We start from the raw sequence: 57,671 nt of genomic DNA on the forward strand, positions 1-57,671 counted from the left end.
ATGCGTTCTCGGGTTTTGTCTGGGCTGGCTCTGACTTATTCGTCACCTCAGGTTTGGACTGGGTATCCGCCTTGTTTTCCGGCTTTGGTTGCGCAGGATCGCGATTAGGCTGAGTAGGCTCTGTTTTAGCTTGGACGTCCGTTTTAGGCGATGCGTTCTCGGGTTTTGTCTGAGCTGGCTCTGACGTATTCGTCACCTCAGGTTTGGGCTGAGTATCCGCCTTGTTTTCCGGCTTTGGTTGCACAGGATCGCGGTTTGGCTGAGTGGGCTCAGTTTTAGCTTGGACATCCGTTTTAGGCGACGTGTTCTCAGGTTTTGTATGAGCAGGTTCGGACTTGGTCGTCACCTCAGGCTTGGGCTGGGTGTCCGCTTTGTTTTCCGGTTTCGGTTGCGAAGGATCGCGGTTAGGCTGTGTTGGGTCAGTTTTAGCTTGGACGTCCGTTTTAGGCGATGCGTTCTCGGGGTTTGTCTGGGCTGGCTCTGACTTATTCGTCACCTCAGGTTTGGACTGGGTGTCCGCTTTGTTTTCTGGCTTCGCTTGAGCTGGATCGCGATTAGGTTGAGTGGGCTCAGTTTTAGACTGGCCGTCCGTTTTGGGTGGTGTGTTCTCAGGCTTGGTTTGAACTGGTTCTGACTTATTCGTCACCTCAGGCTTGGGCTGAGTGTCCGTTTTGTTTTCCGGCTTTGGTTGCGCAGGGTCGCGATTTGGCTGTGTTGGGTCCGTTTTAGCTTGGACATCCGGTTTAGGCGACGTGTTCTCAGGCTTGGATTGAGCAGGCTCTGTCTTATTCGTCACCTCAGGCTTGGGCTGGGTGTCCGCTTTGTTTTCCGGTTTCGGTTGAGCGGGATCAGTTTTAGCTTGGCCGTCCGTTTTGGGCGGCGTGTTTTCTGGCTTCGGTTGCGAAGGATCACGGTTAGGCTGAGTGGGATCAGTTTTAGGTGTCGTGTTCTCAGGCTTTGGATGAGCGGGGTCGTGACTAGGCTGAGTCGGCTCTGTTTTGGTTTGGCCATCTGTTTTAGACGGTGTGTTCTCAGGTTTGGTCTGGGTATCAGCTTTGTTTTCTGGCTTCGGTTGAGCGGAATCGCGATTAGGCTGAGTAGGCTCTGTTTTAGCTTGGACATCCGTTTTAGGCGACGTGTTCTCAGGTTTTGTATGAGCAGGTTCGGACTTGTTCGTTACTTCAGGTTTGGACTGGGTGTCTGCTTTGTTCTCCGGCTTCGGCTGAGCGGGATCGCGATTAGGTTGAGTCGGCTCTGTTTTGGCTTGGCCGTCTGTTTTAGGTGGCGTGTTCTCAGTCTTGGATTGGGCTGGTTCTGACTTGTTGGTCGTCTCAGGTTTGGGGTGAGTGTCCGCCTTGTTGTCCGGTCTGGTTTGTAATGGCTCCTTGGCGACTGGCTTTTGTTCGACCATGGCGTCCAGTTTGGTTTGTGCGGACTCTGACTTAGCAGGCTCTTCCTGCTTGGACTGTGTTTCCGTTTTCGGCTGTAGTTTATCAGTGGCGACTTTGGGGTCTTTGACTGTATCAAGTTTGGCTTGAGACTGATCGTCTTTGAGCTGAACGGATTTGCGACCGGATGAGTCGGGCTTAGCTTCTTGCAATGGATTTTTCGGGGCCCCTGAGGTTTCCGATGTGGTTTTATCCGGGTTATTTAGAAGGGAGGAGGTGTGTGTGTCAGGGTTCGACTTGGCGTACTCCGGGACGGTGGTTTCCGTCTTGAGTTGACCGAACTGTTCATCGTTTTTGGGTGGAGAAAGCTCCGGCTTGTCTCCGGGTAGCGGCAGCTTGCTCTGTAACGTGTCGAGCTGGCTGAGTTCAGCGCCGTTGTTGTCTTGGGAGGCGAAAAGGCTGAGTTCCCGCGGCGTTTGCTCTTGTGGCAGTGATTGCTTGGGTTGCGCCAGCTCTGGTTTATCCAGAAGTCCGCCTTTCTCTCCTGCCGGAGATTTTTGGGCGAAAGTCTGCGTCAAAGACGGGATGGAGGTCTTGGGGTCCATCTGGCCGGGCTTAGAGGGCTGCGCCAGGTTTTCCGTCGCTTTGAACGCATTTTTCACCATTTCAATCATGGCGTTGCGAACTTTATCCGGCACCGGTTTTTCCTGTGACTGCTCTTCCGTTTGCCGGAACTTATCCGGGTTGACGGACTTGGTCTCCATTAATTTGCTGAACTGTTGCAGGGAGCTTTCCGAGACCGCTTCCGACTCTTTTTCCCTGTCCGAGGAACCTGATGTGCGATTGGATATTCTCATAATGATTCTGGATTTCTGTGTTTAGTTTTGGGGGCGTGAAAAATTGGTTTCGCTGGCTTCCTCAAGCTCGAGGTCTTCGAGTCGCTGGGCCTCCGCGTTGGCTTCGGCAGTCACCTGCTCAATAAGCATCTGACACTTTTCTACGGCTTTGCCGGCTTCCGCCAGGGCCTGTTCCGCCTGACGCAACGCCGCTTCTGCTTGTTTTTGTTCTTGTTTTGCGTTCTCTACCTGCTCCGCCAATGAGACTTCCTTCAGGCGCAGCATGCCGATCTGATGTTTGACTTTGTCGATTTCCTTGAGGCCGACCTCCGACCCCATGATGCCGTCGTAGAGACGATGCTCTTCCTGTACTCGCCATATCTCAAACTGTTGCAGGTCGCGTTTGGCTTCCTCGACCTGCGCCTGCTTCTGCGCCAGAAATTGGCGCTTTTTAAGCGCCTCCGCCTGTGCATTGCGCTCGCGCAGCTTTTTAATGTCGGCCAGTGCGGACAGCATGGTTTACACCGTCTGCGCCAGAGCGCTCAGCGTGGTTTGGAAGTCGCATTTCTCATCCGTCGGCTGTTTCAGAAAGCCGCGGATACGATCGATCTTGGCGATGGCCTCGTCCGCCAGCGGATCGCTGCCACGCTGGTATTCACCGATCTTCACCAGCAGCTCCACATCCACGTACTTGGCCATCAGCTCGCGCATCTTGCCCGCCGCCTGACGGTGCTCCGGGCTGGTGATGGCGGTGATTACCCGGCTGGTGCTGGCGAGCACGTCGATAGCGGGATAATGGTTGGCTGCGGCCAGTTTGCGCGAGAGCACAATGTGGCCGTCGAGAATGGAGCGCACCTCGTCGGCGATGGGTTCGGACATGTCATCCCCTTCCACCAGCACGGTGTAGAGCGCGGTAATGGAGCCTTTATCGTTGAAGCCCACACGTTCCAGGAGCTTGGGCAGGGTGGCGAAGACGGAAGGCGGAAAGCCGCGACGGGTGGGTGGTTCGCCCGCCGCGAGACCTATTTCCCGTTGCGCCCGGGCGAAACGCGTGACTGAATCCATCAGCAACAACACTCTCTGGCCCTGGTCGCGGAAATATTCGGCGATGGTGGTGGCCACATACGCGGCTTTGGCGCGCTCCATGGACGGGCGGTCCGACGTGGAGATCACCAACACTGAACGGGCCAGGCCCTCCGGACCCAGGTTATGCTCGATGAATTCCCGCACCTCGCGGCCCCGTTCCCCGATCAGGGCGATAACGATGACGTCCACGTCCGCCCCCATGACCAGCATGGACAGCAACGTACTCTTACCGCCGCCGGCGGCGGCGAATACGCCCATCCGCTGGCCTTCGCCGCAGGTGAGCAAGCCGTCCAGGGCGCGCACGCCGAGACTGAGCGGTTCGCTGATCATGCGGCGCATCATGGGGGAGGGCGCATCGGCGTAGACCGGATAATGCTGCAGGTCTGACGGAAAATCCGCGTTTTTACCGTCCATCGGATTGCCCATGCCGTCCAGCACGCGTCCCAGCAGATGAGGGCCGACAGCGATGTGATGGGATTGTCCTGTGGTGATCACCTCTGTAGCGGTGGATATGCCCAGCATGTCCCCCATAGGCGTCAGCAGCGCTTCTTTTTCCTGAAACCCCACCACTTCGGCGAGCAATCTCGGGGCGCCTTCGGATTCCAGATAGCAAAGCTCGCCAATTTGCGCGCCGGGAACGATCGCCCGGATGATGGTGCCGACCACGTTGGTCACCCGGCCGCGCAGGCCGACCGGTTGCACCTCGGCGATGGCCGAGCGCAGGTCTGATAACACATGGCTCAACTGGCTCACGTTTGACTCCTTTAAGCGGAAATTAACTTTCGCAGAAAAACTTTCTTCTTATGGGTGTTACCAACAGGGAGAAAGTTGCATGTTCAATTGCCGGAGATCGCAAACTTGAGTGAGCAAATCGTCAACCGGACCAGCGCTCCTGTCCTGCAGAGCGGGTCGATGTCCACGAATGAAGCGGTTACCCGACAGGGCAAGCTGCACGGGGAAAATGTGCAGGTGAAACAGAGCGCGTCCTCTTTACTGGAAGACGCCAAAGAGGAAGTGTCCCTTCTGTTCAAGGAGCGAGCGGAGAAAACGTTGGCGCGGCGGGAAATGTCCACCGGCAAGAAAGAGAACACTCAGCAGATCCTGATCGAGAAAATTCGGGAGATGATGGATCAGGTTCCCGACTTGCTGAAGAACGTCAAAATGAAAGTGCTCATTGAGCGCATGGCCAGTAACTTTCCTTCCACCCCTCAGCAATTGATGCGACGGTTGGAGGAATTCTCCAAAGACCCGACATTGCAGTTCGTGGCCTTGCAGGTGCTGGAGAAAGAGGCCAAGGCCGGCGGCGCGGATAAAGCGGAGCAGTTGAAGCTGATTCAAAACGCCGCCACGGAACTGATGAACACCAAAGGCGAATCGGTGCGGGCGGGACTGAACGTATCGCTGACCGCTTCTGAATTCGCCGATCGTTTGAAGACGGACGTCCAGATGTTGCGGGACGCCTATCGCGATGCAGTGCTGAACTACGGCGGCATTACTCAGACCTATCGAACCATTGTCGAGCGCCATAAAGGGCGTCCTTTTGAAACTGTGCGCAAGTTCCTGATGAAAGCCCTGGGCGCCGATTACAACGCGCAGGGGCCGTCCATTGAACCGTCGCGCCTCAAGGCCATCATGGACGACATGTATGCGCTCAAGCTGCTGGGCGGCGTGCATGAGCAATGCTGCGACATCATGGGAACCATGCGCGATATCTACGAGCAGCGTGACTGCAAAGACGGCCAGGACCTGATGGGCAAAGTGCTGGACATCAAGGACATGGACTGGGTGCAGCCGTCCCAGATTGCTTCCATTCCGATGGAAATGAATGTGCAGGGCATTGAAAACCAGATATACCTGTTACGGGAAGTGGACACGGTGTTTCGCGAAATTCCCGAAAAAACCTACAACGACCCCGCCGACCGGGAACGCCTGCTGGGCGTTTCCAGAGAAGCCCTTGAGCAGCTGTTTATCAAGGAGCAGGAAGAATGAGAGTGGGGCGACGATCAATTCAGAACAGGAGTAAGTCGACATAATGAATGCGATTCACAACATGTTGAACGCCTATGGTCGCAGCATGGGCGTCAATGGCGTGGGAGAAGGCGTCACCGCACTGAGCTACGAAACCGGCGAGCGCATCACCCTGGACCAGCGCGACGACTGCCTGGCGGTGTCGCTCAGTTATGAATTACCGGAGTTTGAAGTGGACGAAGTCGCCGAAAAACTGCTGCAACTGACCCACTATCAAACCTCCACGGATTATCAGATCCAGCCTGGCCTGATGGGGGAAAGACGTCTGGTGATGACGATTTGCATGAACGTCTCCGAGGCGTCCATTGACTTCCTGGACGGCGCTATCCGCCGACTGCGTTATCGCTATCAGGAACTGACCGGCAAGTTGGGTAATCTCTGATGGATGTCATTCTGAGCATGCCCTGGCCCCTGCGCCCAGAAGCGGAGAAAGCGTTTCTGATGCGCTGCCGCGAGCTGGCGGAGCAGGGCGAAGAGCGGGTGCTTATCCGCTGTGATGAGACGCCGCATCCTTCCACCCGGGTGCTGACGCTGCTGCTGAACATCGCCCACCTGGCGCCCTACGGGCCGCCTCAATGGCGGGTAATCGACGCGCAGGAAAATCTGCTGGAGGCGCTCAGACTGACCGGGCTCGACCACTGGTTTAAAAACGGGACGGACGAGGAGGCTGTCGCATGACCAACATCTCTTTGCGCTCCAATATTGAAGGGCTTTCTCTTTACAACGCAGCGGACGAACGTCAGCTGCCGTCGCATAAGAAATTCACCCCCGCCGGCGGTCAGGTGGTGTCGCATCTGCGCCAGTTGTACAGCAAAGGGGAAGAATCCTCTTTACTGGACTCATTCATCCGCCCCCGGGTCAGCTCGGAAAGCCTGTTGTCGCCGGTGGACTTTGAACGTCAGTACGGGGAGGTGCGTGGGCTGTTCCAAAAACTGGCGCAGCAGTCCCCGGAGGATCGTGAGTTGTTCAGCAAGGCGGAGAAAATCTTGCGGGATAATCAGGACGATATCCGTTACCTCAACCAGTACCGCAATGCATTAATCGAGGCCTAGACGGATGAGCGAGCCACTCTCACTCAGTCCCGCCAACCGTGAATGGTTGCTGGCGCTGGCGTTCGTGTATCTCCAGCAGAATCATCACAAAAAGGCGCTGACCCTGTTGCAGGCCACCGCCAAACTTTGTCCTGAGGACGCCTATGTGACGCGCGGACTCGCTTTCGCCTGCCTGAAGGCGGCGCGTTATAAAGATGCGTTGACTCTGAGCGACCGCAGCCTGCGGGAGCTGGGCGTGAAACAGGAGACCGCGCCGTTTCTATTGATACGCAGTCACGCGCTGTGGGCGCTGGAGCGTCCCGAGGAAGCGCGTAAAAGCCTGAAGAAATATCATCAACTAACAAGGAACTCTGTCGTATGAGTAGAGGAGCTTCTGTCCTGAGCGCGCTCAGCCAGCGCAACGACGTGGTGCTGGCGATTTTCCTGGTGGGCATCATCTTTATGATGATCTTGCCCATGCCTACCATGCTGGTGGATGTGATGATCGCCCTCAACATGGGCGTATCGGTGATACTTCTGATGCTGGCGCTGTATATCAAATCGCCGCTGGATTTCTCCGTGTTTCCTTCCATGTTGCTGATCACGACCATGTTCCGGCTGGCGCTGTCGATCACCACCACGCGCTTGATTCTGCTGCAGGCGGATGCGGGGCAGATCGTTTACACCTTCGGTAACTTTGTCGTTGGCGGCAACCTGGTGGTGGGCGGCGTTATCTTCCTTATCTTGACCATCGTACAGTTCCTGGTTATCACCAAGGGGTCCGAGCGGGTGGCGGAAGTCAGCGCGCGTTTCTCTCTGGACTCCATGCCGGGTAAACAAATGAGTATCGACGGCGACATGCGCGCCGGGGTTATCGATATGGACGAGGCGCGCATCAGACGCGCTAAAGTGGAGAAGGAGAGCCAGCTATACGGCTCCATGGACGGCGCCATGAAATTCGTTAAAGGCGACGCGATTGCGGGCTTGATCATCACTGCGGTTAACATTCTCGGCGGTATCCTGGTTGGGGTGACGCAAAACGGCCTGAGCGCCGGCGACGCCGCCGCCATCTATTCGGTGTTGACCATCGGCGACGGTCTGGTGGCGCAGATTCCCGCTTTGTTTATCTCTATCACCGCCGGCTTTATCGTCACCCGCGTCTCTACGGATGAGTCGGAAAACCTGGGGCGCGATATCGGCGGACAGATCGGCGCGCAACCGAAGGCGTTATTTATCGGCGGCGCCTTGCTGCTGGGCTTCGCCATGATACCCGGCTTCCCCACCATGACGTTCCTGGTGCTGGCGGGGCTGATCAGTTCCGTGGGGTTCATCATGAGCCGCAAATCCAAACGTTCCGAGACGGACGATGACGATATCCCCGCCATGGCCGCGGCGGGGCAGACCCGAACTCAGAGCAAGACGCCAGAGAAAGATGACTTTTCTCCGACGGTGCCCTTGTTGCTGGACGTCGCGGCGTCCTGCCAGCAAATGCTGAAACCCTCTGAGCTGAACGCTGAGCTATACCGAGTGAGGCGCGCCCTGTATCTGGATCTTGGCGTCCCGTTTCCCGGCATTCACCTGCGCTTCAACGAAAGCATGAAAGATGGCGATTACACTATTCTGATGCATGAAGTGCCAGTGGCGCAGGGACGTTTGCCGGCGGATAAAGTTGTGGTGCTGCAGGATCAGGAACAGTTGGACATCCTTGGCATCCCTCATCAACAGGGCGAGCTGGCGATGTCCGCCAACCCTTATTGGGTGGAGAAGACCCATGCGCCCGCCATGGAAAACGCCGGCATTGAATACCTGGATGCGCCGCGACTGTTGATTTACCACCTGTCTTTTATTCTGAAGCGCTACGCCAGCGAGTTTATCGGCTTGCAGGAATGCCGCTATCTGTTGGATCAGATGGAAGGGCAGTATGGCGACCTAGTGAAAGAGGTGCAGCGTGTGGTGCCGATTCAGCGCATTGCGGAGATCCTGCAGCGGCTGGTGTCCGAAGATATCTCCATCCGAAACTTGCGCGCCATTATGGAGGCTCTGGTGGAGTGGGGCCAAAAGGAAAAAGACACGGTGCTGCTGACGGAATACGTACGCAAGAGTCTGAGCCGTTATATCAGCTATAAATTCTGCAATGGCCAGAATGTCTTGCCCGCCTATATGCTGGATCAGGATCTGGAAGAGTCCATTCGCGGCGGCATCAGGCAGACCTCTTCCGGCGCTTATCTGGCTCTCGACCCGGACACCACGCAGAATTTCATCAATGAGCTGCATCGGGAAGTCGGGGACCTGGACGCATTGCCGCATAAACCGGTGTTGCTGGTGTCCATGGATATCCGCCGTTATGTCAGAAAGATGATCGAGCGCGATTTCTTCGAGCTGTGCGTGCTTTCCTATCAAGAACTCACCCAGGACATCACGGTGCAGCCGATCAGCCGTATTTGTCTGTAATCCTCATCGAGCTAATTACCGAGAGCGGTGGAACTCCTCCATCGCTCTTTTTTTCCGCTTTTGTCCCTCTCTCCAAAACCTTTCTCCAAATCCTCTCTCCCCCAACTCGCCCAAACAGCGCCGCAATTCCCAAATTAGACGCAAATATTCCCAAAAACAGCGACTTTTTGCGTCTTTCCGTTACTCAACTAATGATCCTTTCCGTTAGTCGCGACGGTGATCCCCAAGCGGCGTGGCGAGAGGGTTATTCATGACTAAATAAAAGTGAGGTTAAAGCTATGAGCCAGACATTTACGGATGTAGAGGTGGAGAAAACGCTGGCGGAGTCCGAAGCGTTGATCCGTAAAGCGGAAAATATGCGTGAGCAGGGAGACAAGTTGTTTCAATCCCTGGGAATTCCCCGAGGCAGCGCTCAGAAGATATTGAATCACCCATTGGCTTCCGAAGGGTTCAAGCAGCAGGGAATGGAGCAACTACAGGAATGGCGGGATGAAATTACCGAGATCATGAAGACCGGTAGCCGTACCACGACTCCCATCAAACGCAAAAAGTCCAACCGTAATTACCTGGCGATTTAGCCCTCAGCTTTTTCGGTCTTACATATTTAATACGAGGAAATTGAGATGAGTACAGTCCCTGTAACCAACAACCAACCCGTCAATCCATACGAGGCTACTTCGGAAACCACGTCTACTGGCGATCCTAAGAATGCGTCCAAATTCGACGACGCCAATATGGACCCGTTTACGCGAATCATGCTGCTGCAGGAAGAGCGCGTTGGTTTGCTGGATGGCCAGGTTAAATCCCAAAGCGAACGGATGCAGAGCATCAACACGGAAATCAAGGACTACGGCAAAACCATTTCCATGGTGAATGACAAGGCCGCCGGACTGAAGAAGGGCGAAGACAAGCTCAAGCTGACCGACGCTGAAGTCAACGAGCTGAAGTCCAAGGGCGTTGATGTCAAAGGCAACGAAGTCAGCAAAGACCAGCTGAACTCTTTTGCAGAAACCCTGAAGCAAAAGCGCGACGGCCTCAACAACGACTCTCAGATGGAAATGATTCGCCTGCAGGGCCTGATCAATAAACAGCAGCAGGCTTATCAGTTGATGACCAACATCCAGAAGAAAGAGCACGACACCATCATGGCGACCATCAACAAGATCAACTGATGGCCTGAGTGTGTTCTGAACTCACAGAACTTAATCAGTAAAGGAGACATTCCGTGGCTGAATCAGCACAAGCAATACAACCGGACGCCGAGGCCCGTTTTGAAGCCCTGGTGGAGTCGGTGGTGCATGGTCACGCAACCTTGGGCGAGATCAAGGGGATCACCGACAATGAATTGGAGGCGGTCTACACGGTGGCGTACAACCTGTATCGACAGAATCGCAATGGGGAGTCGGAGAAACTGTTCCGTTTCCTGTGCCTGTATGGGCATTTAGACAAGCGGTTCTGGATGGGGCTGGGCGCCTGTCTGCAACAACAGCAGAAGTATGAGGAAGCTGTGCAGGCGTATTCATACATGGCCATTCTGGATGTAGAGAATCCTCACCCCCCTATGCATGCGGCGTTTTGCTATCTGGCTTTGAACGATCTGGAGAAGGCGGAAAGCGGTATTGAAGCCGCGTTGCATTGGGCGGGCGATAAGGAGCAATACTCCCAGGTGCGCGCCAAGGCTGAGCTTTTACGCTCGGTACTGCAACAGAAAAAGGAGGGCCTGGCCAATGGTAACGGCGGTTGAAAATCAACATTTCAGTTATCCGATAGGCAACTCAGAAGATCAGGAGATTCAGGGGCCTGGTCAGAAAAAGGTCGGTTCCCCGCAGGTCTCGTTTAACCTGCAGGACCCGCAGTCCGGCCCAGCGCAAAATACATCGGGCAAGTCTTTTGCTCCCGACCTGGAGCGGCCGCAACCCCGCTCATCCGATGAATTGGTGGCGTTGTTATTAACGATAAAGTCCAAATCCAGCAATGAGCAGATTGAATCCTCCCAGCAGGACATTCAGCTCAACCGGACCAAGCAGAACCAAAAGCATGATGAAATGCTGGATCAAATACAGAAGTCCATCGAAGCCGGCGATAAAGCCAAAAAAGGCGGTTTATTCGGCAAGATTTTCGGATGGATAGCCAACATCGCGACGGCGATCGCCGGCGCGGTCATGATCGCAACTGGGGTGGGAGCCATTGCGGGCGCAGCCATGTTGGCGTTGGCGGTGGATTCAATGGTGGGTGCGGCCACCGGTCACAGCCTGATGGGCGAGATGACCAAAGGTATAGCCAAGGGGTTACAGGCCATGGGTATGGACGAGAGTGTCGCCAACATTGTTGCTGGCGTCGTCACCGCGGCCGTAACGATCGCTGTCTGCGTCGGCGCCAGTATGGCGTCAGCCGCCAAAGCGGGTTCAGGGTTGATCACCAGACTGGCGTCTTCGCCGGAGCAGATGCAGAAGATTCAAGTGGCTGGGGCTCAAGTGAAGAACGTCGCCTCGGCTACGGCTGGAACTTCTGCAATCGGCGGCGGCGCGTCCCAGATAACCACTGGCGTATACAAGAAGCAGGCGACTGATGCGCGAGCCAATCAAATGGACATGAAGAAGGAGCTCGCCAAACTGCAGGCCGCCATGGAGGCGGAGCAGGATCGCTTGAAGGAAGTCATCTCCAAGCTGAATGAGGGAGTCAGTCGCATCCTGCAGATCATGGGGAACGACCACAGCACCCGCATGCAGATCAGCAGGAATATGGTATAGGAGACTTTTATGAGTGTTAACCCGATAAACGAAGCGAATAATACATTCGCTTTTTCTATTGATATGGAGGGCTCCGCTCCGGTCAAAGGCCCCAAGCAGGAAGCTTCTCTGGTGCTCAGCGACGGCAAGCATGATGTTCCGTTGATACGCTTCAGTCGCGAGACCTATCAACCGCAACTGGAGAGTCCTGACAGCAAAGCCGGAACGCCAGGCAAGCAGTTTGACGGGAAGTTGTCGGAAGCCAAAGCGACCCTGGAAGTGGATATTTTCGCCATCATGAGCTTGATCCACGAACTGGCGCAGACGCAGAAGAAAGGCGCCCGCGACATTCGTCACGGCGAGTATCAGCAGAAGTGGCAGTCGTTGGAAAGCGCTGGCAAGGAACTGCGCGACTCCGCCGGTAAAGAACTGGCTGCGTCGCTGGTGCAGGGCGCATTGCAGATCGCAGGCGGCGCTGTTTCTGTAAAACTGACGATTAAGTCGACGCAGCAGACGAGTGCGCTGATGAAAGACACCAAGCTTGATTCTGCGCAGTTACAGTTGAAACTGCAGGTGCCACAGAACCTGACTAATCTGGGACAGACCTTCACCCAGATGGCGGGTGGCGCCGGCACGCTCATTTCGGCGCCGTTGACCTATGAGTCCAAGCTGGATCTGGAACAGCAGAAGCAGTACGAAGCTGAATCCGAGAAGCATTCGGCGAATATCGACGAAGCCAAGGATTTCATTCAGACCATGAAAGAAATCATGGACGACGTGAGATCCAAGCTGTCCGCTATCGAGCAATCCAAGCACGAAACGCGGCAGAAGATATTCTCGTAATGTTGGTTGTGATGCAGTAACAAAAACGGCTGATCTTGATGATCAGCCGTTTTCTCTTAAATTAAGTCGCTACTTTTAGTTCTGGTGCTGCAACTTACAGCGGAATCCGCTCCACATTGCCTAAACGGCCGTCTTTGAACTCCAGCTGGTAAAATATGTCGCTCCAGTCGCCCGGTACGGTAAATCGGTATGCGCTGAGAATATTTCGCGGGTTTTTCTCAAAGATCTGTTTCCCGTTAATGCTCACGGGCAGGCTGTTTTCGAGCTGGTCGCTGCTGGCGCTATAGCGAATTGTTTGCACGTTCGCCCAAATCACCAGTGGGTCATGGTCTGGCAAGGCGCAGCCGATGACGTCGGCGTTGCGCTGGCAATTCAATTGCGGGCGCCCCAGGTTGGCGGCGGTTTGACGTATGATCTGCTCCAGATCAAAGGTGTAGCTGAACTCCCTGGATTCGCCGTTATGGCTGACTCGCACTTTAATCGAGTCGCCCTGGGGCGGAACGATGGGAAAGACATTTTGCGCCTGTCCTCCCTGGGAGGTATTGATGAAGCCTTTTCCATCGGAATCGTAGGCGATCTCCAGACTGGGCCTGGCGCCATAACACTGGGCGGCGGACGCTCCCAGGAATAGCTGAAACGATCTTCTATATGCTTCGAATTTAAGCGCGGCGAATGGCGCTTTGGCGGCGTCTGCGCCTCGGGCGCGCAGCGGCGTCCAGCTGGGGTCTTGATGGTCGTAACTGTCTGCGTTGTAGCTGACTTTGATATTGAAGGGAATAGGCGCAGCGTCTGCAAAGAGGATATCGCCATACAATTCGGAGCCGGGTTGCAGTCCGATTATGTCAAAAGGCGGTGTGAGACAAAGCTCGCTGGCGCCGCCCGCTTCCACATCACGACAGTTAAGCGACGATTGAAATAAGCGCTCCCCCGGAGTGGGGCCAAAAGCCAGCCCGGCCGCCTGGGCGTCGCAGAGTTCTCGCGCATCCACCTTGCAGCCGCCAGGGGAACATTCGAATACTCTATCCGGCCTGTGCTCCAGTTTGCTGGCAAGCCCATTGCGGCGCACGTCGGTCTGAAACTGTTGCAGCCTGTCCTTAAACTTCATGGCGTCAGTCTGCGCACTGTTCACCGTATCGCCGGCCTCGTCGAACATTTTGGTCATATTTTCTCGCAGCGACGCCTGCTGCTGCTCAATGTACTGGCTGGAATTCGGGTCTGGCCTGATCATTAGTTCGTTAACGGCGCTGTAGCGTTTACCGCTGGAACTGGTGGCTTCCACCACAATGCTGACCCGACTGAAGTCGGTCGCTTCACTGATTGATACAAGGGTCAGCTCCATCTGGCAGTTATCCGGCGCCTGCTTCAACACAGCGCCTTCTTTGCCGAGCACCTGCCAGTGGCAGGTCATGCCGCTCAGATGCTGTCGGCGCTCTGCGTCCAGTTTCACCAAGACTTTTTCGCCGGGCTTGATCATTTTTTCGCCTATGATGTCGACACGATAGGAAGGTGAGTCCTCCTGGCGGATGCTGATATCTCCTCCTACATTGCCGCCGACCATGACGTTATTGTCGCCGCTGTTGTGCTGACTGGCGGTCGGGTCGCGGCTGATGCTGTAGATGATCGTCACAACGCCGGCGAGGATAGAGACGACGGTGGCGAACAATTTGATGGTTTTTGATCCAGAGAGAAACGAATGTGGTTCCGTGGGCGAGGGCTTCGACATAATCACTCCTTCCTTTTTTAGGTGAGTCGCCAGTCCTGAGTGGGGTTGCAAACGTGATTACAGCGATGAGATCAGAGTTCGATTATAAGGGAAGTGATAGACTGTTTTGTATGCGCAACGACTAAGCTTTGGTTTAGGCTGAGGGTTTAGAAAGGCGCTTATCGTTTAGTTATGCGGCCGACCGCAAAGAGGCGGTCGGCCTGCTTGAAGGGAAAAGGTGGGCGGCTATAGTTGTTGCACGTAACGGATGGCGTCTCGCTCGTTGGAGGTGGTCCAGCCGTCTTCCAATATCGCCGTTAGCAAGTTGCGCAGTGGCGTATGCGCTTTCAGGCTGCTTTTGATGATGGGCGTCGACCGGCGCACTCGGTTGACGTAAAGCAACGCTACGTCGTCCGCATCCGAGTTATACGCCCAGTCCAGTTCTTTGAAGACGCTGTAGACTTTGTCCATTTCGTAGCTGCATTTTTCCACCAGATCGCGGGCGATGGCTTCCTCGTCGGTGTTGAACATCTGTGTATGCTTGTCCAGAAAGGTTTTCACGAACGGATCGTTGGAGGCGGCGACTTCAATGTAGGCTTCGTCTGCAACAATGGAACCCAGAACGCCGCCGACAACTGCGCCAATGGCGACGCCCACCGGGCCGGCCCATAATCCCGCTACCGCGCCTCCCGCTGCGCCGCCGGCGAATCCTCCGCCCAGATTGGCTGCTTCTCTGCCTGTCGCCCGGGCTTTGTCCTCGGCGGAGGCGATGTTGTAGATGGCGATGCCGGCGCTTAACAACCAGAGGGCGCGACCGGCTTTACCCAGGCGAATGGCTTTCGCCGAAACCTTGGGGTTCGCTCTGCCGGAACTTTCCACAATCTGCAGAAAGACGTGATCTTGGTCCGCTTTGCTCAGTTGCGAGAAAGATTTGCTGAACAGACGCTTGGCGTACTTGTCGCACAGCACATCTAAATCCAGGCCTTTCGCTTTGAGGGCGCGGGCTTTGGCGCGTCCGATATCGCTGGACTTGGTTCTGGCCCACTCCATGATTTCATTACGCATCTGGTTGGCGGCTTGCGCCGCTTCGCTGGGACTCATCTGACGACTGTTGACGAGGTCTTTCAACGATTCCGCGTAGGCTTTGGTTTTCTCCATGTACATCCGGCGGACGTTGCTGTCTTGAATAAAGCGTTGCCCGAAATTGACCGCCTGGATTTCAAACTGCCTGATGGCTTCATGCGCGCTGTTATTGTTGGATTGATTGTCCGGCATACTAGGTTCCTTTTAGTCGCTTTTAGCAATGATTATCTGCGTGCGTCGGAAAAACTTATCGGAGCGCTGAACTCCAGGAACCGCCTCGGCTTTCCACATAAAGCGCGGCTCCAGCAACCATTCCGCCCGGATCTTGAGGCCCGGCCAGAAGATGAAATCGATGTGATTGGCGCGTGCGTCAATGAATTGAAATACGCCCCCAGTGTATTCGGCGGAGAGCGTGACCTCTTCTTTCACCTGACCGCTACCGTCGAGGTGTTGTATATGCAGCGTTTCTTCGTAGGGGCAGTCTTCGCTGAAGAAGGCCAGATAGTCCTGGTCCCGGGTGAAATGCGCTTCGTAGACGAGGCCTTCCGGCGTCGGAAAGGGGAAAGTCGCCTTGTCTGCAAGGGCGAGGGCGTTGGTTTCTTCTCGGATCGGGGCAGTCATACGCTTTATGCTCGTGATGTGAGTTCAGTCCTTTAGCTCTTTGCAAAGCGTTCGCCGCTCCACCATAGCGTGGCGGGGAAGGGTTAGGCAAGTTTTTGATGAAGCCCATGGGCTCGGCGTTGAGGAGGCATTGAGCGCACGATGAAAACAGGCGGCCATCGTGCGCGAAGGGCGGCTATTTCATGCCAATGGACTTCAAGAACTCGTCTTCCGTCATTCTTGGATGATCCCCGACGAAGGCATAGCCCGCGGGTTTGTGGTCGATATAAATCTCGCCCGCCATTTTGAACTGCGACTGATCATCGAACAGACCACTCCAGAGATATTTTTCGCCTGTTGGCTTCAGGTGGTAGTACAGGTTGGTTCCGCAATGTTTGCAGAACGCCCGCTGCGCCCATTCCGATGAATCGTAAGCGGTGATGCTGTCTTCGCCTTCGAATACGGCTTCCTGTGCGGAGATCGCCATGGAAGGTCCGCCATTCCAGCGCCGGCACATGCCGCAGTGGCAGGCATGGTATTCAGGATTGACGTTCTTTGCGGCCACTTTCACTGCGCCACACAGGCATTGGCCGGTTAATGGCCCGGCGATAGTCTTGCTTTCGCTCATGTAGTATCCCTCTGACTTTTTACTTGGTTTTATCGTATGTTTCGCAACGGCTTTGGTTTCGTCACAGCTTTAATCTCGACACGACAATACTACCTGTCTGCTACTGACAGCATTGTGTCAGGAGCCGGCGGCCAGATTACAATTTTCCGCCGTGAAGAACAAAAGCGAGCCGCAACTCCTTTTTCTTTATCAACCGCAATGAGAGTCCCAGTCATGACTGAGCGTGTGAAATGTCAAAACCTGTCGTGCGACCATATGATCTTGCCCAGCACCGCTGAGCGCACAGGTGGTTTGTGCATGCCCTGCGCCTTAGAGCAGGAGCGGGAAGCGAAGAGAGAGTACATACGCAAACACAGCAAAGTTATTGACCCCTACGCAGGTCTGACTGACAGGATTGATATCATAAAGGCGTATCACCTCCCTGCGCCTGGGGACCCCTTAATTACTTACACCCCATTTCCAGGGGCTATCGATAAGGTTTATCAGGCGTTGACGGGAGATGAAGCGCAACGCTTGGCGGAATATGCCGCCGAGCAGCTTGAGACCGATGAAGACGATAGCGCAATAGAAATCGCCATGACGCTGGCGGCGTTCACGGATGCGGACCTGGCGGCCGTGCAGAAATGTCTCCTGTCTAGCGAGTGTTATGAGCCAGCCATACTATTTCACGGCGCGAGCGAAGAGGTGGTCAATCTCTTGGTAGAACGCTTGGGAGCAGACCCTGATCTGGACGGCCGTATTCTTGAAGCCCTTGCGTGGAGTGAGGACAGAAGGGTTGCGACCTATATTGCGCAATGGACGCAACAGCCGCCGGATTGGGCGTCGCGTCTGAATGTATCGGTGATGAATTATATGGCTGAGGCGGGCTGGACGTTGGATTGTCATCATCAGTCGCGAAAACTCTATTTGGATGCCTGCTACGCGCTAGCGCCCAGCGATACTGAAACGAGCGACGCCATTCGCGTAGGCGGTATTGATGCGTCAATCTGCCCTTGGTGCGAAGGCGAACTCACGCGTTTATTTGATCTCAATCTTCAAGACCCGAGGTTGGCGCTTTTCCCTTGGCGGGGAAACCGCTTGATCCTGTCGACCTGCCTGCTTTGCGCCTGTTTTGCTGAGGAGATCTACATGCATCATGACCAGGAGGGAGAGCCTGTTTGGTCGTCGCACAGCAAAAAGTCAATCTATTCTCCTGACTACTCTGAGATAGTGGAACCGCTCGCCACGCTCAATTGGAAGCTGTCCTACCAGCCGAGGAAAGCCCGCTTCGCCGCCGTTCCCTTCGTCCCCACAACATTCTCGCAGATCGGCGGTATGCCCACCTGGGAACAACGCGCGGCCTATCCTGACTGTCCCGAATGTCACGAAGTCATGACGTTCATTGGTCAGTTGAACATGGCGGAGGTGACTGAGTTTGGAGAGGGAACCTACTACGCCTTTCTCTGCCCAGGCTGCCGTATCTCGGCGACAAACTATCAGCAGACGTGAAGGTAGAGAGGGAAAGGTCTGGTTATTTATCCGCTAGCGGCTTGGGCGAGTCAGTGGGTTCCACTGCCTGGCGAGACTTGTTTCTAACGTTATTAACCGCCGTACTCAACGGATAATACACCCAGTTAGTCAGTTCCCGCGGCGCCAGCATCGGGCGGATATCAACTAATGGCGTGTTGGCATTCAGCCAGGCGTTAAATTGGTCTGGCGTCAGTAGCACGGGCATGCGGTGGTGTAATGCCTGTAAAGAGGGGGAGGCCTCGGTGGTGATGATGGCGCAGGATTCGAGATAAGCGTCGCCTTTGCTCCAGATATCCCAAATGCCGCCGAAAAAGCAGCGCCCAGACTCTGGCTTGATGTAATAAGGCTGTTTGACGCCGTTTTCCAGCTTCCACTCGATAAAGCCGCTGGCGGGAATAATGGCGCGGCGGCGCTGGAATGAAGTTTTGAAGGCCTTGCTGGTTTCAATGGTCTCCGCTTTGGCGTTGAACATGTTGTACTTGGCGGTTGGCTCCGGCGCCCAGCTTGGGGTCAGCCACCAGCGCATGCCCCTGAAAAAATTCTTCATCTCTTCCTGCACCGCCACCATCACTTCTTCCGTGGGGGCGATATTGAACAAATCATCCTGGTAAAAATGCGACTTCAATCCGGTGGTGTCGAATCCGAGCGAGTCCATCAGGGCGATCACGACAGGGGAGTCGGTGACGTTGAATCTTCCACACATAGCAGCCTCGGCGTAATGGCGGAGCCTATGGCAAGTGTAGACTGTAATTCTGTGATGATTGCGTAAGTCTGGATGGAGATGACGTGATCGTAACAAACAACATGCAGGATATAAGCCGATTTATGTCAAATATGCGAAAACAGTGGAAATTCCCTCTTGGTAATATGACGGGCTGGCGCTTATAGTTATCCCTGCCTGTTTACCACTGGTGAGCTAGTTAAGTTTGCCGTAGCTTGATTCTCCAGAGTATTGCCATGCTTGAGCCATTAAAAATTCTTAGGGAAATATTTCAGGAGGCTGCTGATTTACACGCCGCCAAAGACCTGTCTGAACTGATTGTCGACCGTGTGCAGTCCGCCATGCGGGCGGATGTATGCAGTATTTATTTGTTGGATGAAACCTCCCAGGAATTGGTGTTGATGGCGACTCGGGGGTTGGACCCTGAATCCGTGGGACGCGTGCGTCTGCCCGTCGGGCAGGGGCTGGTCGGTTATATCGCGCAGCATCAGTCATTGATGAACGTGGACAGCGCGGAAAAGCACCCTAACTTCAAATACTTCCCGGAAACCCGCGAAGAACGCTTCTCAGCTTTTCTGGGCGCGCCGATTATCAACTTCCGCAAGAATATCGGCGTGATCGCGGTGCAAAAGAAAGAAGCCGCCTACTTCAGCGATGAGCAGGAAGCCTTCGTCGTGACGATCGCCGCCCAATTGGCCGGCCCATTGAGCCAATGGGTGCAGCAGGACGGCGTGTTTGATCGCGAAGTCTGCCGTGATAAGTTCAAGGCGAATCTGAAATTCCGTGGCGTCAAAGGCGCCGCGGGAATGGCGATTGGACGCGTGCACTGGATCGGCAAAGGCCATGATCTGGCGTCGGCGCCGGACCGGGAAGGCAAAGATGCGGAGCTGGAAATCGCCCGTTTCAGCAAGGCTTTGGAGCTGGCGAAAGAGGAACTGAACGCCAGTGGCGAGCGTATGGCGGGCACGCTGCCAAAAGATGTGCTGGCGCTGTTTGGTGTGTATCGCATGATCCTGGAAGATCAGGAACTGACTACCGAAACCGTCAATCACATCCACTCTGGATTATGCGCCTCTTCCGCTTTGCGCAAAACCGTTGAAGCGCACGCCCGTGTATTTGAGAAAATGGATGACGCCTATTTGCGCGCCAAAGCGGACGATATCCGTCATATCGGCAATCGCATTTACGCCAATCTGCGTGGCGTCGACAGTCCTGACGTCATTGCCGTCAGCGAACCCACTATTATCGTCGGAAACAACCTCAGCATTACTGATGTCGCCCAGTTTCCGCCGGAATATCTGGCGGGGCTGGTGTGCACCAGCGGCTCCTCCTTGTCGCACATCGCCATATTGGCGAATGCGCTGGGGATTCCCGCCGTCATGGGGATCGGCGACATCAAACCCGCACTGATCGAAAATGCGGAAGCGGTGGTGGACGGCTACCGGGCCGTGGTGGTGTTCAACCCGGTGGACGCCCTGCGCAAAGAATTCAAACGTCTGGCCAAGCAAGAGAAGAAGTTGATCAAAGGGCTGGACGAGCTGCGCGATCTGCCGGCGCAAACCCCCGATGGCTTCCGCGTCAAACTGTTCGCCAATACAGGATTGCTGGCGGATATTTCGCCAGGACTGTTACGCGGCGCGGAAGGCGTGGGCCTGTATCGCTCGGAAATACCATTTATGGTGCATGAGTCCTTCCCCTCGGAAGAAGAACAGGTGCAGATCTACCGCAAAGTGTTGGAAGCCTATGCGCCGAGACCTGTGTACATGCGCACTCTGGATATCGGCGGCGATAAAAATCTGCCTTATTTCAGCTTTACGGAAGAGAACCCGTTTCTGGGATGGCGGGGGATACGCTTTACGCTGGATAACACCGGTATCTTCATCAGCCAGATTCGCGCCATGCTGAAAGCCGGGCGTTACCTCGGCAACCTGAAAATCCTGTTGCCGATGGTCAGCCGTCTGGATGAAATCGAAAGCTTCAGAAGCCTGCTGCGAGAGGCGATCGGTCAGCTCAGAGAAGCCGGCGTAGATGTCGATGAGCCGCAAGTCGGCGCGATGATTGAAGTGCCCTCAGCCATGGTGCTTTTGGAAGATCTGACGCAGATGGTGGACTTCTTCTCCATCGGCAGTAACGACTTCACTCAGTACATGTTGGCGGTGGACCGTAACAACGCCAAAGTGTCTGACCTCTACGACTGGTTGAACCCGGCGGTGCTGCGTTCCATTGGCCGTGTGGTGAAAGTGGCGAAGAAACATGGCGTTCCTGTCAGCGTGTGCGGCGAAATGGCGTCCGATCCTGCGGCGGTATTGCTGCTGTTGGGTATGGGGGTGGAGATGCTCAGCCTGTCCGCTTACAACCTGCCGAAAACCAAGTGGGTCATTCGCTCTGTCTCGCATCAGACGGCGGAGAAACTGTGGAAAAAAGCCTCGCGCATGCGCAATGAGAAAGAGATTCGCGCGATGCTGAACGAAGTGCTGGATCAGCATGGACTGGGCGGATTGATTCGTGCGGGGTCGCAGTAGCCCGGTCAAACCCGGCGCTAGGCGACATCCCGCCTTAGCCCCATGGCGGAGGGCCTCGTTCCAGGGGCTTTCCGCCAAGTATTATTCACCCAAACAGGTGATTTCAAGACACTCCCTTCCTTGCATAATTCCCGAAGTCCGTTGCGGTTTTAGTTTGCGCTTTGCGGAAAACGCAGATAGAACGCAGCGACGCTGAAGCGTTAACGGACTGCGGTAGCCGCTGCGGCGGCGACAATTTCCTCAAACACTTCCATCATGTAAGACATAGTAGAAAAGCATGTTGCGCAAGACTCTATATCGGGCCACGTTGGCGCTTTGTTTTATTATGCTGGCGATGGCTATTTGGTTATGGATGCATCGTTCTATGGAGCTTGAATTCAATCGCCCCGGATTGCTGTCTGGAATCACCCCTAATGCGCCGCCAGCGCTGTATGACGCGCAGGCGGGACAAGGCCCGCAACAAATACGTGACATGGATTAGATAGCGTGAAAGCAAAGCTTGCTTGTTAGGAGGCTGATGTATATATCTAAAGCCCATGGACGAAAAACTGATACAACAAGAATTACAACGCGGTTTTAAGTGGCTTAAGTTCGCCCCTCCTGTGGAGGAGGCTTATCGCGCGTTCCACAATCAGCGAGTGCAGGCGCGTTTGCCGTTGGTGCATGCGACGGCGCTGGCGTTCATCATCATCTATTCTTTGCTGGACTATTATCTGTTCCCTCAGCAGATCGCCAGCTGGACCATTCCTATTCGCCTGTTTCTGGTGTGTCCGATTATCGCCCTGGCGTTATACGCGGGCATGCATTCCTGGCCCCGGCGCTGGTTCATGCCGCTTTATAACGGCACCTATGCGCTGGGCGGTCTGAGTGTGGTGGCGATTATCTGGATTGCGCATTCGCAGAATGTCATGGTGCCCTACGACGGCCTGTTCCTGGTGCTGATCTACGGCTACTTTCTCATGGCGATTCCTTTCTACGTCGCCACAGCGATATCCACTTTGATCTACGGCGCCTATCTGTTGGTGGAGCTGGATGTCGGCATGGACGCTACGACGCTGGGGTTCAACGCCTTTTTTCTGTTCGGCGCCAACTTGATCGGGGCCGTGGGTTCGTATATTCAGGAGCACGCGCAACGGACGCTGTTTCTGAATCTGCAATTGGTCAAAATCGCCCAGCGTGGGGCGGAGCGCGCCAATCGATCCAAGACCCGTTTTCTGGCTGCGGCCAGCCACGACTTACGTCAGCCCCTGAACGCCATGAGCATGTTGGCGGAAAGTCTGTCCGCAAAGATGGATCGTAATTCGGAAGAGGGGGTTATTGTCGGCAAGTTGCGCCGCTCTCTCAGTCAGTTGAGCGATCTGTTCAAGTCGCTGCTGGACATGTCGCAGCTCAGCATGGGCGTGGTTAAACCCAACCCCCGTCACTTCTATCTGCATGAGCTGGTGCGTCGGGTGGCGATGGAGTTTGACGCCATAGACATCCCATCAGCCCGTCCGGAGCGTATTGAAACGGACTGTGATGAGGAGCTGGTCGCTTATTCCGATCCTATTTTGCTGGAGCGCATGCTGCGCAACTTGATCACGAATGCGCTGCAGCACGCTGACGCGAAAGCGATCCGGGTGAACTGCCGCCGGCTCAATAATGTGCTTGAAATCCATGTGGTTGACGATGGCGTCGGCATTCCCTCCAGAGACATCAAGCGCATATTTAAAGAGTTTCAACAGGGCGGCGATGAGGAAGGCAGACCGCGTACGGGCATTGGTCTGGGGTTAGCGATAGTGCGGCAACTGGCGGGATTGCTGGGCGGCGCGTTGTCGGTGAAGTCTTCTCCAGGCGCCGGCGCGGATTTCAGTTTCACGATTGCGTGCGGGCGCGCCAATCTGGTGGCGCCGCAACCGGAAGCCTATCCGGAAACCCGCACCCTGAGCGGCATGTCTGTGTGGCTGGTGGAAGACGATCAACCCAGTCGGGAAGCCATGCGGCAGCTATTGGACGCCTGGGGCGTGCAGGTGGCGGCGTTCGCTGACGCCAAAACAGCGATGGGCAGACTGCATGACGAGACGCCGGATATGATTCTGTCGGATTATCGCTTGGGCGGCGCCATTTCCGGGCTGGACGTGGTGCTGTCGTTGCGCCGCCAAAGCGGGCGCGACATTCCCGCGGTGATAATTTCCGCCGATGTGGAAATGCTGCAGGTGGAGGCCGGACGTTATCCCAGCATTATTTTCGTCGCCAAACCGGTCACCCCGGCGCGCTTATATCTGATCCTGAGCAGAGAGTCCGCTCGCGCAGTAGTTGAGAGCGCCGCTGAATAAACTTGGTCAGGCGTCCACCAGATGCAGTCGCGTGGCCACGCTGACGCACTCCGTTCGGTTGTGCACATTCAGGTGCATGAACAACGCCTTCAAGTGTGACTTCACCGTGTCTTCCGTCAGACTCAGCTCCGAGCAGATTCTCTTGTTTGGCAACCCTTTGGCCAGCAGTTGCAGCACTTCCATTTGCCGGGGAGTGATGGAGTCCAGCCGTAGCTGGCTGTCCTGAACTGGCGCCTGATTGCGATGGGTGTAGAAGTCGGGGACGTACTGTTTGCCATTAAGAATCTGGCGAATCGCCAGATTGATCTCCATGGCGCTGGAGGATTTACTGATAAACCCGATGGCTCCGCTGCGCAGAGACAACTCCACATCTTCGATATCTTCGGAGGCGGACAGAATGGCCACGGGGATATAAATGCGCTTGCACGTCAAGTAGCGGAGAAACTTGAATCCGCGGCCGTCGGGCAAAGAAAGATCCAGTAGTATCAGGTCAAAACTTTGATCGGTATCCAGCAAGGTCTGCGCCGCCTGACAGTTGAAGGCGTTCACCAGATCAATGGGAACCTGTTGGGCGGTGAGGGCGACACGCAGGCCGTCGATAACGAGCTGGTGATCGTCAACCACCAATACCCGTAAATGATTCGGTACAAAAACCGCTGAAGAGGCGCTTATGCTCACGTTGACTCTCCCTGCGCCGTTCGGCGCCGTTTCTTTTTGTTATAAACCAAAAATTATACGCCGATAGAAACGCTGAACAGTGAACGATTGCTAGTTTTTGGGAACAGAATGGGATGCGGAAGGATTGCATTTAAGCGCGTCTATCTGTGAGGCGCTAAATGAGGGCGAGGCAGAGGGGGCGATTAGATGGGAGACAGTAGAAAACAGGAGACAGCAGGAGCCTGGAGATAGAAGAACAATCCCGGGACGCAATCAGACGCGCCCCGGGATGGCGGGATGCCGTCAGGCGGCGGGGGCCTGCGTGGGCTGTGTTTCGATAGCGACTTGCAGGATGCTCTGACGCAGCTCCGCATTCAGCACCAAACGCGCGTCTTCCGCGATATTGTCGAGATCTTCGTCGTAAACGATATGTCCTTCTTCATCTACCTGAATGATCTCATTGCTTTTCAGGTTGTTGATGAAGTTGCGGAACAAGGCTTTATCGAAGAACTCCGGCGCGTTGAGGCCATACAGGATGGACATGCGCTCCGCCATGGACGTGCTCTGTTCCTCCAGCGCATTGGCGGTGATCGCGCCTTTGCCGTGACGACGCAGAATAGCGATGGAGATGTAGTAACGCTCCAGAGTCGGGATGATGGTTTTCGCCAGCGCGTTGAGCAGAACGAATTCCCGGGAGCCGGCCATCGGACGGTACAGGTTGTCCTTGTCCTTCAGCAGCAGGTTGCTTTCGCACAACGTCTCGATCCAGCGCTCGATTTCCGGGTCCACATCGTCCTTGTGCCAGCGCAGGAACAGCTCTGACTTGATGTAGGGGTAGATCGAACTCACCAGCCACACCAGCTTGGTGCGGTCCATGGTGCTGTTGTTCTGGAATAAACTGGCGACCAGCGCGGGCAGCGCCAGGAAGTGCAGAATATTGTTGCGGTAGTAGGTCAGCAAAATAGCGCTGGAGCCTTCCAGGCTGATGATGTCGCCCAGCTTTTGATGCTGACGCAGCGCCAGCCCCATGCTTTCGGTGTATTTGACCCAGTCCGCGCCGCAGCCTTCCGGGAAACTCATTTCATTACTGTAAGGATGCATGCGCAGTAACGAGACCACTGCGTCGCAATGATCCGCCAGCATTTTTTCATCCATCGCCTGCTTGGGCGTGGCCAGCAACAGGGTGGCGACGATGTTAATGGGGTTGAGCGCCGCTGCGTTATTGATGCGGGTGGCCACCATTTCCGCCAGCTCGTCGATCATGTGTGGCATCCACTTGGGACGCGCTTCCTGATCGTAGGCCTGATCGCGCCAGTGCGGCTGTACTTTGTCGAGCACGTCGGACAACGCGAAGGGCTCGCCGAAGTTAACGCTGACGCGTCCGAAGGAGTTGCGCAGGTTACGCAGGGATTTGAACAGGCCGAAGATGTTTTCGTCTTTTTTCTTCTTGCCGCGCAGCTCGCCGAGATAAGAGCGCGCTTCCAGGATTTTCTCGTAGCCGATATACACCGGCACAAAGGTGATCGGTTTTTTGTAGTTACGCAGATAGCTGCGCACGGTCATCATCAACATGCCCGCTTTCGGCTGTAAAGTACGCCCGGTGCGGCTGCGGCCGCCTTCCACGAAATACTCCACCGGATGGCCGCGGGTGAACATGGAGTGCATGTATTCATTGAATACGGCGGTGTACAGCTTGTTGTTCTTGAAGCTGCGACGCATGAAGAAGGCTCCGCCCCGACGCAGAATCGGTCCCACTACAGGCATGTTCAGGTTAATGCCAGCGGCGATATGGGGCACCATCAAACCATTGCGGTACAGCACGTAAGAGAGCAATAAGTAGTCGATGTGACTGCGATGACAGGGCACATAGACCACCGCGCTGGACTTGGCGGCCTCTTTCACGGCGTCAATGTTGTTGATGTTGACCCCGTTATAAATCTTGTTCCAGACCCAGGTCAGAATGATATCGAGAAAGCGCACTGCAGCAATGGATACGTTGGAGGCGATTTCGTCCGCATATTTCCGCGCCCGCTCTTTGGCTTTCTGAGGGGGGATATTTTCTTTCTTGGCGGTTTCTCGAATCGCGTCCTTGACGGCTGGACTGCGAATCAGCGTGGACACCAGGGTGCGACGGTGAGACAGGTCAGGACCGACCACCGCCTGCCGCATGCGGCGGAAGTGTACGCGCAGCAGACGCGCCAGTTTGCGGTTGGCGCGTTGCGGGTCCTGGGTGTCGTCGACGATATAGCGCAGGGAAATCGGCTTGCTGAACTGAATGAAGGTATTGCGCCCGTGAATCATGATGGTCAGGAACTGGCGCAAGCGGCCGGCGATGGACCATGTGTCCGCCAGCATCAGTTTGAACAGGGAGCGCTCTTTCTCCGGCGTGCGGCCCCAGAACAGAGAGACCGGCACGATCTGCACGTCCAGTCCCGGGTCTTTTTGCGCGGCGCTCACCAACTGCTTCAGCCGCTCAGTGATAATCGGCGTATGGCGACGTCGAAACATCTGCCCGCGCTTTTCATATAAAAAGAAGTGGCTGCGCGACAGAACCGCGTCCCGCAAGGTCAGGGGCGCCTGGGAGGAGGGCAGGCCGGCGAGGCGGCACTCCTGCTCCAGCACCAGACGACTGCTGAGCGAACTGTGCTGCAGAACGTAGACGACGGGTTTTTCCGGGTCCAGTCCCAACTGCTTGGCGTCGTTGCCGATAACATCCGTCCTGACCCATAAAAATAAAATTTTGCGGAGCAGGTTAAAGAAAAAAGAAGTGATTCCGAGCATGTAAAATACCGTTTAGCCCTGGCGAAGTGCCCGCTAGTTTAACGGCTCCGCCATAGACAGGCAAAGCTCGGAAATGCTTGATTTTCAGCGGCTATATTCCGCGAGGATTGGGTTTGCGCAAACTTTCTGCAATGTAATGTAGAAGCGAAATGGGAATCTTGCAAAGCGGGATGTGACTCCTTATTCTTCTTTTTCTTTGCGTCCTCCTGTTGCGGCTTAACTTTCAAACATTTCATTTAACTTCAATCTGTTGTGAGGACTGGATTATTGGCGAATGGAATGTTGCAAGGTGTGTTTTAAACAACTTATGCGCCGCCTCTTTGGCGCTCGTTCCTTTATATAGCGAACGCGAGACCCTTCAATGATAAAAATTCAGAATCTGGAAAAGAAATACGGCGATATTCAGGCCGTATCCGGCATTTCTTTTGATGTTGCTCCTGGCGAAGTTTTAGGCTTTTTAGGTCCTAACGGAGCCGGCAAAACCACTACCATGCGTATGATCACCGGTTATGTGCAGCCCAGCGGCGGTTCCGTCAGCGTGATGGGGATTGATGTGGCGCAGTCGCCGCAACAGGCGCAAAAGATCATGGGCTATCTGCCGGAAGGCGCGCCTTTATATGGCGAGATGACGGTGGCGGCCTTTCTGGGTTTCGTCGGACGGGTGCGCGGACTGCGCGGGGCGCAACTGAAGCAGCGCATGGAGCAGGTGGTCGCCCAAGTTTCCCTTCAGCATGTCATGCAACAACCGATTGAAACGCTGTCCAAGGGCTTCAAGCGTCGCGTCGGACTGGCGCAGGCGCTGATTCATGATCCGCAGGTGCTGATTCTGGACGAGCCCACGGATGGACTGGACCCCAACCAGAAGCACGAAGTGCGCAAACTGATTCAGAATCTGTCCAAAGACAAGATCGTGGTGATCTCCACACACATACTGGAAGAGGTCGATGCGCTGTGCTCTCGCGTGGTGATCATTTCCAAGGGCCGTATCGTCGCCAACAGCACGCCGGCCGAACTGGCCACGCAGTCCCGTTTCCACAAGGCGATATTCCTGCGTTTCTCCCAGGCCTATGAGGCGCTGCCGTCCCTGGAGGCGTTGCCGGAAGTGGGGGGCGTAGAGCAGGTGGACGATGCGAGCTATCTTCTTTTCGCGGCCCCGGATAAAGCGCCGTTGCATGCCGTGAACCAGCTTATTCACTCCCGCAACTGGGACGTGGAGGAGCTTCACGTAGAACGCGGCAGACTGGATGACGTATTCCGTCGCTTGACCATGGAGGCGGCATGAACGGCGTAGGCATTGTTTTCAAACGTGAGCTGCTGAGTTACGTTTCAACCTCATTGGCGTACTTGTTTACTGTCATCTTCCTGGTGCTCAGCGGCATATTCACCTTTTACCTGGGACATTTTTTTGAACGCGGACAGGCGGATCTGGAAGCGTTTTTCAACTATATTCCCTGGCTGTTCGTGGTGCTGGTGCCGGCGTTGACCATGCGCTTATGGGCGGAGGAACGCAGCACGGGCACCATTGAATTGCTGCTGACCTTGCCTGTGCCGCCCTTCGTATGGGTGCTGGGTAAATTCATGGCGGCCTGGGTGTATCTGGCTGGCGCGCTGGCGCTGACCACCCCCTTCTGGTTTACCGTCAACTATCTGGGAGACCCGGATAATGGCGCTATTCTGGCTGGCTATATCGGCAGCTGGTTTATGGCGGGCGGATTTCTGGCGTTGGGCTCGATGTTCTCCGCCGCCACTAAAAATCAGGTGATCGCCTTTATTCTTACGCTGGTGGTGTGTTTCCTGTTGGTGGCCTCCGGCTTCCCCATGGTGCAGGATTTCTTCTCCGCCTGGGCGCCGAATGGCGTATTGGACCTAGTGGCGGACCTCAGTTTCTTCCGTCATTTCGAAGCCATATCCCGAGGCGTCATCGATCTGCGCGACGTGCTCTATTTCGGCTCGATTATTGTGCTGGGCGTCTGGGCGACGGCGCATCTGGTCAAGCGTACGGCATCAAACTAAGGAGACGTCATGAAGCGAGCGGGTTTTGTCGTAATCGTTGTGATCGCCGCCCTGGCGCTGTTCAATCTGGCGGTGCAGCGGGGCATGAGCGGGTTCCGCTGGGACCTTACTGAAAACAGTCTTTACACGTTGTCTGATGGCGCGCGCTCCATTCTGGGCGGGTTGTCCAAAGACATCGAATTGACAGTGTACTACTCCGAAGGCGCCTCCAAGGATCTGCCGGCGTTGCGCGCTTATGCGCGTCGGGTGCAGGAGCTGCTGGAAGAATTCGAGCAACTCAGCGGTGGCAAAATCACCCTGAAGAAAGTCGATCCGGTTCCTTTCTCAGAAGAAGAAGATGAAGCCACCGCCGCTGGCCTGCAGGCGATTCCCGTCGGCGTGGCGGGCGATAATGTCTTTTTCGGACTGGTGGGTAAGGCCGGCGACAAAGAAGAAATCATTGCATTCTTCCAGCCTAACAAAGAGCAGTTTCTTGAGTATGAACTGAGCAAACTGATCTACAACCTGGATCGCGCGCAACCGCCGGTTGTTGGCGTCATTTCCAGTCTGCAGATCAACGGCGGCTTTGATATGTACCAGCAATCCCAGCAGCCGGCCTGGATTGTCATGCAACAGATTGAAGACCTGTTTGACGTGCGCTGGATGCCCGAGGACTTCGACGCAGTCGATGAGGATGTGGACGTTCTCATGATCGTGCACCCCAAAGACTTGTCCCGGCAGGCGCAGCTGGCTATCGATCAGTTTGTGTTGAAGGGCGGTCGCGCTTTGGTGTTCGTCGATCCCAATGCGGAGCAGGATCAACCCGGCATGCCGATGATGGCGGCGAATATGCCTCGTCGCAGTCAGTTGGATTCATTACTGAAAGCCTGGGGCGTCAGTCTGAAAGAAAACGCGGTGCTGGCTGACTTTAAAAACAGCATGGTGGTTGGCGTCGGTCAGGCGCGAACGCCGGTGCGTCACTTGGCGTTATTGGGCCTGGCGGAAGACAGCATGACTCAGAGCGACATTATGCTGGCGGGCCTGGAGAGCATTAACGTCTCCACGCCAGGGATACTGGAGAAAGTCGAAGGCGCGACCACCAGCTTCAAGCCTTTGCTGACTTCCAGCGACGAGTCCGCGCCTATTGAAGAAAGCGCGTTCGCCAATATGCAGAACCCTGAGTCACTATTCGAAAAATTCAAAGCCACCGGCGAACAGTACGCCATGGCCGCGCGGCTGGAAGGGCCCGCCAAGACGGCGTTTCCTGACGGTATCGACGTTACTGAAGAAGTAAAAGACGAAGCGGCGCAGGATGATCCGGCGAAAGACGCCGCTGAGGGTGAAGGCGCCGCCCCTGCCGAGCCGAAAACTGTGACCCGGCATGTCGCTCCAGGCGTTACCCAAAGCGATAACATTAATGTGGTCGTCATCGCTGACACGGACATCCTGACGGATCGTCTCTGGGTGCAGGTGCAGGAGTTTTTTGGGCAGCGCATCGCCAGCCCCTGGGCGAACAATGGCGACCTGGTGGTGAATGCGCTGGATTATTTGGCCGGCAACCCCAGTTTGATCAATATCCGCTCGCGGGGGCGTTTTACCCGTCCATTTGAGAAAGTGGATGAGTTGCGCCGCACTGCAGAGGAGAAGTTCGCGGATCAACAGCGTGAACTGCAGGATCGTCTCTCGGAAACGGAAGAACAACTGGCGGAGTTGCAACAGGCGCGGCAGGGCGGCGACGAAGTCGGTAGCGGCGTATTGTTGACGCCGGAACAGGAAAAGGCGCTGCAGGACTTCCAGGAGGAGAAACTGCGTATTCGCAAGGCGCTACGGGATGTGCAACATAACCTGGATCGAGATATTGATGATCTCGGACGGCAATTGAAGCTGGTCAATATCCTGATGGCGCCGCTGGCGTTGACGGTTCTCGCGTTGATCGTGATGTTGTGGCGCAGACGCGGCGTCAAAAAAAGCGTTTAATAAAATATCGGAAGTTGAAGGAGACAGGCGGTGGCGGTTTCGTTTAGTTATCATCCTGCGCTGGTGAGCGGTCTGGAAAGCGGCGCCCGTCGCCATATTTATTTTCACGAAGACAAGCTATTGCTGCCCGCGCCGGATGCTCAACCCTGGGATGCGGAAGAAGTCGATAACCCGGAAGGCCCGGTGTTTCTGTTGGGAGAAGTCGACGGCGTCAGCTGCAGTGTCGGCAGTCTCAAGACGACGCCGGCTGGATGGACGGAAGTGGGTTTGCGGGATTATCTGCTTGGCTGCGCGGACATTGAAGACTTCCGGGTGATTAACGCGGCCTCGCAATTGCTCTACTGGCTGCGCACCCAGAATTTCTGCAGTCGCTGCGGGGAACGCCTGAGCTTCAACGAAAAAGACCGTGGCCTGCGCTGTCATGGTTGCGGCTACATTTCCTATCCTAAGGTGTCTCCCTGTGTCATCGTGGTGGTGCACCGTGGCGATGAAATTCTGCTGGCGCGGTCTCATCGCTCTTTCAGCAAACTGCCTACATTCAGTTGTCTGGCGGGTTTCATTGAGGCGGGAGAGAGTGCGGAAGAAGCGGTGGTCAGAGAAGTGATGGAGGAGTCGGGGGTATTGGTGTCCGATATCGAGTACGTCACCTCCCAGGCCTGGCCATTTCCTCATCAGCTGATGCTGGGGTATCACGCCCGTTATGTGTCCGGCGATCTCAATATCGACACGACGGAATTGAAAGAAGCCGCCTGGTTCAAAGTTGATCAATTGCCTGCGGTTTCGCCGATGAAAACCATTGCCGGTCGCCTGATCGACGCCTATGTGGCCAAGTTCCGGTGATCGCCTGAGATGACGGCGAACGCGCATGAGACGACAGGGGCAATCGCGCCGGCGTTGATTATCGACTCCGGCAGCGGTGGTCTTTCTATTTGGAGCCATATTCGTCGCCACACGCCCTGGCTGCCCACCCTGTATCTCGCTGACTTCGGCTTTTATCCCTATGGCGATAAAAGCGAGCAGGAGATAGAAACCCGCGTGCGTCATATTGTGGAGCAGATCAGCGAACGCTATCCCGCACAGTTGATTGTCGTCGCCTGCAATACCGCCAGCACGGTCGTATTGGATCATTTGCGCGCCCGCTTCGAGCAGCCTGTGGTTGGCGTGGTGCCGGCGATCAAGACGGCGGCGACGCACACTAAGAAGCAGGTCATCGGCTTGCTGGCGACCCAGGGAACCGTACGCCGTGCGTATACCGACGAACTGATTCGGGACTTCGCCAGCCATTGTCAGGTCATTAAAGTCGGCGCGCCGGACTTGGTGCAGTGGGGAGAGGACTGGGTTCGCGGACACAGTCCGGACATGACGCGACTGCGCGCAGTCATCCAGCCGTTTCTGGATGCGGAGGCGGATCAGGTGGTGCTTGGCTGCACTCACTTTCCTTTGTTGAAGCCGTTTCTTTGCCAATTGGCGCCGGACATCAACTGGGTGGACTCCGGCGAGGCCATTGCGCGCCGGGTCGCTTACCTTCTTCAAGGGCAACAGAGCGATGATGGAGCGGGGATGAGAAGCATAGAGTCGACGAGCCATCGGGCGTTTTATTCCGGCGCTAAACAGGACCGCGACTGGGAGCGGGGCGCGACAGCGTTAGGCTTTTCTTCCGCAGAACAGATTGTGTTGTAAAAGATTGGCTGAGTCAGGACGACGCGATCCATGCGTCAACGAAGCGAAGTCGACCGGGCTTAGAACAGCCGGGTCAATTTGAACATGCAGAAAAACTCCAACAACGGCGTCGCCTTGTGGTGGCAGCAATAAGTTTTCTCCACCTCTCCGCGAAAGCGGGTTTTAGTGAACTCCAGCCCTTTGAAGTTATAGAGAAAGTTGCCTTTGGCGTAGACGAGTCGCAGCATCTTTTTCAGTAATTTGGCTTCCTGAACCTCGTCATCAGCAGATAGCATCAACGGAATCAAGCCCAAATCCAGATAAGGAACGCCTTCCTGTTTAAACACGTCCATGGCGTGGGCCATGATGGTGTAAAAAAGCCCCTGTTTGAAATTGGCGCTGGCGCGGGAAATGTTGGGCACGTAGCTGATGATCTCATTCTTGTAATAGATGGGATCGAAATAGATAAAGCCCACTGCCTCGCCGTTTTGATACGCATAAAAATGGCGCTCATTCTCCTTGTAGTTCATCTCCATCGGACGAATCAGAAAGCGGATTTCATTACTCTTGCACTTGCGGGTCTTGATCCAGGCTTCGGAAATCTCCCGAGTGTGGTCGTCGCTGAAGCGTTCCCTTACTGTGACGCCTTGTTTTTCCGCCTGGTTCAGCGCCGTGCGCAGCACCTGTTTCTTCTTGCCGCTCAAGCTCCAGTCTTTCAACGCAATGCGCGATTCGGAGCCAAACTGAGTGCCATACATACCGAAGCGACGATGCAGAATATCCACTACCGTCTTGGTCACCTGAACGTGATTGGCGTGGGGATAACGATTGTGGAAACGGGTCAGCATCAGCTCGAAGTTATGCGGCGCGCAGACCGGATCGGACAACACGAATATCCGTCCCCACTTGCGCATGTAGGCGATGTAGCCCACGCCGCGGATATCGAAATACTGCATATCCGGCTGCAGAGTGGAGAACGCCTGCGAATGGGAACCGAACTCTTTGAGGTAATTAACGCGTTCAGAGAAAGTAAAGTTGCCTGCGCCTAACTCGCTGAGCGAGTCCAGCGCTATCGCCTGGTTGCTCATTTCCTGACTCCTTCGTTGTTATTTTGTATTTTTCCGGCGTCGGGGTTTGTAACCCTTACAACCGGGTCAGGCTTGTTTGCGTCCGAGTACGGACCAGTAACAATTCATGTTCAGGAGCTTGAAGAACTTTTTGCTGCGGATATCCAGCCCTTGTCTCTCCATATACTCGGGATAGTTGTAGATGTTGTGCATGGCGTTATTCGCCATCAGCCAGAACAAAGACACCGCGACATACCAGTAGGCCTGTTTGAATACGCGGGATACGATATTGCCGGTAGGAAAGGCGAAGTCTCCGACCACAATTGCGGCGCCTGGTTTGGCCAGCTCAATCAAGTGGCGCAACACTTCTTCCATCATGCTCTCACTGAAGACATTGAGGAAAAAGTTGGCGACCACCATGTCGTAGTGCTCCACCTCGTTAAATTTGAAAATGTCGCTGTGGACCTGACGGATTTTCAGGTGCTGCTTGCCGGATGCGTTCAGCCCATCCTGAAACTTGCTGAGCATGGTGGCGGACAGGTCAACGACCGTGACATCCGCGCCCAGCTCCGCGGCGTGGATAGCGTCTTTGCCATGACCGACGCCCGCGAACAGGATCTTGTCGCCAGGTTTTACATTGTCTGGCGTGACCATGCCGATTTTGCATTGATGGATGGATTTGCCGCTGTACAGCGCGCTGAGGAAGTCGTAGACCGGACCGATGAGACGATATTTATCCCTGGCGTTCTTTACGCCAACTGCGTTGGTGGTCATGTTGTGTTTCGCCCTTGTTAGTTATTGTTATGGGGGAATACTAAATTAACTTATCGTAACAAGACTGTGCGTCAGGCCTCACTTTTACCTTGCTCGATTTAACGAAATGAGGGCGAAAACCATAAAAATTCAAATGGTTAATTTGGATTGTAAGACAATGTTAACGAGGGTTGTGCGCAAGTTCACATGCATCTAAGCGGGTGCGACTTTTGGCGTATTGCATTTAAGAGTAAGTGCTCTAATTAACTTGTTTAATATTTACCGGCGAGGGCTTAACATAGCCACGCCCGTATTGGTTTGAAGGCGCAGATGAAGGTCAGCGGCTTGGGAGTCGAACCAGCGGTGCGAACAATCCTATTTGCAGATGATTGAGTCAGGGAATGATGCAGTCTTTTGTTTCCGATGTCGTCGACTCGCGGAAGCGGTTTTCACTGACGACGGTCTCTGCGCATATGTCCGCCAACCGAACAGCCCAGACGGTAAGTTTTAAGCATGGATATGCAGAACCTTCTCCCGATTGTGCAGCAGGAGCCGGTGCAGTTTTCCTCCCAGGGAGATGAGCTGGTCGGCCGCTTATTCCTGCCCGCCAGGGAAGGGCGCTTTCCTGCGGCGATCATTTGTCACGGCGCCTTTGGCTACAAAGAACATTTTTATGAACTGGCTGAAGCGCTTGCGCATCGCGGCGTAGCGGCCCTGGCCCTGGATATGCGCGGGCATGGCGAGTCGGCGGGTCCCCGCTTTCATGTGAGCATGCAGGCATGGCGGGCTGATGTCGTCGCGGCGCTGGAATACCTCCAATCGCGCCGCGAAATAGAATCTCACCGAATTGGCGCACTGGGCTTTTCTTCCGGCGGTACGGCTGTATTGGAAGCGGCGGCGCAGGGCGAGTCTCTGCGCGCCTTGGTGACATTGAGCGCCACCGTGCGTAACGTGTTGAATTGGTGGCAGTGGCCGTTTTTTAAAACCGCCAATCTGGTTGGATCATTCAAGCGTCGCTTGGGATTTGGCGATCTCAGGTTGCCGCTCGCCTTTGCGCTGAAGTCGGTTCCCGCTGCGGTGGACCCGCGCATCAATGACGCCGTCCTCGGCGACCCCTATTTGGTGCAGGCATACTCAGGCTTACCGGTTCCCGGCGCCATTGAATGCTTCATCGTTGACACATTTCGGCGCACAAAGAATGTACAGTGCCCCGTTTGTGTGATTCATGGCGCGGAGGACCGCGTTGATCCGCCCGCCAGCGCCAAGCTTTTATATGACAGCCTGCGGGGAACCAAAGCGCTGCATATTGTCGCTGACAGCGGTCATGTAGGACATATGGACAAGAAGAAGGCGGAGATTATCCGATTGGCTTGTGATTGGTTCGCCGATCGATTGTAAAACAATCAGTGACCAAGTTGTAAAGGTGGTCAGATTTTTGCTGTGAGATATATCACGGGGTACGCTGCGGGGCTCCTTCGTTAGGGAAATTGCGGAGACAGTCACACATACAGATGTAACCTAATGTAAATATCATTATCAAAAGACTCGCATAAGCTAGGACGCCAAGCGGCAATGTGTTTAAGGAGAGAGAGGTCTAAGCGAATATGAAGCAATCACTTACGTTAACTGCTTTTGCAAATAAGAATGTACTGATCACGGGGACAACGGGATTTGTCGGTAAGGTGGTATTGGAGAAGCTGCTGCGCAGCGTTCCGACAGTCGGGAAGATTTATTTGCTGATAAGGGGGAATTCAAAGAACCCTACAGCGCGAAAGCGGTTCCAGAATGAGATCGCGACCTCATCTATTTTCGATACGCTCAAAGCATCGCAGGGAAGTCGTTTTGACGAGTTGTGCGAAACGCGCATCCACTGTGTGACCGGAGAGGTGACTGAGCCTCTGTTTGGTTTGTCGGAGAAGGATTTTACCGATCTGGCGGCGGACATCGACATCATTATCAATTCAGCCGCCAGCGTTAACTTCCGCGAAGCGCTGGATCAGGCTCTCACCATTAACACTCTGTGCCTTAAAAATATCATTGAACTGTCGCGGCGCGCGGCGGACTGCCCTGTCGTACAGGTATCCACCTGCTACGTCAACGGCTTCAATCAGGGCGTGATGGAAGAGGATATCGTCAGTCCGGCGGGAGAGCGCATTGAGCGTTCAGAGCGGGGCTATTATGAAGTGGAGCCGCTGATTGCGCGTTTGCTGCAGGACGTGGAGCAGGTTTCCGCCGCGGCGGCGGATGACCATAGCAGGGAAAAGGACCTGATCGACCTGGGCATCAAAGAAGCCAATAAATACGGTTGGAATGACACTTACACCTTCACTAAATGGATGGGCGAGCAGTTACTGATGAAGGAGCTGCATGGCAAAACCCTCACCATCCTGCGTCCTTCTATCGTTGAAAGTACGCTGCAGGGGCCGGTGCCAGGCTGGATTGAAGGCGTGAAGGTGGCGGACGCGATCATTCTTGCTTACGCCAGAGAAAAGGTGTCTTTGTTTCCCGGCAAGAAGAATGCGGTTATTGATATCATTCCGGCGGACCTTGTGGCCAACAGCATCATACTCAGCGCTACGGAAGCGTTGTTGGACTCCGGCGCGCACCGCATTTACCAGTGCTGCAGCAGTGAGGCTAACCCGATCAAGATCCGTGAGGTGATCGGCCATGTGCAGCAAGAGGCGGAACATAATTACCAGGCCCATGACAAGCTGTTTTACCGTAAGCCGAAGAAACCCTTTGTGATGATTCCCGGAACGGTGTTTCATGCCTTGATGGCGATCAGCTTCCACATGCTGAAATGGAGTTCGCGTCTGCAAGGCTTGTTCGGTCGTAAAGCATCCGGGCGCAAGCTGAGCAACATGGAAACCACCATGAAACTGTCCAAGGTGTTTTCTTTCTATACCTCTCCCAACTATACCTTCAGCAACCGTCGCCTGCAGGAGCTGTCCACCCGTCTTGGCGAGTACGACCAGAGCGAATTCCCGGTGAACGCCGGGATGTATGACTGGGCGCACTACCTGCGGGAAGTCCATGTGGCGGGACTGAATAAATACGCATTGCGGCCGAAAGTGGTGAAAATGAACCCGCCTGCAGCGAAACCCCGCAGCCGCGCTGCGTAAAGACGGGCTGCGCGTAAATCGAAATCGATGCGTAGAGCGTCATCAAGGGGGGAGGCGACTCCCCCGAGATACGGCTGAAATATCGTTGAGTCTGACCGGCTATCTTCTGATCTTTTCCCGCCTGCTGTCTTAAATCATTGCTTAATACTTAGGTCGTAACGGCATCAATCTATTGAATGCCTTTGCTTTTGGCTGTTTATCACAAGCCGATATACCAAGGTCTAATACAGAGGGATGATTCGCGGGAGTAGAAAAAAGAAGGCTTCAGGCCTCAACACATACTGCTTCAACAATAATAAAAGAAGAGAGTGCAAGACTATGAGTGCGTCTACTATCTATCCGTCCAAAGCGGAAATCATCCAACATTCCTTTCTCGACGAGCAGAAATACCAGGACCTTTATCGCCAGTCGATTACGGAGCCGGAAAAGTTCTGGGCCGAACATGCGCAGCGTCTGGACTGGTTCAAGCCTTTCAGTAAGGTCAAAGATACTTCCTTTCAAGCGCCGGACGTGCATATACGCTGGTTTGAAGACGGCTATCTGAATGTTTCCCATAACTGCCTTGACCGTCACTTGGAGCAGCGCGGCGACCAGACGGCGATTATCTGGCAGGGAGACGACCCCAACGAGCACAAGCATATCAGCTATCGAGAATTGCATGCGGCGGTGTGCCGGTTCGCTAATGTGCTGAAAGCCCAGGGCGTCGCTAAAGGCGACGTGGTGACCTTATACATGCCCATGATCCCGGAAACCGCGGTGGCCATGCTGGCCTGCACCCGTATCGGCGCGGTGCATTCCGTGGTATTTGGCGGCTTTTCTCCAGAAGCCTTGGCGAGTCGTATATTGAATGGCCGCTCTAAACTGGTGATTACGGCGGACGAAGGGTTACGCGGGGGTAAAACTATTCCGCTTAAAGCCAATGTGGACGCAGCGCTGGCGCGTCCTGATCTGGATATGGTGGAAAAAGTCATTGTGGTCAAACGCACCGGCGCCGATGTGGCGTGGCGGGAAGGTCGCGACCTGTGTTATCAGGAGGTCATGGCGCAAGCGTCTGACGATTGCTCGGCGGAAGAGATGAATGCGGAAGACCCTCTGTTTATTCTCTACACCTCCGGCTCCACCGGCGCTCCCAAAGGAGTGTTGCACACCACGGGCGGCTATCTGACCTATGTATCGTTGTCTCACCAGTATGTCTTTAACTACCGGGAAGGTGATGTTTTCTGGTGCACTGCGGACTTTGGCTGGATCACCGGCCATAGTTATGTGCTGTATGGCCCGTTGAGCAACGGCGCCACCACATTGGTTTACGAGGGCGTGCCGAACTATCCGGACCTGTCCCGCATTTGGCGTATTGTCGAGCAACATAAAGTGAACCTGTTCTACACCGCGCCGACGGCGATACGCGCCATCATGGCGGCGGGGGATGAGTTGGCCCAGGCGGCGGATCGCAGCTCTTTGCGGGTGATGGGAAGCTGCGGAGAGCCTATCAATCCAGAAGCCTGGGAGTGGTTCTATCGGGTGGTGGGGGACTCACGTTGTCCGATCATGGATACCTGGTGGCAGACCGAAACCGGCGGCATCATGATCACGCCTATCGCTGGGGTGAACGATCTTAAACCCGGCTCCGCGACACGGCCCTTTTTTGGCGTGCAGCCGGCGCTGGTGGATAACGAAGGCAATGAGATCTCTGGAGCGGGCGAGGGCAACCTGATCATCAAAGACAGCTGGCCGGCGCAAATGCGCACCGTCTATGGCGATCACGACCGCTTTGTGAAGACCTATTTCTCTACTTTTAACGACGCCTATTTCACCGGAGATGGTGCGCGCAGGGATGAAGACGGGTACTATTGGATAACCGGCAGAGTGGATGACGTTATCAACGTGTCCGGGCACCGGATGGGAACCGCGGAAGTGGAGAGTGCGTTGGTTTCTCACCCCAAAGTGGCGGAGGCGGCCGTAGTCGGATATCCGCATGCCATCAAGGGGCAGGGCATATATGTATACATAACGCTTAATGTAAGCGAAGCGCCGACTGACGCCCTGAAGGAAGAGTTGCGACAGTGGGTGAGAAAAGAAATCGGTCCTGTGGCGTCGCCTGACGTTATACAGTGGGCGCCGGGATTACCGAAAACCCGATCTGGAAAGATCATGCGGCGCATTCTGCGTAAGATCGCCGCCGATGAGCATGACAACCTGGGCGATGTATCGACCCTGGCCGATCCGTCCGTCGTTGACGAGCTGGTCGCCAATCGGGTCGGAGCGCCATAGCGTCGTGTCTTCCGGATGATATCGGCGTTGACGTTATCCCTGTTGCAGGACTATGAAAAGCACATAGATCAGAAATTCTTAACTGAGCAATGAAAGAGGGGGCTCATGTTAATGTCGCAACAGATAATCATCGCCGATGATCATCCGCTGTTTCGCGCCGCGCTCAAGCAAGCGGTCACTCAGGCGGTGCGGTTTGTGGACGTGGTGGAGGTGGAATCCATCGCAACCCTGCAGGATGCGGTGGTGGCCAATCCGGATGCGGATCTGGTTCTGCTTGATTTGAATATGCCGGGCGCTCATGGCTTTTCCGGGTTAGTGTTCATGCGTGGACAATATCCGGGACTGCCCGTGGTGATCGTCTCCGGCAGCGAAGAGTTGCAGGTGATTCGCCGCGCTATCGATTACGGCGCCTCCGGCTTTATTCCCAAGTCAGCGCCTTTGGACGAGATTTCCCAGGCGATCCAGGCGGTGCTGAATGGCGAAGTCTGGTTGCCGGCGGATGTCGCCGCCAAGATCGATTCCGTCAAGGCGGAGCACTCGGACTTCTCTGAACGTCTGGCTACGCTGACGCCGCAGCAGTTCCGTGTGTTGGGAATGCTGACGGAAGGTATGCTGAACAAACAGATCGCCTATGATTTGGATGTATCGGAAGCCACCGTCAAGGCGCATATCACTGCATTGTTCCGCAAACTGGGTGTGCGTAACCGTACTCAGGCGGTTATCGCGGTGCAGCAGATGGAAGTGGAGCAGCAGCAACAGGCCGCTCACTCCGGTTAATGCAATTGCCAGTGCGGGTTTGAGTCGAGTCTCAGGCCCGCGCCAGCATCTTGTTGATCATCGCTCTCAACGCGGCCGGCTTCACCGGCTTGTGCAGAATCTGATAACCTCTGTCTTTCGCATCCTGTTTCACCTCATCGGTATTCAGCGCCGTAATTAACACGCCCGGCCGCCGCGTCGGCATGGTCTCCTGCAGCATATCCATGGTATCCAGCCCGTTCTCGCCATCGTCCAACTGATAGTCCGCCAAAAGAATATCTGGCGCCTGTTCGGCGCATAGCGTCTTGGCGGCTTCGGGAGCGCGCGCCGTGCGCACGGTGCATCCCCAGCCTTCCAGTAATGCGCGCATACCGTCCAGGATCACCTGCTCGTTATCAATGCAGAGAATGTTGACGCCTTTCAGGCTTCCCAGTGCGCGGGGCGTCTTGGCGGCGTCGGCGGGTTTGTCGACAGGTTTGACGCCGAGTGGGATAGTGACGGCGAACTTACTGCCCTGTCCCACCCAGGATTGGACTTCCACCGGATAATTCAGCATGCGGCAGATACGATCGACGATCGCCAGACCCAGGCCCAGGCCTTTCTTTTCCGTCTGTCCGTGATTTAGCCGTTTGAACTCCTCAAAGATAGACTCCAACTGGTCTTTCGGAATGCCGGGACCGGTATCCCAGACTTCAATCCGCACATGATCCTTGAGGCGGCGACAACCCAGGACGATGCGTCCCTGACGGGTGTAGCGGATCGCGTTGGTCAGGAAGTTCTGAATCACCCGGCGCAGCAACTGGTGGTCGGAATAAACATAACAGTTGCTGGGCAGCGTGCGCATAGTCAGGCCGTTCTCTGCCGCAATAACGGTAAATTCAGTATTCAGGTGGCGCAGCAGTTCGTTGATGTTGAACGTGGTGAAGTGCGGCTCCAGTGCGCCTGCGTCCAGTTTGCTGATGTCGAGCAAGGTGCTGAGAATCTCTTCTGCAGCGTTGAGAGAGCTGTCGATATGGCTCACCAACTCACTGTATTCCTCGTTGTTTTTCACTTTATTGGAGAGCGCGGAAGAGAACAGGCGCGCGGCGTTGAGCGGTTGCAGCAGGTCGTGACTCGCTGACGCCAGGAAGCGGGTTTTGCTCAGGTTGGCGTTTTCCGCCACGGATTTCGCTTTCACCAACTGTTTGTTCAGCTTGGACAGTTCCTCAGTGCGCTCTTTGACGCGTTGCTCAAGATAGGTGTTGGTTTCTTTTAACGCCAACTCAGTGCGGCGCATGCCGGTGATGTCGGAGAAGGTAGTGACGAAGCCGCCATCCGGCATGGGGCTGCCCTGGATCAAAATGACCGTGCCGTCTGGACGCGTACGCTCGTACTCATGAGGGCGGCCTTCCGCCATCATTTGCAGACGCCGTTCAACTATTTTCTGCGCTCGCCGAGCGGGTACGTGGTTCATTAACAGGTTATAGCGCAGCAGGTCCGCCACAGGGCGGCCGACGCGCATGAAGCCTTTGGGGTAGTTAAAGATCTCTACATAGCGGCTGTTCCAGGCCACCAGATTGAGCGACTTGTCCGCTACGGATACGCCCAGATTCATGTTCTCGATGGCGGCTTGTAACAACTCCCGGTTGAACTTGATGACCTGTGACGCCTCATCGACGATGCTTACTACGTCTTCAATCTGCATCTCCTGTCCCTTGAGGGCGGAGTTCAACACCACCCGTGCGGTGGAAGAGCCGATGGCGCTCGCCAGATGCTTTTCGATGTGTTTGATTAGCTCCACGCTGGCGGGTTTGGAGGGGTAGAGTTTGACCCGGTTGCGACGAGAAAAGTCGCGTAACGCTTCCCGCGTGCGTTCCTCACCGAGAAAGCGTTCAGACAAGGCGCCAATATCTTCGATGGTGGCCTCGCTCAGCCAGGTAGTGGGGCTGGCCCCGGCGTCCTGTGCGCTGTCGAAAAACGAAGCCACCTGAATTTTCTCAATGACTCGTTGTGTGGTCGCCAGGGAGACGGTGATATAAAGGAACAGGTTGACGCCCACGCTCCATAGCGCGCCATGAGTAATGGTATCCATGCCGTCGAGGCCGAACAGCGCGGTGGGACGGGTCCACTCCATGCTGAACAGGCCGGTGCTGATTAGGGCGGAATCGATCTGGTTGACGCTGATCAGCGAGGGGATCAACAGGGTGTAGATCCAGGTGGCGAAGCCGAAAATCAGGCCCACAATAGCGCCCTGGCGGTTGCCGTGTCGCCAGACAATCCCGCCAATCAATGCAGGAGCGAACTGCGCTACCGCAACGAAAGACAGCAAGCCGATAGACGCCAGAGAGAAGTGACTGCCCATCATGCGGTAATAGCCGAAAGCCGCTAGCAGGGTGACCAAAATGGTGGCGCGGCGAATGTTCAGCAACCAGAAATGCACGTTCTTTTTGCGCGACAGGTCCAGCGCCTGTATTCGTAGCAGCAACGGCACGATGATTTCGTTGCAGAACATAGTGCTGAGCGTGACGGTGGACACAATCACCATACTGGTGGCGGCGGAGCCCCCGCCGATGAACGACAGCACCGCCAACCATTCATGACCCGCGACCACGGGTAAGCTGAGCACAAAGATATCCGGGTCGACGGTGCCATTGGGGTAGGTCAGGATGCCCGCCGCCGCGATGGGGATGACAAACAGTATCAGGAAAAACAGATACAGCGGCAGAGCCCAGCGCGCAGTATAGATATCGCGAGGCTCATAGTTCTCTACAACCGTAACGTGAAACTGGCGCGGCAAGCAGATAATCGCGAACGCCGCCAGTAACGTCTGCACTAGAAAGTTACTCGGTGAGATGGCTCCGAAGCTGAAAGCGCCGTCCTGTTTTGACTGCTCAAGTCGCTGAACAAGGTCGTCCAGGCCGTCGAACATCACAAAACACACCAGAATGCCCACGGCGATAAAGGCGATAAACTTGATAATGGATTCAAAAGCGATCGCTTGAATCATTCCCCGATGATGCTCGGTCGCATCGATATGTCGGGTGCCGAACAGAATCGTGAACAGCCCCATCACTCCGGCTATATATAAAGCAGTGTCCTGAAACAGCGGCAGCGCTTCGCGGTTGGGTTGCAAGGCTCCTTCAGTGAGCACGTTGTATCCCGTGGATACGGCTTTAAGTTGCAGTGCGATGTAGGGGAGGATGCCAACGATGGCGATGATGCTGACCATGACGGCCAGAGTCTGCGACTTGCCATAGCGCGTGGCGATGAAGTCGGCGATGGAAGTGGTGTTGTGGCGTTTGCTGATGCGAATAATGCGAGATAACAGCGGCGCCCCAAAAATTAATACCAGCATGGGGCCGACGTAGATGGGAAGATAGCCAAGCCCCGTCGCCGCTGCTGATCCCACCGCGCCAAAAAATGTCCAGGAAGTGCAATAAACCGCCAAGGAAAGACTATACACCGCCACCCGGGTGCGCTCGTTCACATACATGCGCGGGCTCTGATCTCCCACGTAGGCGATGGCGAACAGCAAGCCGATATAAGCAATGGAAACCGTAAAAAGCAAAAAACCGTTAATCATCAGCGGACTTATCTTGGTTGCGGGAATTTAATAGCGCGAGTTTCAATGATAAGCGGGCAAGGGGGATATTTCTAAGTTTTCCTTTCCCTTGTTCTTCTATTTTTATAATGAAATATATTGCGCCGCTTCGTTATTCATGTAGTTATTTTGACTATGCGCAAGGGTATTTGTTTCGGTTTATACCTATGTCTAATTGCGTAGACTTTGGTCGGAAATGTCTTTGACCTTTATACGTAACATCCTGAAATTTATAGGCAAAAATACTTATACCAAGGTCTAGATTTTCTCTCGGGGCGGCAGTGTTATCTTGATTACACCGATAAAAATAACAACGCGGAGGAGTCGGTATGTCGAGTGAAAAAGCTTCGGCCAAGGCCGCTTATTGGCGCGCCAACCTGAAACTACTGTTTACACTATTGACGATTTGGTTCGTCGTCTCCTATGGCTGCGGCATCCTCTTCGTGGATGCTCTGGACACTATCAAAATTGGTGGTTTCCCCTTAGGTTTCTGGTTCGCCCAGCAGGGCTCCATCTACACCTTTGTTGTACTGATATTTGTGTATGTCTGGCGTATGAACAAGCTGGACCGCAAACACGACGTACACGAAGAATAAACGTAGTAGGAGGCCTATATGGATACCCAGGTTCTAGTATATATAATCGTCGGCGCGACCTTTGCTCTCTATATCGGGATAGCAATCTGGTCAAGAGCCGGTTCTACCAGTGAGTATTATGTCGCAAGCAAAGGCGTGCACCCGATTGCGAACGGCATGGCCACTGGCGCCGACTGGATGTCGGCGGCGTCGTTTATCTCCATGGCGGGGATTATTTCGTTTGTTGGTCGCGACGGCTCGGTCTATCTGATGGGATGGACCGGCGGTTACGTGCTGCTGGCGATGTGTCTCGCGCCCTATCTGCGCAAGTTCGGCAAGTTCACCGTACCTGAGTTCGTGGGAGAGCGTTACTACTCTCAAGCGGCGAGGATGGTGGCGGTCGTCTGCGTTATCTTTATCTCCTTTACTTATGTCGCAGGGCAGATGCGCGGCGTAGGTATTGTGTTCTCCCGTTATCTCGAAGTGGATATCAACCTTGGCGTCATGATCGGCATGGGCATCGTGTTTATATACGCAGTGCTCGGAGGCATGAAAGGCATCACCTACACCCAGGTGGCGCAATACTGCGTCATGATTCTTGCGTATATGATCCCGGCCATCTTCATTTCCATACTGGTGACTGGCAACCCCATTCCTCAGATTGGATTCGGAGATACTGTGCAGGGAACGGACACTTATCTGCTGGATAAGCTGAACCAGATTTCGATTGATCTCGGGTTTGCGGAATATACCAGCGGGTCCAAGTCCACTATCGATACGTTCGCAATCACCCTGGCTTTGATGGTGGGAACAGCGGGGCTTCCGCACGTTATCGTGCGTTTCTTCACTGTGCCTAAAGTCAGCGATGCGCGCTTGTCTGCAGGTTGGGCGTTGTTGTTCATCGCCATTCTGTACACCACTGCGCCTGCAGTCGCTTCTTTCGCCCGATTGAATCTGGTGCAAACCGTTAACAATGCGGAATATCAGCAGCTGCCTGGGTGGTTCCAGAACTGGGAAAATGCCGGATTGCTGGCGTGGCAGGATAAAAACGGCGACGGCAAGATTCAGTATTCCGCCGGAGCGGCGTTCGCAGGTAAGCCTGACTTCGCCAGCGATCAGCGCGGCGCCAGTGGCGAGCGTGTGCTGACCAATGCTCCGACAGAAGGCGCGAATGAGCTTTATGTCGACCGTGACATCATGGTGCTGGCCAACCCTGAAATTGCGCAATTGCCTGGTTGGGTAGTAGCGCTGATTGCAGCGGGCGGCTTGGCGGCGGCGTTGTCCACTGCGGCGGGTCTGTTGCTGGTTATATCCACTTCAATCTCCCACGACTTGTTGAAGAGCAACCTGATGCCGAATATTTCGGAGAAGCAGGAACTGTTGGCGGCGCGTATCGCGGCGGCGGCGGCCATTGCTGTAGCGGGCTATTTCGGCATTAATCCGCCGGGATTCGTCGCTCAGGTAGTGGCGTTCGCCTTCGGTCTGGCGGCGGCGTCCTTCTTCCCGGCGATCATTATGGGAATCTTCTACAAACGCATGAACAAAGAGGGCGCGATTGCGGGTATGCTGACAGGTCTGATATTCACCTTCAGCTACATCGTCTACTTCAAGTTCGTAAATCCTGCGGCGAATACGCCGGAGCACTGGTGGTTCGGTATTTCACCAGAAGGCATCGGCACTTTGGGTATGGTCTTCAACTTCGTCGTCTCTACGGTGGTTGCGAAGATGACAGCGGAACCGCCCGCCCATATTCAGGATCTGGTGGAGGATATTCGCGTGCCCAGAGGCGCTGTGGCTCCAGTGGCTGGTCACTGATTGGCAAGTTAATTAAGCAATAAAAAAGCGCCTTCGGGCGCTTTTTTATTGGGCAAAGTCTGCTGACTTAAAAGTACGGCTTAGCGTAGCTGAATCTTACCGCCGCCGGGCATGCCGCCCATGCCTTCCTGGCCAGGAACAACGATGGAAGAGGCGGCTTGTCTGCGCATCTCTTTGAGTTCCTCGATGGTCTGGTGCATCGCTTTGTTTGCTGCTTCGGAGAACATTTTTACGGCGTGTTCCAGGGAGTCTGCTTCCAGCTCGAAGTTCAGAGGCAGGGCGCCGGCTGGAGTCATCATTTGGGTTTGTCCGTAGTACAGTACTTTGCGCGACTCATCTTCGGCGCCGTTGGCGTCAACTGGCGTCAGGCGTCTGATAGCGCCGATTTTCTGATCTGTGATCACTTCTTCCAGATACAGATTATTGACGTCCATAGTCATCTCGGGGGATTGAGATTCATTCATTTTGTCTTGTCCCGAATTGGTTGGTTTTGAATATTAACTTTATTAGATGGCGGCCATATGGACGATTTCAACCCTAATGCATTTTTGCTATGTTGCCGGCTTGGCTAACGACTTGTTTCAAAATGAAAAAAGGGTGTCCTAGGGCGTATTGGGCGGCTACTGTATATACGCTTTTACCCGTAAGTGCACAGATAAGCGGTGTCAACTGCAACCTTCAGATTAAATGTGGCGTTTGCCGGTATTTCAAACCGGTCCCCTGCATTGAATCGCGTCCAGCTTTCGCTTCCGGGCAGCTTGACGCTCAAGGCTCCGCTTACAACGGTCATCGTCTCGTGTTGACTGGTGGAAAATTCATAGTCTCCAGGAATCATGACGCCGACCGTCGCCGGCAGAGTCGCTGTTTGGAAAGCGATGGATTTTACTCTGCCGTTAAAATACTCATTTACCTTCAGCATGGTTATCTCTCCAAAAATGGAGAGGCAGTATAACACAGGGTTGTAACGTTCTGTTGCGGCATGTTTTGTTTGGTAAAAGTGTGCGCTGATGGGCAGGTTGCGGGGGAGAATGCTCACTCTTTGTCGATGGCCGAATGATTAAAGTAGAGCAATGATGAACAGGAGGTGGGAATGTCTTCGGCGATGCCAAGCAAGTTATTGAAGTTGAAGGTTTTGGCGGATGTGCCTCGTACCGAGTACGTAGATCCGTCAAAACAAAGCAGATCGCTGGACAAAGGCTCGCGGCTTGATTTCGTGCGCATGTTGCGCAAAAGCGCCAAGGCGGAAGCGCCAACGCCAAAACGGGCTCCCAAAGTAAAGAAAACGTTTAACGCCGCTGTATGGTTGCGTTTTTTGACGCCACCAGAACAGCCTGTTTCTCTGTGGATCATGTATCGTGATGATCGTGGCGAGTTTGCAGTAATGGTTGATGAGGCGAAATTGAGCACAAGCACATCAACTATGCTTTCAGGCTGTGTGACGCTGGAAGTGCAGGGTGAGATCACTTATATGAAAGCCTGCTGCGGTGGAACCCGGGACGGTGAAACTTTTGCGGTGGAAGAGCTCTACGTACAACGCCACGCCAGCGAACAGGCGGCGACCAACCAACGCTCCGCCTGATATTTCTCTAAGACATTCCTGATTTGTTACCCGGCTTTCATGGTATTCATGAGGCTGGGTTGCGCCCGATTGGGCTCCTCTTCACATTCCACTTGCGCTGCTTCAGCAATATCATTTACCAGTGATTTGGGCATTCTGCCCCAATCCAGGCCTGTAATACGGTTGAGCGCATTCAGCGCCGACGAGGGTCGGGTATTGCTGATGTGGATAACTTTTGTCGATTTAGCCATCTAACGCGCTCCAGAAAAATCCTTGCCATCTAATAAGCTATTTACGTGCCAATTTTATTTTTCCAATAAAAACAAAATGTTATGCGGTTTGTTGTTAGGGGCGTTAGGTGCAAAGTGACATTTAACGTCAGTTTGTGACAGAAGTACGAGAATCGGCAAAGAAATAGAGGGTTACGAATTGACTATAGGTCATTCAGAGCTTTCCAGGCGTCCTCGTAGTTTAATCGAACCCCTTTCCTTAGCTTCAGTTGGCGCAAGCGGCGTATAGCCCAGTATAGCTGGCCCCGATCCCGCAGCTGGCGAACGTCATCCCAGTCGGTGTTTTTCAGAGGCTTGAGTCTTCCTCTTTTAATGGTCCATTGTTCTAATATGAACAACAGTAAAAAGTAAGCTGAAAAAGCAGTTCCCAGCACCAATAGCAGTTGAACCCAGTGTGCTATGTCAGTGAAATCGAACATGTGGCCATCCTCTTTTCTTGTTGGACTCTTTATCCATAGAGTATCAATCTGAGTTTTGCACAGATAGATAAGGTGTTCATCACAGAGTTCCCCTAGGGGAACTTTGCTGTTGCGTGGGGTGTTTTCATACCGTATCATGCCGCGCTTAGTTTTCAGTTAAGCGGCTTTCGCTGGAAACAATATCCACAGTCTATTGTGGTTCAAATAGTAGGAAGCCATCTAGAAACCAGAATTTAAGGAGGCATTTGAAAGTGTTGATCAGTCAGAGCAAAAAATCAGACTAGAAGCCTTTCAAGTGCGTTGGCTTGAAAGGCGAGTAAATAGAGCCTTTCGAGCCGGGACCCTCCACACGAAAACCCCGGTCGACTGACGTTGATCGGGGTTTTTGCGTTTTAATCCCCTCTCGTTGTGGCTCATTTCCATGAAGAAGGCCTCCATGTCGGCGCGTTGGCGCGGGCAAGTAAGGCCATGTAAGGACGTTGACCCTTAGTTTGTTAGTGTCGGCGCAGGAAATTTATGCCTGTTTTTATTGAGTTAAATAAATCTGGGGACGCAGGTTCCGCACCGGTGAAAATTTTCACCGCGGAAGTGGAATATCAAGCTATGTCCCAATTGAAGAACCTGGCGCGTCTGCCAATCATTCATTCTCATATTGCGGCGATGCCGGATGTGCATGTCGGCATTGGCGCGACAGTCGGCTCGGTGATTCCTACTCGTAGCGCGATTATTCCGTCCGCAGTGGGAGTGGATATTGGATGCGGCATGAATGCCGTCAGGCTGTCGCTGAAAGCGTCGCAGTTGCCGGATGATTTAAGCCGGATTCGTTCAGCGATTGAACGTGCAGTACCTGTCGGGCATCGTGCGCACTCCTCTGTCTCGTCCAGGTTTGCTGCATGCAAATCCCTGGCGTCAGGGGCGGACAGGCTGCTGGAGCAACATCCGAAACTGAGCAAAATGCTGCCGCGAGCGCAACAGACCTGGGTGCGACAGCTTGGAACCCTGGGGGGCGGCAATCACTTTATAGAAGTGTGTGTTGACCAAAGCCAGGATGTCTGGGTGATGCTGCATTCCGGTAGTCGCGGAATCGGTAACGTGATCGGGCGCTATTTTATCGAGCGCGCCCGTAAAGATATGTCTCGACATATCGCCAACCTGCCCGATCGGGACTTGGCCTACTTTGAAGAAGGCAGTCCTCATTTTGCGGCTTATCTGGATGCAGTTGAATGGGCCCAGGAATACGCAAGAGTGAATCGGGAGGAAATGCTTGGTTTGACGTTGAGAGCCATGCAACCGTTTTTGCCGCCGTTTTCGACTACGTGTGAGGCGATTAACTGTCACCACAATTACGTGCAAAAAGAGCGACATTATGGCGCGGATGTGTATGTCACCCGTAAGGGCGCGATCAGTGCGAAGGAAGGGCAGCTTGGCATCATTCCAGGAAGTATGGGCGCCAGATCCTTCATTGTGAGAGGCAAGGGCAATCCGGAGTCTTTCTGCTCATGCTCTCATGGCGCCGGCCGTAAAATGAGTCGCATGCAGGCGCGTCAGCGCTTTACTCGCGATGATCTTGAGAGACAGACGGCGGGCGTCGAGTGTCGAAAGGATAAGGGCGTTCTGGACGAAATACCCTCTGCATATAAGGACATTGATGAAGTCATGAAGAATCAATCGGACTTGGTTGAAGTGGTTCATGAACTTAAACAGCTTATCTGTATCAAAGGATAAGCGAAAACCATAAAGCCCATTAGGGGCGAATCTGGAGAATGCAATTATGAGTAAAAAAGCGGGCCGCAAGGCTATTGTGAAAGCAAGAAATCCCCACGCAATCAACCCTTTGATGCGAAAAGGGGGAATCCACGAAAAGAGCGCTGGCGCTAAACGCGCTGCGCAAAAACGTCACACCCGGCAGCTTGCCGGGGAGTGGCGTTAACTTATTCCGCTATTTACTCAACACCCTCGATGCGCTTCACCCCATCTCGACTATTTCTCTCTTCCTCTTCTCTCTTTCTCATTACGATATTTTCGAGTTCTAAGTCTTATATCCGGCTTCTATTTTCGCGCGTTTGGCCTGTAAACCGTCACTGCTAGCTATTCCCAATGACATGCCCGAACCGTAAGAGTGGATATTGCTCCATGCATTTCTGATAATGTCCGCCAGCCTGACATTCTGAAAGTTAACTGAGTAGAGAATGATTGATGACAGAGATTAATAACGCTGGTGAACCCTTGTCTCCTACTGATGAGCTGCGCGCGAAGCTGGTGTCTGATACAGCGAAAATTAATTGGCGTGAGTTGGAGCGTTTTTATGCGAAGGGGCAGGTCGTATTGGTGTCCGCAGAGCTTGATTTGATAGAAACGGCCGCAGCGGTGGCCCAGGACGACAAACGAAAGGTGGAAGCCTGGATCAAATCCGGCGAGCTGGGTGGCGTGGCGGCGGAGACCGCGCAGCGCTGGCATGACGAAAGCTATGAACTATGGGCGGTTGTTGTAGCGCCTTGGGTGCTGGTGCAAGATAAGCCCGCCAGAGAGTTATAGAAAAAAGCGCGGGCATTGGTAACGGAAAAGCAAGAAAAGCATATACGTAGCGCAGGGTGATAATGATGACGCAGGAGCTGTTCAGAGAAGACGCATACGCAAAAGAGTGTGTCGCCAGGGTAGTTGCGATCAAGGAAAACGCTGTATTGCTGGATAAGACGATATTTTATCCTCTGGGCGGTGGGCAGCCCGGTGATACGGGGGAGCTGGAAAGCCGGGATGCCCGGATCTGGAAAGTGATAGACACCCGCAAAGACCCGGACGGCGAAGGAATCTTACACATTCTGGACAGCTTAGAAGGCCTGACGGAAGGTATGGAACTGACGCTTCGCATTGACTGGGAGCGCCGTTATGCGCACATGCGGATGCATACCTGTCTGCATTTATTGTGTTCCCTGATAGAAGCGCCTGTAACCGGAGGCAATATATCCGCGGACAAAGGTCGCCTGGACTTCTATCTGGATTATTCTCCCGACAAAGAAGAGTTGGAAAACCGAATTAACGCATTGGTCACAGCGGGTCATCCTGTCAGTTATCGTTGGATTACCGATGAAGAGCTAGACGCCCAGCCAGAGCTGGTCCGGACATTGTCCGTGCAGCCGCCAAGAGGCGCAGGCCAAGTTAGGCTGGTGAGCGTGGATGGCGTTGATTTACAGCCCTGCGGCGGTACTCATGTAAAAAACACCGCTGAAATTGGCCCTGTTGTGATCGGGAAAATCGAAAATAAAGGCAAGGGTAATCGTCGGATAAACTTGGCATTAGTGAGCGTGTGATTATGTTGAAGAGGGTCTTGTCCTGCATCGGCTTAGCCGCCTCGTTGGCGATCAGCATATGCTCCCAGGTATGGGCTGCGCCCTCTGTGGTGGATGTTTCCACGTTGCAATGTGAAGTCACAGACAACGCGCCTCGTTGTGACGATAAAATTCAGTTCGATATGGGGTATGAGCAAGAACTACGCGAAGGTCGCTGCCGGTATCGTTCCCTGGAGGGACTGCCAGTTGGCGACCGTTGGTTTGATCGCTGCGTCGACGGTTTTATTGGCGCTTATGCGCAGGTATGTCTTGTGGGGCAAATGGGGCGCTTGGGTTGTGGGGCGATCAACCATAGCGGCGAGATCGTTATTCCGCTGGTGTATGACCACATAGAAATTACTCCTCATAGCGCTATCGTCGCCGTCAATTACAACGGAAAATGGGGCTTTTTTAACCTGAATGAAGACCGTCTGCTGCTGGCGCCTCAGTTCTCACGCATCACCAGTTTTAGCGAAGGCCTGGCCTATGTGGAGACGGAGAGTGAGGACATCACTGAGCCGGGCTGGATCATTAACGAGCAGGGCTTACGCGTGGCTTCCGTACCGCGCAAGATTCAGGTGGCGGGCCGCTTTTCTGATGGATTGGCTCCCGCTCGTTCGGATACATTGTGGGGGTATATCAACAATAAAGGCGAATGGGCCATATCGCCGCAGTTTTATTATGCTGGGGAGTTTTCCTCTGGTTATGCCACAGTCTTAGCGATAGACAAACCACAGCAGTGGGCGATTATTGATGTTTCCGGCGCCGGAGCCCTCTTTTTTGAAGGCGGTCAACATCGAGTTGGAGAGGTTGTCGGCGCTGCTGTGGCGGTGACCTTTGGTTGCGAGAGCGAGCCGGCTGTGGCGACCAGCGTGAGGTGCAAACGCATGTGTCTGGAGCTGAACAACCCTGAGCCGAAAGCCGCCTGTACAAAAGTAATTGAAACCCGTTGAAGGGGGCTTCACAAGCTTGTGAGATATCTCCTACATGTAGAGCAGACATATAGTATTTTTTTCGCTTCTCAAGATTACTAATATTTAACCCGCAAGATGCACTGACGGACGTAAGGATGCGAGGAAAGGAAGCGACAAGGACGATGAACAGCCATAGGAATCGGCAAGGGAAGCGTTCAAATCTCAAGGCGCAGCAAGGAATGCTGCGCCTTCTTGCGTTTTAAGGGCGCAATACGGGGAAAACGACATCGTCTTACGAGACACGGGCGAATGTCTCACAAACCAGGCAGAGAAAGCTTATTTTGTGGCCCATCGAGAATCCGTATTATGTGAATCGTAAGGAGACGAAAGCGAACACCCAGGGATTGGGAAGCAAGGATGCAACAAGGATGATGTCTTCACCGCAGGAAGCGGTCAGGGAAAATAGGGAAATTTGAAAGGCGCGGCTGGGAGGCTGCGCCTTTTGTTTTTTTGGGAGATATTTTTCCTTCGATCTTGGGCGAATGTCTCACAAGGCAAGCAGAGAAAGCTTATTTTGTGGCGCCCCATGAATCCGTAATATGTGAATCGTAAGGAGACGAAAGCGAACACCCAGGGATTGGGAAGCAAGGATGCAACAAGGATGATGTCTTAACCGTAGGAAGCGGTCAGGGATTATAGGGATATACGAAAGGCGCGGCTGGGAAGCTGCGCCTTTTGTCTTTCTGCGTTTCAATTGTCGCAATCGTCTTTAGACTCCAACACTTCCTACCGTCTCGTTCCTACCTATTGCGGACTGCTCCAGCAGCGCAAGTATCGTCACCGCTAGCGCGATCGCGACGATCAGAAACAAGCCAAGCCCCGAGAAGCTGCTGCTGAATACCGCAACCACCAGCACGCTGGCCAGCACCCAGGCCCAGTCGAGATATACAATCCATTTTGAAAACTTGTCCTGCCAGGCGGGAGAGCGCGCAACGAGAAAAACATCCACCGCCCATATCGCCAGCCCTATACCTAATCCTATGTAAACCTCTGTCGCCAGTCCGCCCACCTTGGCCGCGAACCAGGATGGGAACAGTATCAGATCAATCGCCAGAAGCAGTGAAAGGGCTGCATTGACATAAAGTGTTTTAGCCAGCAATTGGCGATTTTTTACTTGGGTCATAAGTCTTCTCCTGATTGAGGTGTCTGCGGGTTTATTTTTGAAGCAGGGACTAACGCTAAACAATTACCTCTGAGGTAATGGCGGACAGTTGCTTCTGATGGGCATATTGGCCAAATTGAGGCGGGTGAAAGCGCAGCCTTAATGAAATCAGTGTCGGGAGTAATAGTTATGAGCGCATTTGGCGTTAAGTTACGGGAGCTGAGAGAAGCGCGACGGCTCAGTCAGCTTGAGCTTTCTATGGAAGCAGAGGTGTCTTCGCGACATATCAGTTTTATGGAGACGGGTCGCTCCAAGCCCAGTCGAGAGATGGTGCTGCATATGGCGCGAATATTGGGAGTGGACATGACGACGACCAATAGTTTGCTGACGCTGGCTGGATACAGTCAGGTGTTTGGTGAGAGGCGTCTGGATGCGGCCTCCATGGCCCCAGTGCGCAAGGCTTTGGCGCAACTGATGCAGTCGCACATGCCGTATCCCGCTGTGGTGTTGGATAGACATTACAACCTGATTCAGGCGAACGCGGCCCAGCAATTTATGATGCAACGACTTATGGTCGCCGGTATGGCGATCAGTGAGACGCCGAATTTCATGAAGGTCTTTCTGGCTCAGGATGGACTGAGGTCTTTTGTTGATGACTGGGAGTTGCTGGCCTGTCATATGCTCCAGCGTATTTGGCGAGAGCATACGTTGGAGGCGGGTGCTGCGGAGGATGAAGCGTTTATTGAGGAATTGTTGAGCATCGAAGGCATTCCTTCTGACTGGAAAAAGCGCAACCTGGAGAGTCTGGATAGCCCTGTCATCAACTTCAATATCAATCTGGACGGTGTGAAGCTGAGAATGTTCAGCTCGATCTCCAGCTTTGGCGCGCCCTTGGATATCACGGTCAGGGACATTCGCATTGAACATTTCTTTCCGCTGGATGAGCCCACTGAAGCCTATTGGCGCAGCCATTGTGGAGGGCTTTAGGTCGGTTTCACTGCGCTTCACCGCCTTCTATTGACGGAAACGGGCTTTCTGTCTAGAGTAAAAGCTCTAACTCGTTTGTTACGTTATGGCTTGCCCGGAAAGTGACGTTTTTCGGTTGTAGCGATACACGTAATCAAGCAGCGGTATAACAACAACTCAGGGTGGGTGGAGCGTGAGAATTCAGCAACTCAAGAGTCAGGCGATCAGCCGCGCCAAACGGCTGTATGTGGCGACCATGATGCAGGTGGTTGGCCGTGCGTTGCAGGCGATTTCCCAGGAAGATAATGAAATCCAGCGGGAATTGTCGGCTTTCCCGGAAAACTTCACCTTCGCCATGAAGGTATTGCCCTCGGGGCCGGGGCTGATGCTGCGCAAAGCGGCGGATGGCTCATTTATTTTCTTGTCCGACTCCGATGGTGAGGCGGATTTAACCATCTATATCAAGCACATCGAACATGCCTTCCGCATGCTTTCATTCCAGGAAAGCACAGCGACCGCGTTCGCCAATGACCGTATGGTGGTGGATGGCGATATTTCCAGCGCGGTGCGGATGGTGCGAGCCTTGAACCGGCTGGAGGCCTTTATCCTGCCGAAGCTGGTGGCGGAGATGGCGATTAAAGAGTATCCCTCTATAACACTCCCGGAAAAACTCATTCAGGGTGCGCGGATATATCTGCGTGTAGCGACCAACTTTTTGTCTGAGCAGAGGAAAGCAGCATGAGCAAAGGGTATTACGAATTTTTTTGCCCGGTCAAAGTGATCGCGGGCGAGGCTGCGCTGGAGCATATTCCTTTTGAACTCAGCGCATTGGGCGTATCGAATCCATTAATGATTACTGACAAAGGCGTGCGTGGCGCGGGACTGTCGGATTATGTGATTACCGCCTGCAGCGAAGGCGGTGTGGAGATGGCGTCCATTTTTGATGATGTGCCGCCGGATTCGTCGACTGAAGTGGTGCGCAATATCGCCGCTGTGTACCGAGAACAGGGGGCGGATTCCATCATCGCCGTCGGTGGCGGATCGGTGATCGACACCGCGAAAGCCGTTAATATTCTGGTTTCCGAAGGGGGCGACAATCTGGCCAAGTACTCTGGCGCCGGCGTGTTGAAGCGTCCGCTCAAGCCCTTCTTCGTCATCCCCACGACAGCGGGCACTGGGTCGGAAGTCACCTCGGTCGCAGTGATTGCCGATCGGAAAAAAGGCGTTAAGCTGCCTTTCGGCTCACCTTTCCTGTTGCCAAATGCGGCGATTATCGATCCGCGCATGACGCTGACATTGCCCGCGCACATCACTGCGGCCACGGCGATGGACGCGCTTACCCATGCAGTTGAAGCATACACCTGTATGGCCAAGAATCCGCTCAGCGACGCCTATGCTTTTTCCGCCGTCAAGAAAATCAGCGAGCACTTGTTGGAAGTGATGGATAACCCGAAAGATCCGCAAGGTCGTCTGGAACTGGCGCAAGCTTCAACTATGGCGGGCATCGCGTTCTCCAATTCTATGGTGGGATTAGTACATGCGCTGGGGCATGCGCTGGGAGTTATTTGTCATCTGCCACATGGGATGTGCATGAGTTTGTTCCTGCCTTATGTGCTGGAATACAACCTGCGTAAAGGCAAAATTCGCGAGCCGTTGGCGGAGTTGTTGTTGCCATTGGCGGGAGCGCGGGTATACGCGAATACGCCGCCGGAACAGCGTGCGAGACGGGCGGTCGCTGCGATCAGAGAACTGCGCGATGAGCTGTTCGAGCGTTGTAAGCTGCCGCGAACTTTGAAGGAAACCGGCAAAGTGAGTCTGGATCTGCTGCCGAAAATCGCAGATGTGGCGATGGACGATGGGTCTATTATTTTCAATCCGGCGGAAGCGGACTTTGAGGAAGTGCTGGAAGTGCTGAAGAGCGCTTGGGACGATATGTAAACAGTAAGAGCCCGGCTGCGGAATGATCCGACAGCCGGGTGTGTATTTTTGCGAGTCGCCGTCTTAGGTGGCGATCACTACTCGCACGGCGTCTAGCGTCAGCTGCGCGCCTTTCAGGTATTTCTCCAGGGTTTCCGTTTGCTGGATGAGGAAATCAATCTCATCCTGACGGATATTCGGATTCACCTCCGCCAGCGCTTTCAAACGCTCAATTTCTGTTTGCTGGGATTGCAGCATCAGGGCGATAGAACGCTCTACCAGCTCGCTTTTCTGCGCCGCCGCGGTTTTTTCCGCTTTGGTGATCAGTGGTTCTATTTGCGGGCGGGCATGACGCACCAGATCCTGAGCGGTGCGCTTGGGCACATTTTCCCCCAGCTGCTGCAAGTGAGCGGCAGTCAGGATTTTGCCCAGCTCTTTGCCGCTGCTGTCGATTAGCAGGCGCACCGGTTCTTTCGGCAGGAAGCGGTAAAGCTGCAATGCCTTCGGCGCAGGGCAGTTGAGGCGGAAAATGGTCTCCACCATCAGGGCTCCTGGTTGCAACGGCGGCAGTTTGATGGTGCAGAGCCCGGTGTTGCCGAACTCGCCGCACAGGATCATATCCATAGCGCCGGTTATGATTGGGTG

Annotated in this window: 53 protein-coding genes (2 of these 53 cut by a window edge); 35 read left to right on the top strand and 18 right to left on the bottom strand. The window is 54.4% G+C overall.

The window, feature by feature from the left end:
* The 3 genes in view from ACQYWX_RS07345 to sctN are tightly spaced (at most 21 nt apart) and all read right to left on the bottom strand, a layout consistent with a single transcriptional unit that may run on beyond the window.
* Positions 1-2,245 carry the 5' portion of a hypothetical protein gene (locus ACQYWX_RS07345; RefSeq protein ID WP_431688355.1) on the bottom strand. The gene continues 2,201 nt to the left of window position 1, outside the view, so only the first 2,245 of its 4,446 coding nucleotides appear in the window; it begins with the start codon at positions 2,243-2,245; its stop codon lies off the left edge, out of view.
* Positions 2,246-2,266: 21 nt separating this feature from the next.
* Positions 2,267-2,740: a type III secretion protein gene (locus ACQYWX_RS07350; RefSeq protein WP_431688356.1), complete on the bottom strand. Its 474-nt coding sequence runs from the start codon at positions 2,738-2,740 to the stop codon at positions 2,267-2,269.
* A 3-nt stretch (positions 2,741-2,743) separates the two neighbouring features.
* On the bottom strand, positions 2,744-4,063 hold the full coding sequence (sctN, locus tag ACQYWX_RS07355; protein ID WP_431688357.1) for a type III secretion system ATPase SctN: 1,320 nt from the start codon (positions 4,061-4,063) through the stop codon (positions 2,744-2,746).
* A gap of 159 nt (positions 4,064-4,222) precedes the next feature.
* Between sctN and sctW the strand changes: the two genes are divergently transcribed.
* The 11 genes from sctW (at position 4,223) to ACQYWX_RS07410 (ending at position 12,392) form a co-directional block, all read left to right on the top strand.
* The gene (sctW, locus tag ACQYWX_RS07360; RefSeq protein WP_279503262.1) at positions 4,223-5,299 is read left to right on the top strand and encodes a type III secretion system gatekeeper subunit SctW; all 1,077 of its coding nucleotides are present in this window, start codon (positions 4,223-4,225) and stop codon (positions 5,297-5,299) included.
* A gap of 43 nt (positions 5,300-5,342) precedes the next feature.
* A complete protein-coding gene (locus tag ACQYWX_RS07365; protein ID WP_279503264.1) occupies positions 5,343-5,720 on the top strand; it encodes a hypothetical protein in 378 nt (125 codons plus the stop codon).
* A complete protein-coding gene (locus ACQYWX_RS07370) occupies positions 5,720-6,016 on the top strand; it encodes a hypothetical protein (RefSeq protein WP_127969163.1) in 297 nt (98 codons plus the stop codon). The genes ACQYWX_RS07365 and ACQYWX_RS07370 overlap by 1 nt, the downstream gene beginning before the upstream one ends.
* The gene (locus ACQYWX_RS07375; protein WP_127969164.1) at positions 6,013-6,390 is read left to right on the top strand and encodes a hypothetical protein; all 378 of its coding nucleotides are present in this window, start codon (positions 6,013-6,015) and stop codon (positions 6,388-6,390) included. The genes ACQYWX_RS07370 and ACQYWX_RS07375 overlap by 4 nt, the downstream gene beginning before the upstream one ends.
* Positions 6,391-6,394: 4 nt before the next feature.
* Positions 6,395-6,751: a tetratricopeptide repeat protein gene (locus ACQYWX_RS07380; protein WP_127969165.1), complete on the top strand. Its 357-nt coding sequence runs from the start codon at positions 6,395-6,397 to the stop codon at positions 6,749-6,751.
* Positions 6,748-8,820, top strand: coding sequence for a type III secretion system export apparatus subunit SctV (gene sctV, locus ACQYWX_RS07385; protein ID WP_216734892.1), 2,073 nt, complete (start codon positions 6,748-6,750; stop codon positions 8,818-8,820). Before ACQYWX_RS07380 ends, sctV begins: the two co-directional genes overlap by 4 nt.
* A 278-nt stretch (positions 8,821-9,098) precedes the next feature.
* Complete coding sequence (locus ACQYWX_RS07390) at positions 9,099-9,398, top strand: hypothetical protein (RefSeq protein WP_127969167.1); 300 nt, start codon at positions 9,099-9,101, stop codon at positions 9,396-9,398.
* A 45-nt stretch (positions 9,399-9,443) separates the two neighbouring features.
* Complete coding sequence (locus ACQYWX_RS07395) at positions 9,444-9,992, top strand: hypothetical protein (RefSeq protein ID WP_431688358.1); 549 nt, start codon at positions 9,444-9,446, stop codon at positions 9,990-9,992.
* Between the two features lie 53 nt (positions 9,993-10,045).
* Positions 10,046-10,564 (top strand): SycD/LcrH family type III secretion system chaperone, encoded by a 519-nt coding sequence (locus ACQYWX_RS07400; RefSeq protein WP_127969169.1) that lies wholly within the window; start codon positions 10,046-10,048, stop codon positions 10,562-10,564.
* Complete coding sequence (sctE, locus tag ACQYWX_RS07405) at positions 10,548-11,570, top strand: type III secretion system translocon subunit SctE (protein WP_431688359.1); 1,023 nt, start codon at positions 10,548-10,550, stop codon at positions 11,568-11,570. Before ACQYWX_RS07400 ends, sctE begins: the two co-directional genes overlap by 17 nt.
* Positions 11,571-11,579: 9 nt before the next feature.
* Positions 11,580-12,392 (top strand): hypothetical protein, encoded by an 813-nt coding sequence (locus ACQYWX_RS07410; protein ID WP_127969171.1) that lies wholly within the window; start codon positions 11,580-11,582, stop codon positions 12,390-12,392.
* A gap of 94 nt (positions 12,393-12,486) precedes the next feature.
* Here the strand turns inward: ACQYWX_RS07410 and ACQYWX_RS07415 are convergent, their stop codons facing one another.
* The 4 genes from ACQYWX_RS07415 to ACQYWX_RS07430 all read right to left on the bottom strand — a co-directional run bounded on the left by ACQYWX_RS07415 (position 12,487) and on the right by ACQYWX_RS07430 (position 16,405).
* Complete coding sequence (locus tag ACQYWX_RS07415) at positions 12,487-14,115, bottom strand: hypothetical protein (protein ID WP_431688360.1); 1,629 nt, start codon at positions 14,113-14,115, stop codon at positions 12,487-12,489.
* 225 nt (positions 14,116-14,340) lie between these two features.
* A complete protein-coding gene (locus ACQYWX_RS07420; RefSeq protein WP_216734885.1) occupies positions 14,341-15,369 on the bottom strand; it encodes a hypothetical protein in 1,029 nt (342 codons plus the stop codon).
* Positions 15,370-15,381: 12 nt separating this feature from the next.
* Positions 15,382-15,798 (bottom strand): hypothetical protein, encoded by a 417-nt coding sequence (locus ACQYWX_RS07425; RefSeq protein ID WP_431688361.1) that lies wholly within the window; start codon positions 15,796-15,798, stop codon positions 15,382-15,384.
* Positions 15,799-15,973: 175 nt separating this feature from the next.
* Positions 15,974-16,405 carry a GFA family protein gene (locus ACQYWX_RS07430; protein WP_216734883.1) on the bottom strand — a complete coding sequence of 144 codons (432 nt, stop codon included), beginning with the start codon at positions 16,403-16,405 and terminating at the stop codon, positions 15,974-15,976.
* A gap of 297 nt (positions 16,406-16,702) precedes the next feature.
* Between ACQYWX_RS07430 and ACQYWX_RS07435 the strand changes: the two genes are divergently transcribed.
* Complete coding sequence (locus ACQYWX_RS07435) at positions 16,703-17,893, top strand: hypothetical protein (protein ID WP_431688363.1); 1,191 nt, start codon at positions 16,703-16,705, stop codon at positions 17,891-17,893.
* A 22-nt stretch (positions 17,894-17,915) separates the two neighbouring features.
* On the opposite strand, the gene ACQYWX_RS07440 is transcribed toward ACQYWX_RS07435, so the two are convergent.
* Positions 17,916-18,617 carry an SOS response-associated peptidase gene (locus ACQYWX_RS07440; RefSeq protein WP_431688364.1) on the bottom strand — a complete coding sequence of 234 codons (702 nt, stop codon included), beginning with the start codon at positions 18,615-18,617 and terminating at the stop codon, positions 17,916-17,918.
* Positions 18,618-18,871: 254 nt separating this feature from the next.
* On the opposite strand from ACQYWX_RS07440, the gene ptsP reads away from it, so the two are divergent.
* The 3 genes from ptsP (at position 18,872) to ACQYWX_RS07455 (ending at position 23,472) form a co-directional block, all read left to right on the top strand.
* Positions 18,872-21,157, top strand: a complete 2,286-nt coding sequence (gene ptsP, locus ACQYWX_RS07445) for a phosphoenolpyruvate--protein phosphotransferase (protein ID WP_216734881.1) — start codon at positions 18,872-18,874, stop codon at positions 21,155-21,157.
* Between the two features lie 277 nt (positions 21,158-21,434).
* The gene (locus tag ACQYWX_RS07450; RefSeq protein WP_216734880.1) at positions 21,435-21,638 is read left to right on the top strand and encodes a hypothetical protein; all 204 of its coding nucleotides are present in this window, start codon (positions 21,435-21,437) and stop codon (positions 21,636-21,638) included.
* Between the two features lie 55 nt (positions 21,639-21,693).
* Entirely contained in the window at positions 21,694-23,472 is a 1,779-nt protein-coding gene (locus ACQYWX_RS07455; protein WP_431688365.1) for an ATP-binding protein, read from the top strand.
* Positions 23,473-23,478: 6 nt separating this feature from the next.
* Here the strand turns inward: ACQYWX_RS07455 and ACQYWX_RS07460 are convergent, their stop codons facing one another.
* On the bottom strand, positions 23,479-24,150 hold the full coding sequence (locus ACQYWX_RS07460) for a response regulator (protein WP_216734878.1): 672 nt from the start codon (positions 24,148-24,150) through the stop codon (positions 23,479-23,481).
* 282 nt (positions 24,151-24,432) lie between these two features.
* Positions 24,433-26,910, bottom strand: coding sequence for a glycerol-3-phosphate 1-O-acyltransferase PlsB (gene plsB, locus ACQYWX_RS07465; protein WP_431688366.1), 2,478 nt, complete (start codon positions 26,908-26,910; stop codon positions 24,433-24,435).
* Positions 26,911-27,271: 361 nt separating this feature from the next.
* Between plsB and ACQYWX_RS07470 the strand changes: the two genes are divergently transcribed.
* Genes ACQYWX_RS07470 through murI form a run of 5 tightly spaced genes read left to right on the top strand, consistent with a single transcriptional unit; the run spans position 27,272 to position 32,559 of the window.
* Positions 27,272-28,192, top strand: coding sequence for an ABC transporter ATP-binding protein (locus ACQYWX_RS07470; protein ID WP_431688367.1), 921 nt, complete (start codon positions 27,272-27,274; stop codon positions 28,190-28,192).
* Positions 28,189-28,923, top strand: coding sequence for an ABC transporter permease (locus ACQYWX_RS07475; RefSeq protein ID WP_216734875.1), 735 nt, complete (start codon positions 28,189-28,191; stop codon positions 28,921-28,923). Before ACQYWX_RS07470 ends, ACQYWX_RS07475 begins: the two co-directional genes overlap by 4 nt.
* Positions 28,924-28,932: 9 nt before the next feature.
* On the top strand, positions 28,933-30,879 hold the full coding sequence (locus ACQYWX_RS07480) for a Gldg family protein (RefSeq protein ID WP_431688368.1): 1,947 nt from the start codon (positions 28,933-28,935) through the stop codon (positions 30,877-30,879).
* A gap of 30 nt (positions 30,880-30,909) precedes the next feature.
* Positions 30,910-31,719, top strand: a complete 810-nt coding sequence (nudC, locus tag ACQYWX_RS07485) for an NAD(+) diphosphatase (protein ID WP_431688369.1) — start codon at positions 30,910-30,912, stop codon at positions 31,717-31,719.
* A gap of 9 nt (positions 31,720-31,728) precedes the next feature.
* Positions 31,729-32,559, top strand: coding sequence for a glutamate racemase (gene murI, locus ACQYWX_RS07490; RefSeq protein ID WP_431688370.1), 831 nt, complete (start codon positions 31,729-31,731; stop codon positions 32,557-32,559).
* Positions 32,560-32,618: 59 nt separating this feature from the next.
* On the opposite strand, the gene ACQYWX_RS07495 is transcribed toward murI, so the two are convergent.
* Entirely contained in the window at positions 32,619-33,626 is a 1,008-nt protein-coding gene (locus ACQYWX_RS07495; protein WP_431688371.1) for a DUF2156 domain-containing protein, read from the bottom strand.
* A 66-nt stretch (positions 33,627-33,692) separates the two neighbouring features.
* Entirely contained in the window at positions 33,693-34,379 is a 687-nt protein-coding gene (locus ACQYWX_RS07500) for a class I SAM-dependent methyltransferase (protein WP_431688372.1), read from the bottom strand.
* A gap of 498 nt (positions 34,380-34,877) precedes the next feature.
* Here ACQYWX_RS07500 and ACQYWX_RS07505 point away from each other — a divergent pair, with 498 nt between their 5' ends.
* From ACQYWX_RS07505 to ACQYWX_RS07520, 4 genes are all read left to right on the top strand, one after another.
* On the top strand, positions 34,878-35,756 hold the full coding sequence (locus ACQYWX_RS07505) for an alpha/beta hydrolase (protein WP_431688373.1): 879 nt from the start codon (positions 34,878-34,880) through the stop codon (positions 35,754-35,756).
* A gap of 206 nt (positions 35,757-35,962) precedes the next feature.
* Positions 35,963-37,480, top strand: coding sequence for a fatty acyl-CoA reductase (locus ACQYWX_RS07510; RefSeq protein ID WP_279503302.1), 1,518 nt, complete (start codon positions 35,963-35,965; stop codon positions 37,478-37,480).
* Positions 37,481-37,798: 318 nt separating this feature from the next.
* A complete protein-coding gene (gene acs / locus ACQYWX_RS07515) occupies positions 37,799-39,748 on the top strand; it encodes an acetate--CoA ligase (protein ID WP_431688374.1) in 1,950 nt (649 codons plus the stop codon).
* Between the two features lie 105 nt (positions 39,749-39,853).
* Positions 39,854-40,525, top strand: coding sequence for a response regulator transcription factor (locus ACQYWX_RS07520; protein ID WP_216734866.1), 672 nt, complete (start codon positions 39,854-39,856; stop codon positions 40,523-40,525).
* A 31-nt stretch (positions 40,526-40,556) separates the two neighbouring features.
* Here the strand turns inward: ACQYWX_RS07520 and ACQYWX_RS07525 are convergent, their stop codons facing one another.
* Positions 40,557-44,066, bottom strand: coding sequence for a hybrid sensor histidine kinase/response regulator (locus tag ACQYWX_RS07525; RefSeq protein ID WP_216734865.1), 3,510 nt, complete (start codon positions 44,064-44,066; stop codon positions 40,557-40,559).
* A gap of 347 nt (positions 44,067-44,413) precedes the next feature.
* On the opposite strand from ACQYWX_RS07525, the gene ACQYWX_RS07530 reads away from it, so the two are divergent.
* Positions 44,414-44,680, top strand: coding sequence for a DUF4212 domain-containing protein (locus ACQYWX_RS07530; protein ID WP_127969193.1), 267 nt, complete (start codon positions 44,414-44,416; stop codon positions 44,678-44,680).
* An 18-nt stretch (positions 44,681-44,698) separates the two neighbouring features.
* On the top strand, positions 44,699-46,474 hold the full coding sequence (locus ACQYWX_RS07535; protein WP_279503309.1) for a sodium:solute symporter family protein: 1,776 nt from the start codon (positions 44,699-44,701) through the stop codon (positions 46,472-46,474).
* Between the two features lie 80 nt (positions 46,475-46,554).
* Here ACQYWX_RS07535 and ACQYWX_RS07540 read toward each other — a convergent pair whose 3' ends face one another.
* Positions 46,555-46,938 (bottom strand): hypothetical protein, encoded by a 384-nt coding sequence (locus ACQYWX_RS07540; RefSeq protein WP_431688375.1) that lies wholly within the window; start codon positions 46,936-46,938, stop codon positions 46,555-46,557.
* A gap of 173 nt (positions 46,939-47,111) precedes the next feature.
* Positions 47,112-47,393, bottom strand: a complete 282-nt coding sequence (locus ACQYWX_RS07545) for a pyrimidine/purine nucleoside phosphorylase (protein ID WP_127969196.1) — start codon at positions 47,391-47,393, stop codon at positions 47,112-47,114.
* Positions 47,394-47,564: 171 nt separating this feature from the next.
* Here ACQYWX_RS07545 and ACQYWX_RS07550 point away from each other — a divergent pair, with 171 nt between their 5' ends.
* A complete protein-coding gene (locus ACQYWX_RS07550; protein ID WP_253938077.1) occupies positions 47,565-48,053 on the top strand; it encodes a hypothetical protein in 489 nt (162 codons plus the stop codon).
* A gap of 26 nt (positions 48,054-48,079) precedes the next feature.
* On the opposite strand, the gene ACQYWX_RS07555 is transcribed toward ACQYWX_RS07550, so the two are convergent.
* Positions 48,080-48,283, bottom strand: coding sequence for a hypothetical protein (locus tag ACQYWX_RS07555; protein ID WP_431688376.1), 204 nt, complete (start codon positions 48,281-48,283; stop codon positions 48,080-48,082).
* 974 nt (positions 48,284-49,257) lie between these two features.
* On the opposite strand from ACQYWX_RS07555, the gene ACQYWX_RS07560 reads away from it, so the two are divergent.
* The 5 genes from ACQYWX_RS07560 (at position 49,258) to ACQYWX_RS07580 (ending at position 53,020) form a co-directional block, all read left to right on the top strand.
* Positions 49,258-50,466 carry an RtcB family protein gene (locus tag ACQYWX_RS07560; RefSeq protein WP_431688377.1) on the top strand — a complete coding sequence of 403 codons (1,209 nt, stop codon included), beginning with the start codon at positions 49,258-49,260 and terminating at the stop codon, positions 50,464-50,466.
* A 46-nt stretch (positions 50,467-50,512) separates the two neighbouring features.
* Positions 50,513-50,671, top strand: a complete 159-nt coding sequence (locus ACQYWX_RS07565; RefSeq protein WP_216734861.1) for a hypothetical protein — start codon at positions 50,513-50,515, stop codon at positions 50,669-50,671.
* Positions 50,672-50,937: 266 nt separating this feature from the next.
* Positions 50,938-51,276, top strand: coding sequence for a DUF2288 domain-containing protein (locus ACQYWX_RS07570; RefSeq protein ID WP_431688378.1), 339 nt, complete (start codon positions 50,938-50,940; stop codon positions 51,274-51,276).
* A 62-nt stretch (positions 51,277-51,338) separates the two neighbouring features.
* A complete protein-coding gene (locus tag ACQYWX_RS07575) occupies positions 51,339-52,049 on the top strand; it encodes an alanyl-tRNA editing protein (RefSeq protein ID WP_431688379.1) in 711 nt (236 codons plus the stop codon).
* A 2-nt stretch (positions 52,050-52,051) separates the two neighbouring features.
* Entirely contained in the window at positions 52,052-53,020 is a 969-nt protein-coding gene (locus ACQYWX_RS07580; RefSeq protein ID WP_431688380.1) for a WG repeat-containing protein, read from the top strand.
* Positions 53,021-53,750: 730 nt separating this feature from the next.
* On the opposite strand, the gene ACQYWX_RS07585 is transcribed toward ACQYWX_RS07580, so the two are convergent.
* Positions 53,751-54,164 carry a hypothetical protein gene (locus tag ACQYWX_RS07585; protein ID WP_431688381.1) on the bottom strand — a complete coding sequence of 138 codons (414 nt, stop codon included), beginning with the start codon at positions 54,162-54,164 and terminating at the stop codon, positions 53,751-53,753.
* Between the two features lie 168 nt (positions 54,165-54,332).
* Between ACQYWX_RS07585 and ACQYWX_RS07590 the strand changes: the two genes are divergently transcribed.
* The 3 genes from ACQYWX_RS07590 to ACQYWX_RS07600 all read left to right on the top strand — a co-directional run bounded on the left by ACQYWX_RS07590 (position 54,333) and on the right by ACQYWX_RS07600 (position 57,047).
* Positions 54,333-55,130, top strand: coding sequence for a helix-turn-helix domain-containing protein (locus tag ACQYWX_RS07590; RefSeq protein ID WP_431688382.1), 798 nt, complete (start codon positions 54,333-54,335; stop codon positions 55,128-55,130).
* Between the two features lie 172 nt (positions 55,131-55,302).
* A complete protein-coding gene (locus tag ACQYWX_RS07595) occupies positions 55,303-55,851 on the top strand; it encodes a hypothetical protein (protein ID WP_431688383.1) in 549 nt (182 codons plus the stop codon).
* Positions 55,848-57,047, top strand: a complete 1,200-nt coding sequence (locus tag ACQYWX_RS07600; protein WP_431688384.1) for an iron-containing alcohol dehydrogenase — start codon at positions 55,848-55,850, stop codon at positions 57,045-57,047. The genes ACQYWX_RS07595 and ACQYWX_RS07600 overlap by 4 nt, the downstream gene beginning before the upstream one ends.
* A 63-nt stretch (positions 57,048-57,110) precedes the next feature.
* On the opposite strand, the gene rapA is transcribed toward ACQYWX_RS07600, so the two are convergent.
* Positions 57,111-57,671, bottom strand: the final stretch of a protein-coding gene (rapA, locus tag ACQYWX_RS07605; protein ID WP_431688385.1) for an RNA polymerase-associated protein RapA. The gene runs 2,343 nt beyond the window's last position; the window shows 561 of its 2,904 coding nt (coding positions 2,344-2,904); the start codon falls outside the window, past its right edge; its stop codon occupies positions 57,111-57,113.

The organism is Hahella sp. NBU794, from assembly GCF_050749805.1.
GTDB lineage: Bacteria > Pseudomonadota > Gammaproteobacteria > Pseudomonadales > Oleiphilaceae > Hahella.

Coding starts and splice junctions, on each gene's coding strand:
- ACQYWX_RS07350 (WP_431688356.1), bottom strand. CDS start 2,740: ATGCTGTCCGCACTGGCCGACATTAAAAAGCTGCGCGAGCGCAATGCA.
- sctW (WP_279503262.1), top strand. CDS start 4,223: ATGTCCACGAATGAAGCGGTTACCCGACAGGGCAAGCTGCACGGGGAA.
- ACQYWX_RS07365 (WP_279503264.1), top strand. CDS start 5,343: ATGAATGCGATTCACAACATGTTGAACGCCTATGGTCGCAGCATGGGC.
- ACQYWX_RS07370 (WP_127969163.1), top strand. CDS start 5,720: ATGGATGTCATTCTGAGCATGCCCTGGCCCCTGCGCCCAGAAGCGGAG.
- ACQYWX_RS07375 (WP_127969164.1), top strand. CDS start 6,013: ATGACCAACATCTCTTTGCGCTCCAATATTGAAGGGCTTTCTCTTTAC.
- ACQYWX_RS07380 (WP_127969165.1), top strand. CDS start 6,395: ATGAGCGAGCCACTCTCACTCAGTCCCGCCAACCGTGAATGGTTGCTG.
- sctV (WP_216734892.1), top strand. CDS start 6,748: ATGAGTAGAGGAGCTTCTGTCCTGAGCGCGCTCAGCCAGCGCAACGAC.
- ACQYWX_RS07390 (WP_127969167.1), top strand. CDS start 9,099: ATGAGCCAGACATTTACGGATGTAGAGGTGGAGAAAACGCTGGCGGAG.
- ACQYWX_RS07395 (WP_431688358.1), top strand. CDS start 9,444: ATGAGTACAGTCCCTGTAACCAACAACCAACCCGTCAATCCATACGAG.
- sctE (WP_431688359.1), top strand. CDS start 10,548: ATGGTAACGGCGGTTGAAAATCAACATTTCAGTTATCCGATAGGCAAC.
- ACQYWX_RS07410 (WP_127969171.1), top strand. CDS start 11,580: ATGAGTGTTAACCCGATAAACGAAGCGAATAATACATTCGCTTTTTCT.
- ACQYWX_RS07415 (WP_431688360.1), bottom strand. CDS start 14,115: ATGTCGAAGCCCTCGCCCACGGAACCACATTCGTTTCTCTCTGGATCA.
- ACQYWX_RS07420 (WP_216734885.1), bottom strand. CDS start 15,369: ATGCCGGACAATCAATCCAACAATAACAGCGCGCATGAAGCCATCAGG.
- ACQYWX_RS07425 (WP_431688361.1), bottom strand. CDS start 15,798: ATGACTGCCCCGATCCGAGAAGAAACCAACGCCCTCGCCCTTGCAGAC.
- ACQYWX_RS07430 (WP_216734883.1), bottom strand. CDS start 16,405: ATGAGCGAAAGCAAGACTATCGCCGGGCCATTAACCGGCCAATGCCTG.
- ACQYWX_RS07435 (WP_431688363.1), top strand. CDS start 16,703: ATGCCCTGCGCCTTAGAGCAGGAGCGGGAAGCGAAGAGAGAGTACATA.
- ACQYWX_RS07440 (WP_431688364.1), bottom strand. CDS start 18,617: ATGTGTGGAAGATTCAACGTCACCGACTCCCCTGTCGTGATCGCCCTG.
- ptsP (WP_216734881.1), top strand. CDS start 18,872: ATGCTTGAGCCATTAAAAATTCTTAGGGAAATATTTCAGGAGGCTGCT.
- ACQYWX_RS07450 (WP_216734880.1), top strand. CDS start 21,435: ATGTTGCGCAAGACTCTATATCGGGCCACGTTGGCGCTTTGTTTTATT.
- ACQYWX_RS07455 (WP_431688365.1), top strand. CDS start 21,694: ATGGACGAAAAACTGATACAACAAGAATTACAACGCGGTTTTAAGTGG.
- plsB (WP_431688366.1), bottom strand. CDS start 26,910: ATGCTCGGAATCACTTCTTTTTTCTTTAACCTGCTCCGCAAAATTTTA.
- ACQYWX_RS07470 (WP_431688367.1), top strand. CDS start 27,272: ATGATAAAAATTCAGAATCTGGAAAAGAAATACGGCGATATTCAGGCC.
- ACQYWX_RS07475 (WP_216734875.1), top strand. CDS start 28,189: ATGAACGGCGTAGGCATTGTTTTCAAACGTGAGCTGCTGAGTTACGTT.
- ACQYWX_RS07480 (WP_431688368.1), top strand. CDS start 28,933: ATGAAGCGAGCGGGTTTTGTCGTAATCGTTGTGATCGCCGCCCTGGCG.
- murI (WP_431688370.1), top strand. CDS start 31,729: ATGACGGCGAACGCGCATGAGACGACAGGGGCAATCGCGCCGGCGTTG.
- ACQYWX_RS07495 (WP_431688371.1), bottom strand. CDS start 33,626: ATGAGCAACCAGGCGATAGCGCTGGACTCGCTCAGCGAGTTAGGCGCA.
- ACQYWX_RS07500 (WP_431688372.1), bottom strand. CDS start 34,379: ATGACCACCAACGCAGTTGGCGTAAAGAACGCCAGGGATAAATATCGT.
- ACQYWX_RS07505 (WP_431688373.1), top strand. CDS start 34,878: ATGCAGAACCTTCTCCCGATTGTGCAGCAGGAGCCGGTGCAGTTTTCC.
- ACQYWX_RS07510 (WP_279503302.1), top strand. CDS start 35,963: ATGAAGCAATCACTTACGTTAACTGCTTTTGCAAATAAGAATGTACTG.
- acs (WP_431688374.1), top strand. CDS start 37,799: ATGAGTGCGTCTACTATCTATCCGTCCAAAGCGGAAATCATCCAACAT.
- ACQYWX_RS07520 (WP_216734866.1), top strand. CDS start 39,854: ATGTTAATGTCGCAACAGATAATCATCGCCGATGATCATCCGCTGTTT.
- ACQYWX_RS07525 (WP_216734865.1), bottom strand. CDS start 44,066: ATGATTAACGGTTTTTTGCTTTTTACGGTTTCCATTGCTTATATCGGC.
- ACQYWX_RS07530 (WP_127969193.1), top strand. CDS start 44,414: ATGTCGAGTGAAAAAGCTTCGGCCAAGGCCGCTTATTGGCGCGCCAAC.
- ACQYWX_RS07535 (WP_279503309.1), top strand. CDS start 44,699: ATGGATACCCAGGTTCTAGTATATATAATCGTCGGCGCGACCTTTGCT.
- ACQYWX_RS07540 (WP_431688375.1), bottom strand. CDS start 46,938: ATGAATGAATCTCAATCCCCCGAGATGACTATGGACGTCAATAATCTG.
- ACQYWX_RS07545 (WP_127969196.1), bottom strand. CDS start 47,393: ATGCTGAAGGTAAATGAGTATTTTAACGGCAGAGTAAAATCCATCGCT.
- ACQYWX_RS07550 (WP_253938077.1), top strand. CDS start 47,565: ATGTCTTCGGCGATGCCAAGCAAGTTATTGAAGTTGAAGGTTTTGGCG.
- ACQYWX_RS07555 (WP_431688376.1), bottom strand. CDS start 48,283: ATGGCTAAATCGACAAAAGTTATCCACATCAGCAATACCCGACCCTCG.
- ACQYWX_RS07560 (WP_431688377.1), top strand. CDS start 49,258: ATGCCTGTTTTTATTGAGTTAAATAAATCTGGGGACGCAGGTTCCGCA.
- ACQYWX_RS07565 (WP_216734861.1), top strand. CDS start 50,513: ATGAGTAAAAAAGCGGGCCGCAAGGCTATTGTGAAAGCAAGAAATCCC.
- ACQYWX_RS07570 (WP_431688378.1), top strand. CDS start 50,938: ATGACAGAGATTAATAACGCTGGTGAACCCTTGTCTCCTACTGATGAG.
- ACQYWX_RS07575 (WP_431688379.1), top strand. CDS start 51,339: ATGATGACGCAGGAGCTGTTCAGAGAAGACGCATACGCAAAAGAGTGT.
- ACQYWX_RS07580 (WP_431688380.1), top strand. CDS start 52,052: ATGTTGAAGAGGGTCTTGTCCTGCATCGGCTTAGCCGCCTCGTTGGCG.
- ACQYWX_RS07585 (WP_431688381.1), bottom strand. CDS start 54,164: ATGACCCAAGTAAAAAATCGCCAATTGCTGGCTAAAACACTTTATGTC.
- ACQYWX_RS07590 (WP_431688382.1), top strand. CDS start 54,333: ATGAGCGCATTTGGCGTTAAGTTACGGGAGCTGAGAGAAGCGCGACGG.
- ACQYWX_RS07600 (WP_431688384.1), top strand. CDS start 55,848: ATGAGCAAAGGGTATTACGAATTTTTTTGCCCGGTCAAAGTGATCGCG.